At 34.8% G+C, this 57,671-nt stretch carries 62 protein-coding genes and 1 riboswitch; of the genes, 21 read left to right on the top strand and 41 right to left on the bottom strand.

Annotated elements, in window-relative coordinates:
- Positions 1-64: 64 nt before the first annotated feature.
- Together RTP99_RS08940 and RTP99_RS08945 are read right to left on the bottom strand one after the other, a co-directional pair.
- A complete protein-coding gene (locus RTP99_RS08940) occupies positions 65-193 on the bottom strand; it encodes a GapA-binding peptide SR1P (protein WP_000536778.1) in 129 nt (42 codons plus the stop codon).
- Positions 194-389: 196 nt separating this feature from the next.
- Positions 390-686 (bottom strand): DUF3055 domain-containing protein, encoded by a 297-nt coding sequence (locus RTP99_RS08945; RefSeq protein ID WP_011040622.1) that lies wholly within the window; start codon positions 684-686, stop codon positions 390-392.
- A 127-nt stretch (positions 687-813) separates the two neighbouring features.
- Between RTP99_RS08945 and RTP99_RS08950 the strand changes: the two genes are divergently transcribed.
- Positions 814-1,206, top strand: a complete 393-nt coding sequence (locus RTP99_RS08950) for a DUF1885 family protein (protein WP_001163310.1) — start codon at positions 814-816, stop codon at positions 1,204-1,206.
- Between the two features lies 1 nt (position 1,207).
- Here the strand turns inward: RTP99_RS08950 and RTP99_RS08955 are convergent, their stop codons facing one another.
- From RTP99_RS08955 to pdhA, 5 genes are all read right to left on the bottom strand, one after another.
- Complete coding sequence (locus RTP99_RS08955; protein ID WP_001221351.1) at positions 1,208-1,435, bottom strand: hypothetical protein; 228 nt, start codon at positions 1,433-1,435, stop codon at positions 1,208-1,210.
- Positions 1,436-1,674: 239 nt separating this feature from the next.
- A complete protein-coding gene (lpdA, locus tag RTP99_RS08960; RefSeq protein ID WP_000260111.1) occupies positions 1,675-3,087 on the bottom strand; it encodes a dihydrolipoyl dehydrogenase in 1,413 nt (470 codons plus the stop codon).
- Between the two features lie 5 nt (positions 3,088-3,092).
- Positions 3,093-4,382, bottom strand: coding sequence for a pyruvate dehydrogenase complex dihydrolipoyllysine-residue acetyltransferase (gene pdhC / locus RTP99_RS08965; RefSeq protein ID WP_000863427.1), 1,290 nt, complete (start codon positions 4,380-4,382; stop codon positions 3,093-3,095).
- A gap of 92 nt (positions 4,383-4,474) precedes the next feature.
- A complete protein-coding gene (gene pdhB, locus RTP99_RS08970; RefSeq protein WP_000068166.1) occupies positions 4,475-5,452 on the bottom strand; it encodes a pyruvate dehydrogenase complex E1 component subunit beta in 978 nt (325 codons plus the stop codon).
- 3 nt (positions 5,453-5,455) lie between these two features.
- A complete protein-coding gene (gene pdhA / locus RTP99_RS08975) occupies positions 5,456-6,571 on the bottom strand; it encodes a pyruvate dehydrogenase E1 component subunit alpha (protein ID WP_000536893.1) in 1,116 nt (371 codons plus the stop codon).
- A 513-nt stretch (positions 6,572-7,084) separates the two neighbouring features.
- Here pdhA and RTP99_RS08980 point away from each other — a divergent pair.
- Both RTP99_RS08980 and def read left to right on the top strand, forming a co-directional pair.
- Positions 7,085-7,231 (top strand): YjcZ family sporulation protein, encoded by a 147-nt coding sequence (locus RTP99_RS08980; RefSeq protein ID WP_000274562.1) that lies wholly within the window; start codon positions 7,085-7,087, stop codon positions 7,229-7,231.
- A gap of 146 nt (positions 7,232-7,377) precedes the next feature.
- Positions 7,378-7,932, top strand: coding sequence for a peptide deformylase (def, locus tag RTP99_RS08985; RefSeq protein ID WP_000957059.1), 555 nt, complete (start codon positions 7,378-7,380; stop codon positions 7,930-7,932).
- A gap of 60 nt (positions 7,933-7,992) precedes the next feature.
- Here def and RTP99_RS08990 read toward each other — a convergent pair whose 3' ends face one another.
- Positions 7,993-8,766 (bottom strand): Cof-type HAD-IIB family hydrolase, encoded by a 774-nt coding sequence (locus RTP99_RS08990; protein WP_000998288.1) that lies wholly within the window; start codon positions 8,764-8,766, stop codon positions 7,993-7,995.
- A 547-nt stretch (positions 8,767-9,313) separates the two neighbouring features.
- Between RTP99_RS08990 and RTP99_RS08995 the strand changes: the two genes are divergently transcribed.
- Positions 9,314-9,526 carry a DNA-dependent RNA polymerase subunit epsilon gene (locus RTP99_RS08995; RefSeq protein WP_000576444.1) on the top strand — a complete coding sequence of 71 codons (213 nt, stop codon included), beginning with the start codon at positions 9,314-9,316 and terminating at the stop codon, positions 9,524-9,526.
- A 4-nt stretch (positions 9,527-9,530) separates the two neighbouring features.
- Positions 9,531-11,198, top strand: coding sequence for a ribonuclease J1 (gene rnjA, locus RTP99_RS09000; RefSeq protein ID WP_000670369.1), 1,668 nt, complete (start codon positions 9,531-9,533; stop codon positions 11,196-11,198).
- 39 nt (positions 11,199-11,237) lie between these two features.
- Here rnjA and RTP99_RS09005 read toward each other — a convergent pair whose 3' ends face one another.
- From RTP99_RS09005 to RTP99_RS09050, 10 genes are all read right to left on the bottom strand, one after another.
- Entirely contained in the window at positions 11,238-11,903 is a 666-nt protein-coding gene (locus RTP99_RS09005; RefSeq protein ID WP_000504032.1) for a potassium channel family protein, read from the bottom strand.
- A gap of 84 nt (positions 11,904-11,987) precedes the next feature.
- Entirely contained in the window at positions 11,988-12,854 is an 867-nt protein-coding gene (locus RTP99_RS09010) for a hypothetical protein (protein WP_001167328.1), read from the bottom strand.
- Between the two features lie 241 nt (positions 12,855-13,095).
- Positions 13,096-14,226, bottom strand: a complete 1,131-nt coding sequence (locus tag RTP99_RS09015; RefSeq protein ID WP_000261645.1) for an N-acetyldiaminopimelate deacetylase — start codon at positions 14,224-14,226, stop codon at positions 13,096-13,098.
- Between the two features lie 61 nt (positions 14,227-14,287).
- On the bottom strand, positions 14,288-15,010 hold the full coding sequence (gene dapD, locus RTP99_RS09020) for a 2,3,4,5-tetrahydropyridine-2,6-dicarboxylate N-acetyltransferase (RefSeq protein WP_000783248.1): 723 nt from the start codon (positions 15,008-15,010) through the stop codon (positions 14,288-14,290).
- A gap of 71 nt (positions 15,011-15,081) precedes the next feature.
- Positions 15,082-15,966 carry a transcriptional regulator CcpC gene (locus RTP99_RS09025; RefSeq protein ID WP_001984809.1) on the bottom strand — a complete coding sequence of 295 codons (885 nt, stop codon included), beginning with the start codon at positions 15,964-15,966 and terminating at the stop codon, positions 15,082-15,084.
- 142 nt (positions 15,967-16,108) lie between these two features.
- Positions 16,109-16,552: a cyclic-di-AMP-binding protein CbpB gene (gene cbpB, locus RTP99_RS09030; protein WP_000623567.1), complete on the bottom strand. Its 444-nt coding sequence runs from the start codon at positions 16,550-16,552 to the stop codon at positions 16,109-16,111.
- 170 nt (positions 16,553-16,722) lie between these two features.
- Positions 16,723-16,914, bottom strand: a complete 192-nt coding sequence (gene abbA / locus RTP99_RS09035) for an antirepressor AbbA (protein WP_000817794.1) — start codon at positions 16,912-16,914, stop codon at positions 16,723-16,725.
- A 107-nt stretch (positions 16,915-17,021) separates the two neighbouring features.
- Positions 17,022-17,540 carry a ribonuclease H-like YkuK family protein gene (locus tag RTP99_RS09040; protein ID WP_000896650.1) on the bottom strand — a complete coding sequence of 173 codons (519 nt, stop codon included), beginning with the start codon at positions 17,538-17,540 and terminating at the stop codon, positions 17,022-17,024.
- A 74-nt stretch (positions 17,541-17,614) separates the two neighbouring features.
- Positions 17,615-17,764, bottom strand: coding sequence for a hypothetical protein (locus tag RTP99_RS09045; RefSeq protein ID WP_000440537.1), 150 nt, complete (start codon positions 17,762-17,764; stop codon positions 17,615-17,617).
- Positions 17,765-17,975: 211 nt separating this feature from the next.
- Positions 17,976-18,212: a YkuJ family protein gene (locus tag RTP99_RS09050; protein ID WP_000055151.1), complete on the bottom strand. Its 237-nt coding sequence runs from the start codon at positions 18,210-18,212 to the stop codon at positions 17,976-17,978.
- Between the two features lie 233 nt (positions 18,213-18,445).
- Here RTP99_RS09050 and RTP99_RS09055 point away from each other — a divergent pair, with 233 nt between their 5' ends.
- Complete coding sequence (locus RTP99_RS09055; RefSeq protein WP_000717880.1) at positions 18,446-18,682, top strand: glutaredoxin family protein; 237 nt, start codon at positions 18,446-18,448, stop codon at positions 18,680-18,682.
- Between the two features lie 108 nt (positions 18,683-18,790).
- Here the strand turns inward: RTP99_RS09055 and RTP99_RS09060 are convergent, their stop codons facing one another.
- The 3 genes from RTP99_RS09060 to fadH form a co-directional block, all read right to left on the bottom strand.
- A complete protein-coding gene (locus RTP99_RS09060; protein ID WP_001233820.1) occupies positions 18,791-19,279 on the bottom strand; it encodes a DUF3993 domain-containing protein in 489 nt (162 codons plus the stop codon).
- 182 nt (positions 19,280-19,461) lie between these two features.
- Positions 19,462-20,679: an EAL domain-containing protein gene (locus RTP99_RS09065; RefSeq protein WP_000564304.1), complete on the bottom strand. Its 1,218-nt coding sequence runs from the start codon at positions 20,677-20,679 to the stop codon at positions 19,462-19,464.
- Between the two features lie 225 nt (positions 20,680-20,904).
- Complete coding sequence (fadH, locus tag RTP99_RS09070; protein ID WP_000660918.1) at positions 20,905-21,669, bottom strand: 2,4-dienoyl-CoA reductase; 765 nt, start codon at positions 21,667-21,669, stop codon at positions 20,905-20,907.
- 242 nt (positions 21,670-21,911) lie between these two features.
- Here fadH and RTP99_RS09075 point away from each other — a divergent pair, with 242 nt between their 5' ends.
- Positions 21,912-22,769, top strand: coding sequence for a metallophosphoesterase (locus tag RTP99_RS09075; RefSeq protein ID WP_000724516.1), 858 nt, complete (start codon positions 21,912-21,914; stop codon positions 22,767-22,769).
- 97 nt (positions 22,770-22,866) lie between these two features.
- Complete coding sequence (locus RTP99_RS09080; protein ID WP_000283744.1) at positions 22,867-23,103, top strand: hypothetical protein; 237 nt, start codon at positions 22,867-22,869, stop codon at positions 23,101-23,103.
- 159 nt (positions 23,104-23,262) lie between these two features.
- Here the strand turns inward: RTP99_RS09080 and RTP99_RS09085 are convergent, their stop codons facing one another.
- Positions 23,263-25,371: a polyphosphate kinase gene (locus tag RTP99_RS09085; RefSeq protein WP_014893533.1), complete on the bottom strand. Its 2,109-nt coding sequence runs from the start codon at positions 25,369-25,371 to the stop codon at positions 23,263-23,265.
- Between the two features lie 107 nt (positions 25,372-25,478).
- Complete coding sequence (gene ppx, locus RTP99_RS09090; RefSeq protein ID WP_000658869.1) at positions 25,479-27,017, bottom strand: exopolyphosphatase; 1,539 nt, start codon at positions 27,015-27,017, stop codon at positions 25,479-25,481.
- Between the two features lie 177 nt (positions 27,018-27,194).
- Between ppx and RTP99_RS09095 the strand changes: the two genes are divergently transcribed.
- The gene (locus RTP99_RS09095) at positions 27,195-27,653 is read left to right on the top strand and encodes a YkyB family protein (RefSeq protein WP_000804868.1); all 459 of its coding nucleotides are present in this window, start codon (positions 27,195-27,197) and stop codon (positions 27,651-27,653) included.
- Positions 27,654-27,684: 31 nt separating this feature from the next.
- On the opposite strand, the gene RTP99_RS09100 is transcribed toward RTP99_RS09095, so the two are convergent.
- Together RTP99_RS09100 and RTP99_RS09105 are read right to left on the bottom strand one after the other, a co-directional pair.
- Positions 27,685-28,347, bottom strand: coding sequence for a YkyA family protein (locus tag RTP99_RS09100; protein ID WP_000922494.1), 663 nt, complete (start codon positions 28,345-28,347; stop codon positions 27,685-27,687).
- A 631-nt stretch (positions 28,348-28,978) separates the two neighbouring features.
- On the bottom strand, positions 28,979-29,620 hold the full coding sequence (locus RTP99_RS09105) for a diguanylate cyclase domain-containing protein (RefSeq protein WP_000680842.1): 642 nt from the start codon (positions 29,618-29,620) through the stop codon (positions 28,979-28,981).
- Between the two features lie 162 nt (positions 29,621-29,782).
- On the opposite strand from RTP99_RS09105, the gene RTP99_RS27840 reads away from it, so the two are divergent.
- Positions 29,783-30,016, top strand: a complete 234-nt coding sequence (locus RTP99_RS27840; RefSeq protein ID WP_041184695.1) for a hypothetical protein — start codon at positions 29,783-29,785, stop codon at positions 30,014-30,016.
- Here the strand turns inward: RTP99_RS27840 and RTP99_RS09110 are convergent.
- Positions 29,956-30,456, bottom strand: coding sequence for a hypothetical protein (locus tag RTP99_RS09110; RefSeq protein WP_000708167.1), 501 nt, complete (start codon positions 30,454-30,456; stop codon positions 29,956-29,958). The two genes, RTP99_RS27840 and RTP99_RS09110, sit on opposite strands and share 61 nt — an antisense overlap.
- A gap of 425 nt (positions 30,457-30,881) precedes the next feature.
- Between RTP99_RS09110 and RTP99_RS09115 the strand changes: the two genes are divergently transcribed.
- The 3 genes from RTP99_RS09115 to metE all read left to right on the top strand — a co-directional run bounded on the left by RTP99_RS09115 (position 30,882) and on the right by metE (position 36,018).
- A complete protein-coding gene (locus RTP99_RS09115; protein ID WP_000445752.1) occupies positions 30,882-32,423 on the top strand; it encodes an MDR family MFS transporter in 1,542 nt (513 codons plus the stop codon).
- Positions 32,424-32,504: 81 nt separating this feature from the next.
- The gene (locus RTP99_RS09120) at positions 32,505-33,062 is read left to right on the top strand and encodes a PadR family transcriptional regulator (protein ID WP_000062077.1); all 558 of its coding nucleotides are present in this window, start codon (positions 32,505-32,507) and stop codon (positions 33,060-33,062) included.
- A 351-nt stretch (positions 33,063-33,413) separates the two neighbouring features.
- A riboswitch (cobalamin riboswitch) is annotated at positions 33,414-33,601 on the top strand.
- Between the two features lie 128 nt (positions 33,602-33,729).
- The gene (gene metE, locus RTP99_RS09125; protein ID WP_001007594.1) at positions 33,730-36,018 is read left to right on the top strand and encodes a 5-methyltetrahydropteroyltriglutamate--homocysteine S-methyltransferase; all 2,289 of its coding nucleotides are present in this window, start codon (positions 33,730-33,732) and stop codon (positions 36,016-36,018) included.
- Between the two features lie 37 nt (positions 36,019-36,055).
- Here metE and comJ read toward each other — a convergent pair whose 3' ends face one another.
- Positions 36,056-36,445, bottom strand: a complete 390-nt coding sequence (gene comJ / locus RTP99_RS09130; protein ID WP_000424014.1) for a competence protein ComJ — start codon at positions 36,443-36,445, stop codon at positions 36,056-36,058.
- Between the two features lie 35 nt (positions 36,446-36,480).
- On the bottom strand, positions 36,481-36,915 hold the full coding sequence (gene nucA / locus RTP99_RS09135; protein WP_000811499.1) for a DNA-entry nuclease: 435 nt from the start codon (positions 36,913-36,915) through the stop codon (positions 36,481-36,483).
- 389 nt (positions 36,916-37,304) lie between these two features.
- Between nucA and RTP99_RS09140 the strand changes: the two genes are divergently transcribed.
- Entirely contained in the window at positions 37,305-38,054 is a 750-nt protein-coding gene (locus tag RTP99_RS09140) for a DUF3967 domain-containing protein (protein WP_000388461.1), read from the top strand.
- A 53-nt stretch (positions 38,055-38,107) separates the two neighbouring features.
- On the opposite strand, the gene kinB is transcribed toward RTP99_RS09140, so the two are convergent.
- A complete protein-coding gene (gene kinB, locus RTP99_RS09145; protein ID WP_000420388.1) occupies positions 38,108-39,382 on the bottom strand; it encodes a sporulation sensor histidine kinase KinB in 1,275 nt (424 codons plus the stop codon).
- A 309-nt stretch (positions 39,383-39,691) separates the two neighbouring features.
- Here kinB and RTP99_RS09150 point away from each other — a divergent pair, with 309 nt between their 5' ends.
- Together RTP99_RS09150 and RTP99_RS09155 are read left to right on the top strand one after the other, a co-directional pair.
- Positions 39,692-39,892 (top strand): hypothetical protein, encoded by a 201-nt coding sequence (locus RTP99_RS09150; protein ID WP_000929285.1) that lies wholly within the window; start codon positions 39,692-39,694, stop codon positions 39,890-39,892.
- A gap of 123 nt (positions 39,893-40,015) precedes the next feature.
- Positions 40,016-41,179, top strand: coding sequence for an aminotransferase A (locus RTP99_RS09155; protein WP_000434558.1), 1,164 nt, complete (start codon positions 40,016-40,018; stop codon positions 41,177-41,179).
- 4 nt (positions 41,180-41,183) lie between these two features.
- Here RTP99_RS09155 and malR read toward each other — a convergent pair whose 3' ends face one another.
- The 4 genes from malR to RTP99_RS09175 all read right to left on the bottom strand — a co-directional run bounded on the left by malR (position 41,184) and on the right by RTP99_RS09175 (position 45,965).
- Entirely contained in the window at positions 41,184-42,215 is a 1,032-nt protein-coding gene (gene malR / locus RTP99_RS09160) for a maltose operon transcriptional repressor MalR (RefSeq protein WP_000219039.1), read from the bottom strand.
- A 280-nt stretch (positions 42,216-42,495) separates the two neighbouring features.
- The gene (malD, locus tag RTP99_RS09165) at positions 42,496-43,338 is read right to left on the bottom strand and encodes a maltosaccharide ABC transporter permease MalD (RefSeq protein WP_312365342.1); all 843 of its coding nucleotides are present in this window, start codon (positions 43,336-43,338) and stop codon (positions 42,496-42,498) included.
- Complete coding sequence (malC, locus tag RTP99_RS09170) at positions 43,339-44,640, bottom strand: maltosaccharide ABC transporter permease MalC (protein ID WP_001194989.1); 1,302 nt, start codon at positions 44,638-44,640, stop codon at positions 43,339-43,341.
- Between the two features lie 65 nt (positions 44,641-44,705).
- Entirely contained in the window at positions 44,706-45,965 is a 1,260-nt protein-coding gene (locus RTP99_RS09175) for an extracellular solute-binding protein (RefSeq protein ID WP_312365346.1), read from the bottom strand.
- 323 nt (positions 45,966-46,288) lie between these two features.
- Between RTP99_RS09175 and RTP99_RS09180 the strand changes: the two genes are divergently transcribed.
- Positions 46,289-48,049, top strand: coding sequence for an alpha-glycosidase (locus tag RTP99_RS09180; RefSeq protein ID WP_000910093.1), 1,761 nt, complete (start codon positions 46,289-46,291; stop codon positions 48,047-48,049).
- A gap of 40 nt (positions 48,050-48,089) precedes the next feature.
- Here the strand turns inward: RTP99_RS09180 and malL are convergent, their stop codons facing one another.
- Complete coding sequence (gene malL, locus RTP99_RS09185; RefSeq protein ID WP_000415190.1) at positions 48,090-49,766, bottom strand: oligo-1,6-glucosidase; 1,677 nt, start codon at positions 49,764-49,766, stop codon at positions 48,090-48,092.
- A 261-nt stretch (positions 49,767-50,027) separates the two neighbouring features.
- Here malL and RTP99_RS09190 point away from each other — a divergent pair, with 261 nt between their 5' ends.
- The gene (locus tag RTP99_RS09190) at positions 50,028-51,128 is read left to right on the top strand and encodes an ABC transporter ATP-binding protein (RefSeq protein ID WP_000818924.1); all 1,101 of its coding nucleotides are present in this window, start codon (positions 50,028-50,030) and stop codon (positions 51,126-51,128) included.
- A gap of 55 nt (positions 51,129-51,183) precedes the next feature.
- On the opposite strand, the gene RTP99_RS09195 is transcribed toward RTP99_RS09190, so the two are convergent.
- The 3 genes from RTP99_RS09195 to RTP99_RS09205 all read right to left on the bottom strand — a co-directional run bounded on the left by RTP99_RS09195 (position 51,184) and on the right by RTP99_RS09205 (position 52,485).
- Positions 51,184-51,693, bottom strand: a complete 510-nt coding sequence (locus RTP99_RS09195; RefSeq protein ID WP_000218418.1) for an SDR family NAD(P)-dependent oxidoreductase — start codon at positions 51,691-51,693, stop codon at positions 51,184-51,186.
- 64 nt (positions 51,694-51,757) lie between these two features.
- Complete coding sequence (locus tag RTP99_RS09200) at positions 51,758-51,856, bottom strand: hypothetical protein (RefSeq protein ID WP_000145657.1); 99 nt, start codon at positions 51,854-51,856, stop codon at positions 51,758-51,760.
- A gap of 173 nt (positions 51,857-52,029) precedes the next feature.
- A complete protein-coding gene (locus RTP99_RS09205; protein ID WP_000769088.1) occupies positions 52,030-52,485 on the bottom strand; it encodes an RDD family protein in 456 nt (151 codons plus the stop codon).
- A 132-nt stretch (positions 52,486-52,617) separates the two neighbouring features.
- Here RTP99_RS09205 and RTP99_RS09210 point away from each other — a divergent pair, with 132 nt between their 5' ends.
- The gene (locus tag RTP99_RS09210; protein WP_000758784.1) at positions 52,618-53,049 is read left to right on the top strand and encodes a DUF3997 domain-containing protein; all 432 of its coding nucleotides are present in this window, start codon (positions 52,618-52,620) and stop codon (positions 53,047-53,049) included.
- Between the two features lie 46 nt (positions 53,050-53,095).
- Here the strand turns inward: RTP99_RS09210 and RTP99_RS09215 are convergent, their stop codons facing one another.
- Positions 53,096-53,860 (bottom strand): hypothetical protein, encoded by a 765-nt coding sequence (locus RTP99_RS09215; RefSeq protein WP_000973891.1) that lies wholly within the window; start codon positions 53,858-53,860, stop codon positions 53,096-53,098.
- 36 nt (positions 53,861-53,896) lie between these two features.
- The gene (locus RTP99_RS09220; RefSeq protein ID WP_001116845.1) at positions 53,897-54,625 is read right to left on the bottom strand and encodes a DUF4184 family protein; all 729 of its coding nucleotides are present in this window, start codon (positions 54,623-54,625) and stop codon (positions 53,897-53,899) included.
- A gap of 148 nt (positions 54,626-54,773) precedes the next feature.
- Here RTP99_RS09220 and RTP99_RS09225 point away from each other — a divergent pair, with 148 nt between their 5' ends.
- Positions 54,774-55,043, top strand: a complete 270-nt coding sequence (locus tag RTP99_RS09225; RefSeq protein WP_000059967.1) for a hypothetical protein — start codon at positions 54,774-54,776, stop codon at positions 55,041-55,043.
- A 10-nt stretch (positions 55,044-55,053) separates the two neighbouring features.
- Positions 55,054-55,779, top strand: a complete 726-nt coding sequence (locus RTP99_RS09230) for an AAA family ATPase (protein WP_000567988.1) — start codon at positions 55,054-55,056, stop codon at positions 55,777-55,779.
- Between the two features lie 29 nt (positions 55,780-55,808).
- Here the strand turns inward: RTP99_RS09230 and RTP99_RS09235 are convergent, their stop codons facing one another.
- Both RTP99_RS09235 and RTP99_RS09240 read right to left on the bottom strand, forming a co-directional pair.
- Complete coding sequence (locus RTP99_RS09235) at positions 55,809-56,984, bottom strand: acetyl-CoA C-acetyltransferase (protein ID WP_000552083.1); 1,176 nt, start codon at positions 56,982-56,984, stop codon at positions 55,809-55,811.
- Positions 56,985-57,123: 139 nt separating this feature from the next.
- A complete protein-coding gene (locus RTP99_RS09240; RefSeq protein WP_000540524.1) occupies positions 57,124-57,573 on the bottom strand; it encodes an NUDIX hydrolase in 450 nt (149 codons plus the stop codon).
- Between the last annotated feature and the right edge of the window lie 98 nt (positions 57,574-57,671).

The raw sequence follows: 57,671 nt of genomic DNA on the forward strand, positions 1-57,671 counted from the left end.
CCCATTTTTCATTTCCCCCTAAGTTTATGGTCCTAAAAACTTTCAGCTGTCCATTTCCTATCAATTATTGGGCTTTTGTATGCTCTGTGTGATCACATCCGCAAGATCCACATTTCCCGTAAAGTACCGTTACTTTCTCATCCTCGAAGTGTGCAATTGTACCTTCACAATCTTGACATACGATTGTTCCCATTTTTCATTTCCCCCTAAGTTTATAATCCCAAAAACTTTTTTGTAACCGCTTAACTTTCTGTCTTTATTTTAATATGTTATACTTTTTACGTCAATAGGTTTTTAGTATAACACATTAAATATTTTTATTTTAAATTAGTATGCGATATTCAAACAAAAAAACAGCCATATTTATACGTACGACTGTTTTACATTATTTATTCTTCGTATTCCGCATGCAAAGATGTAGATGGAACTAAAAATGAGAAAAACTGAGCTAACTCAGCTGCTTCCTCTTCTGAACCTAATTTGAACACTTCCTGCAAATGTTGAACATTCTCTACATCATCTCGTCCAAGTAAAGTAGACCTTCCTGTTTGCATGCAAACAATAAGTGGCTTTCCAAAAAACATATTTGTATAAATAACACCAAAATCATAACGAGTATCATGTGTCATAAACCCCAAAAATCGTACCTTCACACTTTCATGCTCATCATACAATTTTTCAAACATCGGTTTCCACCTTTCTACATCACCTTTCATTAGTATATTAAACAAAAAAAGGAATACTCCTTTTAATTGTCAAAAAATTCAGTAGGATGTAGAATGAGAGTATTCTACTAAGTTAGGGGGAACTTATATGCAACATGCCTTTATTACGCTTGTACCTAAATCCAATCAACAATCTGTTTCAATAGATGATATAAAACAACTTTTTCATTATTATAAAACAGTTACTTCCAAAACTGGTGTTCAAATTAATTACGCTTATACAAATACCGCTTTTCCGTATGAAATTTTAGATACATCAGCAACAACATTCAAACTACAATCTACGCACGATCGATATGACTCCATTTATGTTGGTGTCGGTATAGAAAAGGAACAAACTTATATTCAAGTTTCTTTACCACCTAATGCAACATTTGGTGATAAAGGAAAAGCAAATGAATTTTGCCGTTTTCTAGCGAAGAAATTAGAAGGAGAGTTACAATTATTTAATGGAAGAACAATGTATTTCTATAAACGTTAATTTAAAAAATAGAAAATATAATTAAGAACAGTATGCAATTTGAACACGTAAGGAATAATGCCTGCTTTCTAATTTGCAATACAAAATATGCGATCACATATGCTAAATAAAGAAATACAAAAAATAGAATGACTTTATAATGCAACTTATCACCATTTGACAATGATAATACAACAGAAAAACCACTCCATAATAAAAAATGATAAAATATAACATGTAATATTCTCATGGAACCTTCTCCTTTGACATGCTCTATTTTATTAATATATGGTATTAAGTTTGAATCAATTACATATTACACGAAAGCATATATATGGCTTTTGGATTTATATATGTTTTAACGATTCAATTAAATTATTATATATTCATTCGACAAGTACGTATAAAGACCTTGCAAGCCACTTTTATTATAAAATAAAAAATAGCCCATCTCTTTAAATAAGAGATGGGCTATTTTCATTGCTTAAATTATTTTACAATGTGAATTGGCATTCCAAGAGCAACTTCAGCTGCTTCCATTGTGATTTCACCTAATGTTGGGTGAGCGTGGATTGTTTGAGCGATATCTTCTGCTGTCATTCCAGCTTCGATAGCTAAACCAATCTCAGAAATAATATCAGAAGCGCCTGCACCTGCAACTTGAGCACCTACAAGAAGACCATCTTCTTTACGTGTTACAAGTTGTAAGAAACCGTCAGTGCTGTTTAATGATAATGCACGACCGTTAGCAGCGAATGGGAACTTAGATACAGTTACAGTCATTCCAGCTTCTTCAGCTTGTTTCTTAGTGTAACCAACAGATGCTAATTCTGGATCAGTGAAGCATACTGCAGGAATTCCGATGTAATCGATAGCTGACGCATGGCCACTAATTGCTTCTACAGCTACTTTACCTTCGTAAGAAGCTTTGTGAGCTAATGGTGGTCCAGGAACGATATCACCGATTGCATAGATGTTTGGTACATTTGTACGACATTGCTCATCGATTTCGATGATGCCGCGGTCAGTCATTTTAACTCCAACTTGCTCAAGACCGATTTCTTGAGTGTTTGGACGACGACCTACAGTTACTAATACGTAATCTGCTTCTACAGTTTGGATTTCACCTTTAACTTCGAAGCTAACTTTTACGCCAGTTTCTGTTTCTTCAACGCCTTTAGCCATAGCTTTTGTATGGATTGTTACGTTACCTTTTTTCTGTAGAGCACGTTTAACAACAGAGCTCATAGCTTTTTCGAAACCAGCTAAGATTTCGTCGCCCGCTTCTACTACAGTAACTTCTGTACCGAAGTTAGCATATGCAGTACCTAATTCCATACCGATGTAACCGCCGCCGATTACAACAAGTTTTTTAGGAATTTCAGGTAAGCTTAAAGCACCTGTAGAGTTGATAACACGTTTAGAGTATTTGAATCCTGGAATTTCGATTGGTGTAGAACCAGTTGCAAGAACAGCATTTTTAAACGTATAAGTTTGAGCTGCATCTTCAGTCATTACGCGTAATGTGTTAGCATCTACGAAGTAAGCTTCACCGCGAATGATTTCAACTTTGTTACCTTTAAGAAGGCCTTCAACACCGCCAGTTAATTTCTTAACTACGCCGTTTTTCCATTCTTGAACTTTTGTAAAGTCAACTTTTACGTTCTCTGCAGTGATACCCATGTCATCAGAATGCATTGCATTCTCATAACGATGACCTGCATTGATTAACGCTTTTGAAGGAATACATCCAACGTTTAAGCATACGCCACCAAGGTTAGCTTTTTCAATGATCGCTACCTTTTGACCTAATTGTGCTGCACGAATTGCCGCAACGTATCCACCAGGACCTGCACCAACAACGACTGTATCTAATTCAATTGGGAAATCTCCTACTACCATTGTTATTACGCCTCCATTACTAATAATTGTGGGTCATTCAATAGACGTTTAATTTGGTTTAATGCTTTTTGAGCAGTTGCGCCGTCAATTAAACGATGGTCAAAGCTTAGAGATAATGCTAATACTGGAGCTGCAACGATCTCACCGTTTTTCACAACTGGTTTCTCAGCGATACGGCCGATACCAAGGATTGCTACTTCTGGGTGGTTGATAACTGGAGTGAACCATTGTCCACCTGCAGAACCAATGTTTGTAATTGTGCAAGAAGCGCCTTTCATTTCAGCAGGAGCTAAACGACCTTCACGTGCTTTACCAGCAAGATCATTGATCTCGTTAGAAATTGTGAAGATAGACTTGCGATCTGTATCTTTAACAACTGGTACTAATAGACCTTTGTCTGTATCAGCTGCGATACCGATGTTGAAGTAATGTTTATGAACTACTTCTTGAGAAGCATCATCTAAAGAAGTGTTTAACATTGGATATTCACGTAATGCAGATGTTAAAGCTTTAACAACGTATGGAAGGTAAGTTAATTTAATACCTTTGTCAGCTGCAACAGCTTTGAACTTCTTACGGTGAGCAACAAGTTCAGTTACATCTACTTCATCCATTAATGTTACGTGAGGAGCTGTATGTTTAGAGTTAACCATTGCTTTCGCAATTGCTTTACGGATACCACTCATTTTCTCACGAGTTTCTGGATATTCACCAGCTGGGATTGGTTGTGCTTTTGGTGCTTCTTCTTTCGCTGCTGCTGGAGTAGCTTCTACTGCTGCTGGAGCCTCAGTTGCTGCTACCGCTTGTCCACCATTTGCAAATGCATCGATGTCAGCTTTTACGATACGACCGTTCTTACCAGAACCAGCTACTTTATGAATGTCTACGCCGTTTTCACGAGCATATTTACGAACAGATGGCATAGCGATTACGCGCTCATTTACTACTTCTGCAGTTGCTGCTGGAGTAGCTTCAGCTTTAGGAGCTTCTTCTTTTGCTTCTTCAGCTTTAGGAGCTTCGTCATGATCGTCGCCTTTAAATTTAAGGTTTTCGTATCCAGGAGCATCAAATTTAATTAATGTATCTCCAACTACTGCAACCGTACCTTCTTCTACAAGTACTTCAAGTACTTTACCTTTAACAGGAGAAGGAATTTCTACTACTGCTTTATCATTTTGTACTTCAAGAAGTACGTCGTCTTCGTTTACTTCGTCGCCTGGTTTAATAAACCATTTTACGATTTCACCTTCGTGGATACCTTCACCGATATCTGGTAGTTTAAATTCAAATGCCACGGAATTCAGCCCCCTGATTCATTTCTTTATTATGGAATATGGCAAAAGAAATCAGCATGTGCTGATTTCTTTTGCACATGAATAAGTAAAAATTAGAAGTTCATTACTTTGTTAACAGCTTCAACAATATCTTTGTGGTTTGGTAACCATACGCTCTCAGCTTGAGAGAATGGGAATACTGTATCAGCAGCTGCAACACGTACAACTGGAGCTTCTAAGTTTAAGATTGCACGGTCGTTAATTTCCGCTACAACGTTAGCTGCAATACCAGCTTGTTTTTGAGCTTCTTGAACTACAACTACGCGGCCTGTTTTTTCAACAGAAGCGATGATTGTTTCGATATCTAATGGTTGAACTGTACGTAAGTCAACAACTTCTAAAGAGATACCTTCTTTTTCAAGTTCTTCAGCAGCTTTTAATGCAGCGTGAACCATAGCACCGTAAGCGATAACAGATACATCTGTACCTTCACGTTTGATGTCAGCTTTGCCTAAATCAATTGTGTATTCGCCTTCTGGTACATCTTGACGGAATGAACGGTATAATTTCATATGCTCTAAGTAGATAACTGGATCGTTGTCACGAATCGCAGAGATTAAAAGACCTTTTGCATCGTATGGAGTAGATGGAATAACAACTTTTAGACCAGGTTGTTGAGCCACTAAACCTTCTAAGCTATCAGCATGTAGTTCAGGAGTATGAACACCACCACCGAATGGAGAACGAACTGTTACTGGAGCAGTCCAACGTCCACCAGAACGGTAACGCATACGAGCTAATTGACCAGAAATTGAATCCATTACTTCATAAACGAAACCGAAGAATTGGATTTCTGGAACTGGACGGAATCCTTCAAGTGCAAGTCCAACTGCAAGTCCACCAATACCAGACTCTGCAAGTGGAGTATCCATTACACGGTCTTCACCGAATTCAGCTTGTAAACCTTCAGTAGCACGGAATACACCGCCGTTTACACCAACGTCTTCACCAAACACAAGTACGTTAGGGTCATTTTTCATTTCAACGCGTAAAGCATCAGTGATTGCTTGAATCATTGTCATTTGAGCCATGGCTTACTTCGACTCCTTTTCTTTGTAAATTTCATATTGTTCAGCTAAGTTGTAAGGCATTTTTTCGTACATGATTTCCATTAAATCAGTAACTTTTTGTTTTGGAGCTTGGTCAGCCTTAGCAATTGCTTGTTTGATATCTTCTTTTGCTTCTTCGATTACTTTCTCTTCAACTTCTTGAGACCATAGGCCTTTGTTTTCTAAGAATGCACGGAAGCGTACGATTGGATCTTTTTGTTCCCATTCGTTCTCGATATCTTTTGTACGGTAACGAGTTGGGTCATCACCAGCCATTGTATGTGGACCGTAACGGAATGTTAAAGTCTCGATTAAAGTAGGACCTTCGCCATTTACTGCACGCTCACGAGCGAAAGCAGTTGCTGCGTATACAGCTAATGGATCCATACCGTCTACTTGAATTCCGTAAATACCTGCTGCTACTGCTTTTTGTGCTACAGTTTTAGCTGCAGATTGCTTTTCTACTGGAGTAGAGATTGCATAACGGTTGTTTTGTACAACGAAGATTGCTGGAGCTTTGAATGCGCCCGCAAAGTTCATACCTTCGTAGAAGTCACCTTGTGAAGCACCACCGTCACCAGTGTAAGTAATTGCAACAGATTTTTTACCACGTAATTTCATACCTAACGCAACACCAGCAGTTTGGATGATTTGCGCACCGATGATGATTTGTGGAGCAAGTGCATTTACGTTCTCAGGCATTTGGTTACCCATGAAATGCCCACGAGAGAATAAGAATGCTTGGTATAATGGTAAACCGTGCCATACTAATTGTGGCACATCACGATATCCTGGTAAGATGAAATCTTCTGCTTCAAGTGCGAAATGACTTGCTAATTGAGAAGCCTCTTGTCCAGCTGTTGGTGCGTAGAAACCTAAACGTCCTTGACGGTTTAAAGAAATAGAACGTTGATCTAGTACGCGAGTATACACCATACGGCGCATTAATTCTTTTAATTGATCATCAGATAATTCAGGCATAGCTGCTTCATTCACAACTTCGCCTTTTTCATTTAAAATTTGTAATGTTTCAAATTGAGCTGCGATAGCTTTCATTTGCTCATCAACATTAAATAGGGTCTTTTTTGTTTTAGTACCCATTCCGTTCACCTCTTCCTCTCTTGAACCATATTCTGAAACGCTTTCACTATCTATTAGCTAGATGGAAACCGCAACAATGTAAACCAACAAATTTATTTGTCGGTTGAGAATAATTTTGTGTACCTAACAATCTGTACTAATGTTTTTTCAGAAACATATTAATACAATCTTGATCACGTTTTTTAGTTTACAACTATTCTAATTACGATGTCAATTACTTTGAATACGTTTTTTTATAAATAATCTGCAGGTTTCTCCTACACAAACGTGTTTTTATTTTTCACATCTGTATTAGTAAGCATTAACCTACTGTTATATTATTCCCTTTTTAACTTGTTTTTTCTCTTAGAATAATATGTAAACGATTTAATTCCCTTTAGTTTTTCTCTCTTCTTAGCAAAAATATACAAACTCTTCTTCCTTTTATAGGTAATTACCCATACATTTCTACTCTTCCCTCCATACATTATAGTAACCGCAGTATTAGCGGGAAATGATAAAGGAGGTCATCTCATGTACGGATATTCATATTGCTATCCAACTTGTTCATATCCTTCCTACGGTTATGGCGGTTCTTGTGGTGGGTCTGGACGCGGCTTCGCCTTAATCGTTGTGTTGTTTATTCTTTTAATTATCGTTGGTGCTGCTTGCATTCGCTAATGTAAAATGAAACAACTATGGAAAGAAAGAGACGGCTCTGCCGTCTCTTTCTTTTTATTCCTACATAACCGATCTATCTTCCCCTTACTTGCCGATGACTTTTTCCATCTCCTTTGGTAGACTAAAAGGGAAAGGAGAGATTACATATGCTTACAATGAAAGATGTAATTCGCGAAGGAGATCCTATTTTGCGAAACGTTGCAGAAGAGGTAGTACTACCAGCGAGCGAAGAAGATACAAATACTCTTAAAGAAATGATTGAATTTGTAATAAATAGCCAAGATCCTGAAATGGCTGAAAAATATAGTTTACGCCCTGGAATCGGATTAGCGGCTCCGCAAATCGGTATTTCAAAAAGAATGATTGCGGTTCATGTAACAGATACGGACGGTACGTTATATAGTCATGCATTATTCAATCCAAAAATCATTAGCCATTCTGTTGAACGTACATATTTACAAAGTGGTGAAGGCTGTCTATCAGTAGACCGTGAAGTACCTGGTTATGTCCCTCGTTATACAAGAATTACAGTGAAAGCAACTTCTATTAACGGCGAAGAAGTAAAATTACGTTTAAAAGGGTTACCAGCAATTGTATTTCAACATGAAATTGACCATTTAAATGGTGTTATGTTCTATGACCACATTAATAAAGAAAATCCATTTGCCGCTCCTGACGATTCAAAACCTCTGGAGCGATAGTAAAAAAGGCGGAATACACTCTTCCGCCTTTTTACTATATGAAATAGATTCCATATTCACTTATAGCAATCCAGCCCATTTTAAACCGTGATATATACCGTCTTCACTAACATCCTTTGTCACATGATTCGCAAGTTTTTTCAAGTCTTCATGACCATTCCCCATCACAATACCTGTCCCAACTGCTTCAATCATTTCTAAATCATTTAAGCCATCCCCAAATGCATACACTTGTTCACGGTTAAATCCTAATTTTTCAATAAATTTCTCAATCCCTTTTGCCTTAGAACCACCATTTGGAATAATATCCATTGAATACGCATGCCAGCGAATAAAATGAAAGTCTGGGTATTGATTTATAAACTTTTCTTCTTCATTTACTTCACAGAAAAGAAGTGTTTGATAAATATTACGCTTCTCATAAAAATCAGGTTCATATGCCGGATGCTCAAAATGTAAACTGCCAAACCCTTCTTTCACATAATCATGATATTCCACTGATGCTCTCATTTCTTGATGATCAAGATATACAAGCGGATATCCTTCTTGTTTTGCAAACTGAGTAAACTTATGTAGAGCAGCTGGATGTAATGGGTTATTAAATACTACCTCATCTTCAAATACAACGTACTGTCCATTAAAGCTAACATAATTGTGGATATTCAGTTCCTTACGAATATCTTCAAACATAAATGGTGCACGTCCTGTCGCAATTGCTACATGCACGCCTTTTTCTTGTAACTGTCTTACTGCATCTCGTGTAGATTGCGGAATCTTCTTATCATGATCTAATAATGTTCCATCAATATCAAAAAAGACAATTTTATCATTCATTTGTCAAAATCCTTTCTGTTACTCTATATTCCTATTTTGATTATCGCTTTTCAAATGCTAAAAAAAAGTATAACATATTAAACATCTGTGAAGAAAGCGTTCACTTTCTGACCTTATTTATGAAACCTGCATATATATATTAGTAAAAAATGTGGATACTTGTTCGTATGAATTTTCTTTTCTATTCTTTCTCATACTATATCTATAACTAACGGCTACTAATCGTTACTATAGAATAACTTTCTCTGTATGAGAAAAGACAAGATTCAACATTCACTTTTGTCCTCTTTCTTATATCAGAGACGGCATTTTCACTAGTAATATGCATGTTTAAAATAAGGAAAGGAAGGAGTAATCATGCTGAAGAAGCTGAAGAAAAAGCTGAAGCGTTATTTAAAAGATCTAGTCCGTAAAAAGACGATCGCTTAAATTGTGCCCATTTCGGGCTTTTTCTTCATTCTCATTCGAAAAAACATGAAAATCGTGACTGTTTGCTTTATAATAAGTAACAGATAATGCAAAACATAGACAAGGAGAGGTTTTCCAAATGATTTTTAAAGTATTTTATCAAGAAAAAATGACTGAGGTTCCAGTACGTGAAAATACAAAAGTTTTATATTTAGAGGCTACGTCTGAAAAGGATGTTCGTACAAAATTAAATAAGTTCGCATATAATATCGAATTCGTTCAGTCTGTGACTGGCAATCATCTTGAATATGAAAAAGAAAACGCTGATTTAACATTAGCGGAAATCGTATAGTCATATGAAATTTCTAAAGAATGATCAAGCAGCCGTTTTTGCTTTAGGTGGTCTTGGTGAAATCGGTAAAAATACATATGCTGTTCAATTTCAAGATGAAATTATTATAATTGACGCTGGAATTAAGTTTCCAGAAGACGAACTCCTCGGAATCGATTATGTAATACCAGATTACACTTATTTTGTGCGAAACGAAGATAAAATTAAAGGGTTATTCATTACACATGGTCACGAAGATCATATCGGTGGAATTCCTTACTTATTACGTCAAGTGAACATTCCGATTTATGGCGGAAAATTAGCAATTGCACTAATCAAAAACAAATTAGAAGAGCACGGATTACTTCGTAAAGCAAAGCTTTATGAAATTCAAGAAGATGATGTTATTAAATTTAAAAAGACATCTGTTTCCTTCTTCCGTACAACTCACAGTATCCCAGATTCATACGGAGTTGTTGTGAAAACACCTCAAGGACAAGTGGTTCATACTGGAGATTTCAAATTTGACTTCACACCGGTTGGTGAACCAGCGGACTTAACAAAAATGGCTGAAATCGGAAAAGACGGTGTACTTTGTCTCTTATCTGACAGTACAAACAGTGAAGTTCCAAACTTTACAATGTCTGAGCGCCGTGTTGGTGATAGTATTCAAGATATTTTCCGCAAAGTAGAAGGTCGTATTATCTTCGCAACCTTTGCATCAAATATCCATCGCTTGCAACAAGTCGTTGAAGCGGCTGTTGAAAACAATCGTAAAGTGGCTGTATTTGGCCGAAGTATGGAGGCAGCGATTGAAATCGGACAAAACCTCGGTTATATTCGCTGTCCGAAAGATACATTTATAGATGCATCTCAATTAAATCGTCTACCGGCTAATAAAGTTGTTATTTTATGTACAGGTAGTCAAGGAGAGCCAATGGCAGCACTTTCACGTATTGCTAATGGTACCCATCGTCAAATTCAAATTATTCCTGGCGACACAGTTGTGTTCTCTTCTTCACCAATCCCTGGTAATACAGTTAGTGTAAGCCGTACAATTAATATGTTGTACCGTGCTGGTGCTGATGTAATCCACGGAAAACTGTCAAACATTCATACGAGTGGACACGGTGGACAAGAAGAACAAAAACTAATGCTTCGTCTAATTAAACCGAAGTATTTCATGCCAATTCATGGTGAATATCGTATGCAACGTATGCATATGAAATTAGCAAATGATTGTGGTATTCCAGAAGAAAACTGTTTCATTATGGATAATGGTGATGTTCTTGCCTTACGTTCAGATGAAGCAAGTGTAGCTGGTAAAATACCATCTGGATCTGTTTATATTGACGGAAATGGTATTGGAGATATCGGTAATATCGTATTACGCGATCGTCGTATCCTTTCTGAAGAAGGACTTGTTATTGTCGTCGTAAGCATTGATATGAAAGAATTTAAAGTTGCAGCAGGGCCTGATATTATCTCACGTGGTTTCGTTTATATGCGCGAAAGTAGTGATTTAATTAATGATGCTCAAACATTAATTACAACTCATTTAGAAAAAGTAATGGAACGTAAAACAACGCAATGGTCTGAAATTAAAAATGAAATTACAGATACATTAGCACCATTCCTATATGAGAAAACGAAACGTCGCCCAATGATTTTACCAATCATTATGGAGATATAAGAAAAAAGGACAATACCTTTATGGTATTGTCCTTTTCTCTTATCTTAAAAAGTGCTTGAAACGATCTACTTCATCGTCATGACCAATTACAATTAATATATCTCCCGCTTGAATATTTTCCGTAGCTCGAGGGGATACAATAACTTCTTTACCACGTTTAATCGCTACAATATTCAATCCAAACTTCGCACGAATATCTAATTCGATTAAAGAATGACCATCAATTTTTTTATTTGCAATAATCTCTACAATGCTATGCTCATCTGAAAGCTCAAGATAGTCTAGCACATTACTTGATGCAATATTATTAGCAATCCTTTTTCCCATATCACGCTCTGGGTGCACAATGTGATCTGCTCCTATTTTACTTAATACTTTTTCATGGTAATCATTTTGAGCTTTTACAGTAATATTTTTTACACCTAACTCTTTCAGAATTAATGTTGTTAAAATACTTGAATTTAAATTGTCTCCAATCGCAACGACTACATGATCAAAATTACGAATACCAAGACTTTTTAATACCATCTCATCTGTTGAATCTGCAATTACAGCATGTGAAGCTATATTTGCAAACTCATTAATTTTATCCTCATCTGAGTCAATTGCCATTACTTCCATACCTAATTGAGCAAGTTCCCGACAAATACTTCCACCAAAACGCCCAAGCCCAATGACAGCAAATTCTTTCTCTTTTTCACCCACAGAAATTCCTCCAATAACATCGAATACTATGTATTTTTATTGTAACATACTTTAGATTTGCTACAAAAACCTGTATATCATTCTTTATTTTTGTTTTTGCATATAAAAATACTGTTGTAAATAAAATGCGATACTGAAAATTAACATACCAAATACAAATATGTTTCCAAATGAACTAAACGTTTCAAAAACGAATAATAACGTTTCTTGTCCGAAGAAAGCAAATAATAGTTGTGTGAATGCGAATAGCAATGCCAATATGTAATGGTGTTGATGGAATAAATAATGCGTTGCACCTAAAAAAGCGATAAACGAAAGAATGAAAATCCACCAATTTTCTAAAAACAGTTGCCAATTCGTAAATTGATACCCATTTACTAATATCGCAATAATTGCTATAACCGCCATCGTTGGCACACTCCATAACAATGCACGCCCTCTAAAGAAATGCGTACCTTTTACATCTCCCTTTTCATTTGCAATGTATGTTAGCACGACAGTACTTATATACAACACAGAGAGAATTGTTAAAACAATTATGAGCCAAAAATGCAACTGATAATATTCATGTTCTATATTCGTCACGATAGCAGCTAGCATACACGGTATTAGCATTCCCGTCCAACCATCTACTTTTCTCTCATTCCAAAATACCGTATTACCAATACGAATTCCTAATAGCATAAAAATAATGATACCTAGTACAAATAATGTAGTCTTATTTCCTACTAAGCTCGTTGAAAAAGCAATTAATCCAATAAATAAAAAAAGAACAAACCCATTCATAATTTCTAGTACAGGTGATAAATACCTTTTCACCCAGTTGTATGTCTCTTCATATTCATGATTATTCGCTAAACGGTAGGCATAAAAACTTATCCCAAAATAAACCGCCGCAATAATAACATATGTATATAAAACAAAACATAAAATCGCACTGCTAATCTGCACGTAATTCCCCACCCTTTTTTCTACGTTTCACCTTGATTTTACACACTCTCCACACGAATTGTAAACATATATAAGCTAGTTAACTAATCATCTTCTCAATAAGTGATAATGAATAATGAGCAGCGGCTCAAAACCACTGCTCATTATTTTATCCATTTGTATGCCGATGTGTATCCAAAACAGATATAAAAGATGTTTTCACCTTGGAACTAACGAATACCCACCAAGTTGGCGAGCAAATTTACTTTCTAGTTCCCTTCCACTTTACATATTGATCTAAAAATACAATAGCTTTCTCAATAGCCTCTTCATCTGGCTTTAATTTTGCATGATGTAAACCATATTCTGAATTTACTCCAAGCCAAAACATAAATCCAGGAATCTCTTGAAGCATATAACCAAAATCTTCACCTGTCATTGCCTCAGTACATGTAATTACTTTCATATCAGTTTGTTCACTTACAAATTGCATAAACTCTCTCGTTAATGCTTCATGGTTATATACTTGGTGATACATCGCTCCGTAGTCAATAACCGCTTCACATTGGAAGGAAGCTTCTATACCTGCAACAATTGCCTCAATCCTACTTTTAACACGACTCATTGATTCCACTGATAACGTTCGAATCGTTCCTTCTAACCGAGACTTTTCTGCTATGATATTTTGAACTGTACCGCCTGTTATTTTTCCGATTGTAATTACTGCACTATCAAGTGGGTTTACATTACGACTAATAACAGACTGAAGCTGTGTAACAAGGTGACTAGCTGCGACAATCATATCATTTGCAGTATGAGGATAAGCTGCATGTCCACCTTTCCCCTTTAAATCAACATATAACTCTGATGTATTTGCAAATAATAGCCCCTCTTTTGTAGCAATTGTTCCTACAGGGTATTCAGGTGCAATATGAAGGCCGAGAATAATATTCGGCTTCCATTCTTTTAACTCTTCACTCTCTAACATAGGAAGAGCCCCTCCAGGCCCTTCTTCAGCTGGTTGGAATAGAAATACAAGGTCATCATCTATTCTTTCTGTTACAGCTGCTGTTAGGAGGCCTAAACCGATTGTCGTATGTAAGTCATGTCCACATGCATGCATCATTCCTTCATGAACAGAAGCGAACTCATATCCAGTTTCCTCTGTAATTGGTAAACCGTCTATATCTGCGCGATAACCTATAACTTTTTCTGGATTTCTTCCCTTTACTTTAACAATGACACCTGTTCTCCATACTTTCACTTCCACATGTTCATTCGAAAGCGTTCCTATGTAATCTAAAATATACTGTTGTGTTTTCCACTCTTTAAATCCAATTTCCGGTATTTTGTGTAAGTCTCTACGAATTTGAACGAATTTGCTTACTACCATTTTTGCACCTCTATCTATAAAAAGCGTAAGAGCCTGTTTATGCTCTTACGCTTTTTTGTTTTTATTTCTCTGGGTTTAATTGACGAAGCTCTTGTTTAATTTCAGTTTTTGCTTTTGTCTTCTCATCAATCTCTTTAATTACACGTGCTGGAGTACCTGCTACAACTGTATATGGAGGTACATCTTCTGTTACAACAGCTCCTGCTGCTACAACTGCACCTTTACCTACTGTAACTCCCTCTAACACAACTACGTTAGCACCAATAACAACATCGTCTTCAACGATAACTGGTTTTGCTGAAGGTGGCTCAATAACACCTGCAAGTACTGCGCCTGCACCTACGTGACAGTTCTTACCAACAGTTGCACGTCCACCAAGTACCGCGTTCATGTCGATCATAGACCCTTCACCAATTACAGCACCGATATTAATTGTTGCATTCATCATAATAACAGCGTTGTCGCCGATTTCAACGTGGTCACGAATAATCGCACCTGGCTCAATACGAGCTTTAATACCTTTTAAATCAAGCATTGGAATTGCAGAATTACGACGGTCATTTTCAACAACGTAATCAACAATGTACTTACTATTTTCATCTAGAATTGTCTTAATTTCAGACCATTCTCCAAATAATACACCAGACTTTTTATTTACAAATGCTTGTACCGTTTCAGGGAATGTTACTTCTTTTAAATCCCCTTTTATGTATACCTTTACAGGAGTTTTCTTTTCACTTTTTTGAATAAACGAAATAATTTCGTTAGCGTCCATCATTTTCATTCTTGTTGCCTCCTAAATCCATTTATAATGTTACTCTACCAAACGATAGGGCGAGTAGCAAGATAATAATCCTATTTTTCCATTTGAATTTCTTCTATAATTTCTAAAAATGCTTGTACTTGCTTCAATTGTCTAGCTGATTCACTCGTCAATAACCATGTTTCTCTCGTTAATTGGACAGGTGTTTTATACATATTTTCCTGTACTTCTTTTAAAACAGTAGAAGGTAAAAGAGCATAACCTATACCATTTAAAACGAGTTGTTTGCAAGTCTCAATTTGATCAACGACAATTGTTCTCTTAGGTGGATTAGAAAATAAACCATACCACCAATTTTGTATTTGTCCATAATAAGTCGAATCACTTTTAAATTGAATAAATGGTCTATTTGTTTCTTTTAACATCGAAATATCTTTTATTTCTTTATCCACTAAATAAAGTTCATCTTCAAATAATTGTTGCTTCTGGCCTTTATATTCTTGTGTTCCTCTCAATATAGCAACATGAACGTCTCCTTCATAAAATTGCTTTTGCACTTCACTACTCCAGCCAGTAAACAGCGATATTTTCACAGAAGGATATTTATGTACAAACTTCTTCAAAACAGGAGGAAGCCAATATTGACCAATAACTGATGCGACAGCTATTTTTAACGTCCCATGAGTTTCTGTTCTAAAAACAGCTAGCTCACTTTTAATATCCTCTTCCCTTTGTAGCATTTCTTTTGCGTAATTTGCGACTTTTTCCCCTTCAGGTGTAATTGTCAATCCTTTTTGCGAGCGAATAAAAAACTTCATTCCCCATTGTTTCTCCATAGATTGTAATCGTTGACTAAGCGCAGGTTGTGAAACAAATAAACGTTCCGCCGCTTTTCTCATATTTGATTCCTGTGCTAACACAACCATCATTTGAAAATCATCAATTTGCAACTTTCTCCCTCTTTCCTTAGCTTCCATACACCTTATCTCAATAAGCTTTTCATCCTTAATTTAACTACATACGCTTATATTTTTTATCTTTTTAAATATAATACATACACAACTGATATGCACGAAAAAAAAGTGACTTCTTCGGTTCTATGAAGTCACTTTTCTCACATTATCGATTATGTTGCCTTACTTTTTTATTCAACAATTTTAAAATCGCTCGACGTGTTAAAATCCCCTCAAAATACCCATCTTCATTGACAGCGCAAATAAATGGATGATTAATAGTCATTTCTAATGCTTTTGCAAATGAATCTTCTAACTTAAGAACCGGAATATCTTTCTTCATTACTTGCTCTACTTTCATTTCGTCAAGTCTTTCAAACTCAATGCGTTCTAGCCCTAACATACCGTCTAAAATCATAGCAGTACTAATTAACCCATGCAATTTGTACATCGGGTCCAAAACAGGTATCGCCGAATATCCAGATTTCACAAGTACGAGTAAAGCATGCTCTAAACCATTCCCTATTTGGACGTGTGCTACTTTTTCTGATGAAATCATTAAATCTTTTACAAAAATTTGTTGAAACTCGTCTTTTGGAATACTAATCATATTACATCCCCCATTTTCCCTTTTTCCTGCTTATAATTACCGGCTCTATTCACATTTTATGACAGCGTTTTCACATTATTATTTTGTCCTTACATTCTTTCAGTAAAAAACAAAATTACACAGCTATTTTAGCATATAACACAAAAAAAAGACTACCATTCCGGTAGCGCTTAATACCCTTTATTTTTTAATCTGTAAAATAACCTTGTGATTTTTTTATATTGCATCACGTCTGTCTTTTTTAAACCATTCTCGATATCTGTAAGTTCCACAGCTAAAATTTCACTCGCATAATTTTGCTGAAATAAAATATCTAGTAACAAACTTTCCTCTTCTTCCGTTAAAACAAATTCCCTTTTCATATACCCCTCTCCTTATACTCGCATCGTTACCATTATTATATAAAATTTTCAGCCTATTTAATAGATGTAATATTCAGTTTTTAGTGAAAGAAATATATAAATTGTTTTTATTTCGTATATCGATTTGCATAACTAAACGCCGCATAAGCATCTGGCTTAATTTTTGCAGTTAATCCCATCGCTTGAATTTTCGCTGTCATATCTAGAATAAATTCTTTTGTTAAACCATCATTTCCGATATCTAAGTGAATCTCCATTATAAAACCAGCACCATCTTGAGCATATGGATGCAATAAATCCCATATTGTTTGTATATGATTTGGAGTAAATAGGCATGCAATTTCTTGACTAAACTGCGTCTCTAAATATATTTTCTCACGTAAAGTTGCTGGCTTATCTTTTACTGATTGATGGTGTAAACACCCCCAGGCTCCTTTTCCAACGCGATGAATATGAATTGCCGTAATAAACCTCGTATCCTTTTGATGTGCTTGTGAGTCTGTCCCAATGGATAAACGATATAAATTTCGCGGATCCTTTTCAATGAAATTACAAATACGGGTAAAGACCATATCAAAATTTAAATGTCTCTCTGAAACATTATAAAATTTATGTTCACCGGCCACATAGTCACGTCCTTTCAATTAGACAGACTTTTCGTATTCTCATTGTATGGGACAAAAACAAAAATTATAACTCCCTACCCTTTATTCGTTTCAATATTCCGAATTACATAATGGCAAACTTGGCACGTATAAATTACGTTTTGATTCGATTGAGCCGTTAGTACATGAATAATCTCAGCAGAATTGTGACAATTAGGACAAATCACAACTGGTAAACGTTCCATATAACACACCTCCTCACTATTTTCATCCCGCTATTTACTATCCGTCCTCAATTGGTGATGGATAATAAGCTGTATAGGACGAAGAAACCCTACTAATTACACTTTCACTTTATTACCATTGTAGGAAAAATGAAAAATCCTTATACATATATACTAAAAGTAATAGAACTAAAAAAGGTGTTGCCCTATGGCAACACCTTTTTTATATGTATCAAGAAATGATATCGTAAATCTCAATTGCAACCATGTCGATATTATCGAATTGATACACTTGAGGTTTTTCACCTTGTTGATACACTTCTAACTCATACATTTCACTTTTATCGAAAAATTTCACGCTACATTTGCGCTCACCGTTCACTTCAAAATAGCGTTGTGCTACTTCACCGCTTTCAGCTTGTTCTTGTAGACTAACAAGTCGAGTTAAAATTCCTTGGAGTAGAGACATGAAATCTCTCCTTTCTCTGATCTTCCTACCAATAGGTTTTACAGCTATACTCATTCTATCCGTCATAACAGAAAAAATGTTCCACACTCTAGGATAAAGGTTATTGGCCAGAAACTCAACTAAAAATTTGTCGAAATACGAAGGAAAAAACAGAAAGAACATCTTTTCCCTTCTTTATTGCGATTTTTATACTGGAAGAATATAATAAAAAACAGTAAAAAGGAGGAATTGCAATGAAAAAAATTGAGGTTTACACACAACCTGATTGTCCGCCATGTGTTATTGTGAAAGAATTTTTAAAGCATAATAACGTTGTATACGAAGAATTTGACGTAAAAAAAGACGCCGCTGCTCGCAATCGTCTTTTATATGACTATGATTCTTATTCAACTCCGACGGTTGTAATTGATGGAGAAGTTGTTGCTGGTTTTCAAATTGAAAAATTACAACAACTTCTTAATATAGAATAGGAATAGGTAAAGACCTATTCCTATTTTTATCCCGCTATATTTTGGAAGTATGCATCTGATTGTGGCAAGTTCATATTAAACAGGATATGCCCTGATTAAAGTTTCACTTTATAATTGTTGTAACCTTTTTATTTCAGTTAAAAGTTCTTGGCTTTCATGATATCCGGCCAATTTCCATTTCCCTTGATCTCTTTGCAATGTTACAATTTGATATTGTCCACTTTTCGCCCGCTCATAAACATATAAAATTTTATGCTCTTCATCATATGACATTTTCGTTTCTGAATTAAAAGAAAATGGCGCTTCTTTTGCTGGAAGTAAATATTCACCACTTTGTTTATCACTTCTACTATTTTCATCTGTAAATACTTGAAGGAAATTCTCTGTAAAATATGGTGATAACGTTTCTATCATCTTATTCATCGGCAAACGCTTCCCACGAATTGAAAATTGGCTTTCATAGCCTTTTTGTATCGTTACAAACACTTCTTTCCGATCGACTTTCACTTCCTCTTTTCCTAAAACAGTTGTAACACTATAACCAACTAGAAAGGCAACACATACAAATAGAACTAACCATATTCCATATTTCCTCATTTTTTCACCTTCCTTTTTAGAAAACTTGTCTTTGTAGTATTCATTGTAACAATGATTATGCAAAGAAAGGGCTGGTTTCGTTCGTAAAATCTTTACAACGATAGACAGCATTTTCGGCACCATTTTCACTATTACCAATTTATGATAAAAACAAACAAAAAATGCACGAATCTCTTCGTGCATTAAAATAAAACATCTTCTTCATATAAATATTCATACGATAAATCTATAAATAAAAAGTTTTCATCATCAATCGGGAAAGAAAATGTTCGTACCATCTCACCGGTTTCAATATCAGCATATAAATCTGAAAGTCTTGCCTTATTCTCAAAACGCATTTTCATAATATTCTCTAGAAAATACGGGCGCCAACTCCAGTTCTTCATGTAATACTCAGGCATCACAATCCATTCCCCATCTTTTTTCATAACGTTTCCTGATTGTTGGAAACCATCTTCGTTACAAATAAATATACGAAAACTACATTGTGATACACTTTGGCTAAATTGTAATAACCAATCATTTATATCTTCATTCTTTTTCTGTTTGGCTAAAACATCGCCAATTCGATCACGTAACATTTCTGTTAAATTATAAATCTTTTGTAGTTTTTTCTTCTCATGTTGAATAAATTGATGACACTCATTACCAAGTCGTTCTTTCAAAACGTTCGTTTCAATAAAATCAGGTAAGCATTCTTTCAAATAATTCCCTTGATAGTACCTACCACCGTTTTTCCATGCATATTGTAATTGATAAAAAGCATCTATTTCTTCATATAACAATGTCGCACCAATTCTTCTAGCAAGTAATGATAAAGAATATAAAATATCTTGATAAGATTGTAAAAGTGCAGTTTGCCTTAAATTTGTTAAATCTACTTTTAAAATATCAGGTGCTAACACGCTAATACGTTCTAAATTACTTGTACCTGTTCCGACTTTATTAATCGAAATTTGAATACCATATGTACGATAATACATAAGCAAATGATTAAATTGCTCTATATCTTCTTTACATTCATGTTCTGTAATTTCTAAAACAATGTTTTTCAAATTTAAACCTTGTTTTTCATACATCAATAAAAGTTGAAGCAAACTTTCATCATCATCGTTCATCAATACGTTAGCATTCCGATGTATAAATAATAATAGTTTTTGATCACTTTCTAAATAACGATTTAAAGCTTTTTCTACTATAATGTTATCCGCTTCTAGTTGAAACTCACTTGGAATAGAGTCATCATGAAAGAAAGAAGCTAAACTTTGTATGCCCTCTTCTGTTTGAATACGCCCTACTACTTCATATCCAATTACAGTATGTTCATCAGCACTAAAAATTGCTTGATAATAAGGAAGGACTTTATCCAAGTTACTCATTACATCTAATGCATCTATCAACGTGCTTCCCTCCCTTTACTTTTCAAAAATTATAACATGATATTTACGGAAAAATAATAAAAAATCCCTTCAGTTTTCCTGAAGGGATTAGAGGGGTAAAATGCTAAGGGGAATTAGCAATTCTACTATGAAGAAAAAAGAGGTCTTAAATATAACGTATATATGACCTCTTGTAAACACTTTTCTTTCATATGTCACAATTCCGTCACATTTTCCTTATCCCTTTTAAAATGGATATTGATGTAAATGTTGTCCTCCATCCATTGTCATACAAGTTCCATTTATGTACGCAGCTTCATCTGAACATAAATAATAAGCTAGACCTGCAATTTCTTCTGGCGTACCCAGTCTTCCAAGCGGAACACTTTGTATCGTACGCTTAGCCATTTCTTCTGAAATCCATAATTTATCAGCACCGCCCGTACGTTCAATTGGTCCTGGCGCAATAGCGTTAACTCGGATTCCATATTTACGTCCCCACTCAACAGCGAGTGTCTTCGTCATTGCTAATACTCCAGCCTTCGCTGCAGCCGAATGAATAACTCCCGGACCTGCATCCCACGCATATGTTGCTACCATGTTAATGATATTTCCTTTTATACCTTTTTCAATCCAATATTTTCCGACAGCCTGGCTACAGTAAAATGTACCGTTTAACACAATATTAATAACCGAATTCCAGCCGTTCACAGATAAATCTTCTGCTGGACAAATAAAGTTTCCAGCTGCATTATTGATTAAAATATCAATTCGTCCAAACTTCTCATCAATCTGTTCAATCATTTTCTGAATATCATCCGTATTTCTTACATCCATTTGTACCGGTAATATTTGTCCTGGAAATTGTTCAATTTCCAATTTTGTTTCCTCTAGTTTTTCCTTTGTACGTCCTGTAATAACAACTCGTGCCCCTTCTTTTGCAAAGCGAGTCGCCATTCCTTTTCCCATTCCGCTCGATCCACCTGTTACAATAACTACTTTTTCTTTCATATATATCCCCCTCCAAAAAATGAATACACATTCATTTTATCATTTTATTTAATAGAAATCTTTATATTTTTAAACTTTTCTGATATTTTAACGTAAAGAGATTTCTTTTTATTCACTTTTTCGGTATCTATACTACTTTTACATGATTTAAAATATATTAAAAAAAACGAAAGGAGATTTGAGTAACCTGTAAATGTAACGAACACATGTAATATAAGACAAATAGGTATACTCATATTTTTATGAAGAAAATTACGAGAAGAGATTTTTTAAAAACTGGAATGCGTACTTGCCTATATTCATTTATAACGACTAGTATCGGATACTATTACGCTAAATATATTGAGCCTCATCTGCTCTCTTTTACAGAACATACATTGAAATCACAACTCATACCAAAAAGCTTTCACGGTATGAAGATTCTTCAATTTAGTGATTTACATCTCGGATACTATTTCTCTCTCCAACATTTATCTCAAATCGTTTCTAAAATTAATGCTGTAAAACCCGACATTGTTCTCTTTACTGGTGATCTCATTGATAATTATCAAACATATACTGACACTCCTTTCGTTGCATCTATTTTAAAAAATATACAAGCACCCTTCGGTAAATTTTCTATTTATGGTAACCATGATCACGGCGGATATGGAACGGAATACTACGAACACATCATGCGTGAATCTGGATTTGAACTGTTACTAAACAGTGAAAAGAGAATCCGTCTACTGGATAATAGTGAAATTTCAATTTTCGGTCTTGATGATATACTATTAGGCAAACCAAAAATAAAGGAGACGCTACAGCGCGCTCGGAAAAACATTTATAACATTGTTCTTGTTCACGAACCAGATATTGCACCGCAAATTGCTACATATCCGGTTAACTTACAACTTTCTGGTCATAGCCATGGCGGACAAGTACAAATCCCTTTTTTAGGCGCTATTATTACCCCAGCACTTGCTAAAAATTATGTAGAAGGTTTCTATACGATCCAAGATTTAGCTCTCTATGTCAATCGCGGCCTTGGCAGAACACGTGTCCCATTCCGATTTATGGCAAAACCTGAGATAACAATTTTTACACTCCAACATTCGTAATCATTCGCCTATTTTCTTACATATCCTTTCTTGTACGCGCTCATCCATGTTTCATTTACCATATGATAACAGTGAGTCCAATAAAGGAGGTTTGTTCATGTATCCATATTATCAACCAATCCCAGTCCGTTCAGCACCTATTGGTCCAGTAGGCGACTCACGCTTCTTTCCGTTTTTTGGCGTCCCATTTCTAGCTGGTATTGCTGGTGGACTGCTTGGCGGAGCATTAGCTTTCGGTCCTAGACCGTATTACCCACCATATCCACCACCTTTCCCACCGCCGACACCTTATCCTTGTTATGGCGGACCTTGTCAACAACCATTCTATTATTAATGTACCGCAACAATTCTACTAATGTTATTTCCTTTCTTAACCAATTCATAATCCATTAACATGCTTATAATAAAAAGTATTCTCTCTACGCATCCTTTATAATAAGTAGAGAACAAAGTAAAAAACCTCTTAAAAAAGAGGTTTTTTACTTTGTTCTCATTATTCAGCATCTGTGTTTTGATACGCCATCTTAAATAACTTCACTTGGCTATCAATCTCTTCTGCCCCATTATTAATAACATAATAATATTCACCGTCTTTATTTTGTTCACGTGTTTTCACATTATCAGCTAAAGTAAGCTGTAAAATCGCCTTAATTCGTGCCTTCATTTCAATATCTAATATCGGGAAAGATATTTCTACACGTTTCTCCATATTTCTTGTCATCCAGTCAGCTGAAGATAAATATATTTTCTCTTCTCCATTATGATGGAAATAATAAATACGGCTATGTTCTAAATATCTCCCGACAACACTAACTACCCGAATATTTTCACTTACATTTGGAATACCAGGTCGTAGGCAGCATGTTCCTCGAACGATGAGCTCTACCTTTACTCCAGCTTGTGATGCTTCATACATTTTTTTAATAAGTGGTTTATCAGTTAATGAATTCATTTTAGCAATGATATATCCATTTCCATATTGCCTATGATAACGAATTTCTTCATCTATTAAATCGATAAATTGCTCTCTTATATCAAATGGTGCAACCGATAAATGATGAAAATGCGGCTTTGTTGTATAACCACTCAAATAATTAAAGAAATTTGTTGCATCGACCCCAAAGTCTTTTCGTGATGTAATATAGCCAAAATCAGTATATAGCTTTGCGGTTGCATCATTGTAATTTCCGGTTCCAAGATGTACGAACCTTTCAATTTTTCCGTTTTTTCTTCTTACAACTAGCGTAATTTTACTATGTGTTTTCAAATGACTTACACCGTAAATCACATGACAACCCGCCTGTTCTAATTCTTTAGCCCAATGCACATTATTTTCTTCATCAAACCTTGCCTTTAACTCAACTAATACCGTCACTTGTTTCCCTTTTTCAGCCGCTACCTTTAGCGCCTGAATAATTGGAGAATCACCACTTACTCGATATAATGTTTGTTTGATCGCAAGTACATTCGGGTCGTCTGCTGCATCACGAACAAAATCAACTACTGGCTGAAACGATTCAAACGGATGATGTAATAAAATATCATGCTCAATTGCTTTTTCAAATACATCTTCCGCATCCCCTAAATCTTGAGGTCGTTGCGGAATAAGAGCCGGATATACTAAATGTTCATATAAAGGCGCTAGTTTTTTATATAAAGAAAATAGACATGTTAAATCTAACGGTCCATCCATTATATACACATCTTCATCTTTTACTTCCAACACTTCATATAATAACGCTAATACTCTTTCATCAATGTGTTCTTTGCCAACTTCTAAACGTACAGCAGCTCCCCACTTACGCTTTTTTAATTCTTTTTCAATTACTTTTAATAAATCTCTCGCACCTTCTTCATGAATCGTTAAATCCGCATTGCGTGTAATACGGAAACGAGTAACAGATGATACTTTATATCCAGTGAATAATTTATGAGTAAAACCACTAATTACATCTTCTAATAAAATAAATTTATGCTTTTGCCCTTCACTCGGTAAAAATATGAAACGTTCAAGTAATGAAGGAACTTGTACAATTCCTAACTTCGTGCGGTTTTCTTCCTCCACTTGTTTCTCATCATATAAAAGAGTAGCTAAATTCAAACTTTTATTTAATAACATAGGAAATGGACGATACGCATCGATAGCTACAGGTGTTAAGACTGGGAAAATTTGCTCATCAAAATACTCTTCTATAAATTCTCTTTGTTCTTTCGTCAAATCATGGAATGTTAAACGCTCAATCCCCTCTAACTCCAACGCTGGCAACACATAATTTTTAAACGTATCATATTGTACAGTCATTAATTCATGGGCCTTTATCGCAATTTTATTTAATTGCTTTTTTGGTGTTAAGCCAGCCTTATTTTCTGGTTGGTTAAACCCAGCGCTCACTTGATCCTTCAATCCTGCTACACGTACCATAAAGAATTCATCTAAATTGGAGCTAAAAATGCTAATAAACTTTAATCTTTCTAAAAGCGGATTCATCTCATCCTGTGCTTCTTGTAGTACACGTTCATTAAATGCTAACCAACTTAGTTCTCTATTGTTGTAATAAGCTGTATCATTTAAATTGACTATATTCCCCTTCAACATTTCCATCCTCTTCACACTTCCCTTGAAACTTTTTTACTATAATTTAGTTACTTTCATTTTAACAAATTACAATATTCCAAAGTGTTAATTTTTTGTAAAGACATCCGTACAACTTAGTGTTTTGATTCGAAGAATAAGTTAATATTCGTTTTCAATACTCTTTCCAGCTGCTTTTTTTGCTTTTCAGCTTGCACTTTTTCCGCTAATGCCGATTGCTCACATACAATTTTAAATGTTAATCCTTCTTTACTTTCTGTTATAGATATCGATTCAACAAGCGATCTTTGTCTTATATTTAGAGCTGCTGAAAATTGTAAAACAGCCCCTAATAGGCGGATTTTTTTTTGTTCGTTTTTATCAAACCATCCTTCAAACGGAGACAGATGTTGTTTGAATAACATTTTTGATTTATAAGACGCAATCAGCGCTAATCTAACTCGCTCTTTATGCATCATACCATCAATTGTTTTATTTGCTAATAAATAAAACGTATGTAAGCGGCTCGCTTCTTCGTCTATATATTTGCCTATATTAAATACTTTCGCTGCTTGATGGAACACTTCCCAGTCCTTTACTGACATAGAAATCAGCCCTGTTTCTTCAAGCTGTTGACAAATTAATCTTCCATGTTTAATAAGCTGCATTACAAATTCCATGTCCATTTCATATTCATGTGATAATAAATACAAACTTTCTTCGACTACGTTCGGATAATATGAAATCCCCAAATCTTTTGTCAACTCTTCATAGAAAACACCTTCTCTTAATCCTTTTCTACTTAATACAAATGCTGGCGCCTCTATAACATTAACAAGCGTATGAAATACTTCGACTGCGGGAACAATTGTATCCGCTCGATCTTTTGCCAATCCTTCCAATTTTTGAAGTTCTATGAACGACAAGCCTTCCAATTCTTCTTTCACATTTTTAATATCTTCTTCTTTCATCTTGTATAAATGTACTCCTGCTATAGGATAACAAATTAAATTTTGATGAATTTTCACTAAGTTCCTCGCACTACCACCAATTGCAATAAGGGGTAATTTCTTATCAATTAACCATGGTAATGTTCGAAATTGATATTCTAGGTACGTTTGAAGCTTGTCCAACTCTTCTTCAGTAGGTATATCCTCTTTAATAAATTGTTGCTTTAAAGAAAGTGCCCCAAAAGGAAAGCTATGATACTCTAAAATCTCTCTATTTCGAAAGTATGTAACTTCCGTACTTCCTCCACCAATATCTACTGTAATCCCTTCCGAGAACGAAGTTGAATTCATAACCGCTAAATAGCCGTAACGTGCTTCTTCATATTCTGATAATACTCTAAGAGTAAAGTCTGTTTGTCCTTCAACAAGTTTTTTAATTTCCTCTTGATTCTCAGCCTGCCTAATTGTTGCTGTTGCAACACAAAGTACATGGCGCAACTGATGGAATCGTGTACTTTCTTGAAATTGAAATAATGTTTGTAACAATACCTCTATTCCTTCTTCAATCAACACACCATCGACTAAGTAATTCCTTAACCTTGCAACCACTTTCGTATTTTCAATCTCTTTATAAAAACCTCCGTTTTGCTTTTCATAAATAACTAAACGCATTGTATTAGATCCAATATCTATAATGGCATATTGCTGTTTTAATATTTCTTTCAAACTTCTCACTCTTTCATTATCAAATTTCTAAAACACATTCTATTACTATTATACAAAATAGTTGTTTTTTGTAACAATATTGCTTTAATATTGAAAATATATACAATCACTTTTTGCATATAATAAAAATCACTTTTACTTATGGTATAATAATGAAAAATTGAAAGGAGATTTAATATGAAACCTTCACAACCACAATCTCAATTACAAAACCAACATTCTATTAATCGACTAGCTCAATCTATTTTCGTTGTGAATCGTCATGCTAAAGCTGCAACTAATCCGAAGTATTTATACTGGTTAAAAAAGACAGCTTTAGAACGCTTAATTACTGAAAAAAAAGCTATTAAAGAAGGATTACATTTCTCTAGAAATCCACGTTTTAGCCAACAACAATCTGATGTTCTTATACGTTTAGGTGATTACTTTTTCCATATTCCTCCTACAAAAGAAGATTTTCGAATCCTACCACATCTCGGTCATCTTGAATCCTCCTATCGAAATCCGAAAACAACCTTATCTTTAACAGTAGCAAAAAAAACACTTCAAGATTATATTGGTCCTGAAGCGCTAAAACAAGAAAAAAAATTAAGTGAACCTGTCCCATGGTATAGTCGTACCTATACAAAAAAATAAAACAGTTTGGCCAATTGTAGGCCAAACTGTTTTATTTTTTCTCTTCTTTAATTTTAATATTTGCTTGTTTATAAAAAGCTATTTTTTCTGTATTATAAGATTTCGTAAATTCATTAAACTTGTCTTTTTCTGATTCAATATCTTTATAAGACTGATTTACTACTTTTACTTTTTCACTAATATCTTTTAATTTTGTACCTTTATCTTGTAGCATTGTATATAATTCTTTTTCTTGTTTTAACGATTTATTATAGCTGTCATACATTTTGTTAAATGAATCATGTCGTTTCTCATATGTGCTTTTCACTTTATCTGCTTGATCTTTCAATTTCTTATCTTCAATTTTCTTCACATATTTATCTACCGATTTCACTTCTTCTTGTGCCTTATTTAAAGATTCTTTTTCTTTTTTAAGCACTTTTTCTCGTTCATCTGTATTTTTCACTGCTTGGTTTAGTTTTTCCTTAACAGTTTGATTATTATCTTTTCCTTCTTGAACAATCTGGTTATATAATTCTTGTCCCTCTTTCTCTAAAGTTTCAAGTTTTTTTGCATCTTCAAACATTGTTTTTTCTTGCTTTGCAGCATTTTCAAATGCAACATATAATTCCTCTTCTGGTTTCGGCCCGAAACACCCCGCTAGTAAAGTCATTGATAATGCAGTTACAATTGCTAATTTACTATATTTCAACATCTTTTTCCTCCTACTTATATACGATCATCGTGTAAAAAACTATGAAATTATATAACCTTCTATAAACTCCACACTCGCACCTTTTTCACGAAAATCATTCATATTGTTTATAATGCTTGTACAAATTGTATTACTTGAAATTACATTTTCCATTTTTGAACTAAATAGCAGTTTCATATCCATCTTTTACTTGGCACTTTTTAAAACCTATTCATACTATGTATTACATAAAAGTACAACGGAATTCATCACAACCATACTAATTTGAAGAACAACAGTAATCATTCACCTGATAAAAGATGTTCGTTGTTCTCTCACGTCTATCATTCTATCATTCCCTTTCCCGCTTTCTATCAAATAATCTCTTTGTTCATTTTACACAGTATAAATGCTATCTTGCAACTATTCCCTAAAAAGGAAAAGTGTAGAGTATGCTTTCCTCTACACTTTTTAAAGTGAAACACATTGTGCAAAATGCATTGACACATCCATCATAATTATATGCCTATTTCATATATTTTTAAAGACTTTTATTACAAAAAAAGTCCTTTTTGTAATAAAAGTCAAAAAAATGTTACATTCAAAACTTCTTCATATCATATTTCTTTACATCAAAGTTTTACTTATTTTTTTACGAATTTCTATGCTGGTACAATTGATTTTGTGCCTTTCTTAACAATTCTTCAAACGTTTTTCCTTCTATTGGATAACTAGCAGCCCCAAATAATAGAGTCATACTTAACAAGCCATTTTCTATTTCACTTTCAATATTTTTCATTAATCGGTTTGTTATTGTCGATTTTTCATGTCCGTTATCGATCGCCACAATAACATACTTATTTTCATCCCACTTCGTAACGACATCGCCTTTACGAATTGTCTTTACAATCGTACTCTCCAACTTTTGTACTAACACCTCCAATTTTTTTTCTTGCACTGTTTCTTTTAGTCCTTTCCATTCTTTCACAGAAAGAATGTACACTGTAATATTATGAGAATCTCGTTCTGATAAAGCAGCTACTTTCTCAAAAAAATCAACTACAAAATCATTACTTGCCATTCCTCCTACTTCCGTATCCATACGCCCACTCGCTCTTTTATCATACCAATGTCCAAAATAATAGCTGAGTATCATTTGCAATATATAAATAATAAAGACGGTATAAAATGATCGCGAATCCAGTTTTGTAATTACATCCTGAAGCGCAATCCATTCTGTAACTGCCACTGTATTCCCAAGTAATAATCCACTAATTTTCCCTTTATGTTTCATACTTCGCCTCCCTTCTATACCAATATATGTTTCTATAACAATTATGTTTTTCTACAAAATAAAAAATGTACATATTGAGTGTACATTTCCGCTTAAGCTTGTCTACCATTTCTATTCTATTTCATATATACCATACATCATTTTAGAAATATGGTGACCTACATGCTACAAAAGAAAAATCTATCAGATATTATACGTTTACTATCGGGGTTTCTGTTGTCGCTAAAATTACTATTTAATTCTTTCGGAGTAAACTTCATTACATATAATCAAATTGACGCTATTGTAAATATGGATCGAACAAAAAAGGAACCTTTCATACAGGTTCCTTTTTATCATTGCCGTACAACAACTTCATTTGTTTGCAGCGGACCATATGATACTCCGTTATATTGAAATGTATATGTAGCCTGAAATAGTGTGTTTTTGAGTTCTTTATCTTTATTTGCTTTTATTTTACAAATTAATTCTACCTTCTCATTTGGTAATAAATTATCGATTCTCCACCTTACAAGCTGGAACAGAAACTCGCTCATTCCCTTATCAGCCTTTAATGAATTTGGAATATATGCAAAATAATCTCGAATCATATGACTTACTACAACTCGTGAAATCATTTTCATTCCTTTATTTTCAACTTCAATTCGAATAATAAGTATGTCGTTTACATCACAGGTCAGTTCATATGAAAATTTTTCTTTATACATACTACGGATTTGTAATGTAACTGCTACGTTAGGACATTCGTTTTCCTTTTTTGAGCCATCAATCCATAATACCGGTTGTAGCGGTATTGAACGCCTTCCTTGATCCGGAATTCGTTTCCATATTTTCATAATAATATTCACCCCATTTCAGATGCATCATATCCATACGACCTTATTCTGCCTCTCTACACAATATTAATAAAGCTCGTTACAAACGATATATAGTTATTACTCTTCCTTTTATCCTATTCGACAAAGTAAAGAAAAAACCATTTTTCATCTGTTAACAGCAGGTATTCTTACTGAAATATTTTTTTACAATTTCCTTCATTGACTTTTTACCAATACTAAGTATTACTCACTCTTTCGCTGTCCATACAACAGAATATTTTGACGGAAGAAAAAGTTTGCCTTTTAGTCAAATTTGACTATAATATTCTTTATGGCTTTGTCAGTGCACTTGTGTAAATTGATTTTAAAAAATATATTTATAATTTTTATGCGCTGCACTCAAAACTTAATATAGTTTACTTATTATTAAAGGAGGGTTATCTTTGGAATCTCAATTATCAAAAAAAGACTCCAGCAAGACAAAATTTGTTGTTGCGGGTTTACTACTTGGTATTTTAATGGCTGCAATGGATAATACAATCGTTGCAACAGCAATGGCAACAATCGTTGGAGACCTAGGAGGATTTGACAAGTTCGTTTGGGTCACGTCTGCATATATGGTAGCAACAATGGCAGGGATGCCTATCTTCGGAAAACTTTCTGATATGTATGGACGGAAACGCTTTTATATTGGTGGCCTTATTCTTTTCTTGTTCGGTTCTGCACTTTGTGGAACAGCATCTAGTATTGAGCAATTAAGTATTTATAGAGCAATTCAAGGAATTGGTGGCGGCGCTCTTATGCCTATCGCCTTCACTATTATGTACGACATATTCCCACCAGAAAAGCGCGGAAAAATGACAGGGCTATTCGGTGCTGTTTTCGGAACATCTAGTGTATTCGGCCCTTTATTAGGTGCTTATATTACAGACTATATAAGTTGGCACTGGGTCTTCTATATTAATATTCCATTAGGACTTATTTCCTTCTTCTTCATTACGAAATATTATAGTGAATCTCTAGAATTTAGAAAACAAAAAATTGATTGGGCTGGCGCTATTACACTTGTTATTAGTATCGTTTGCTTAATGTTCGCCTTAGAACTTGGTGGTAAAGAATACGCATGGAATTCCACTGTGATTATCGGCTTATTTACAACAGTTGTTATTATGCTTATTATTTTCTTCTTCGTAGAACGAAAAGCAACCGAGCCTATCATTTCTTTCCATCTATTTAAAAAACCTTTATTCGCAGCTAGCCAAGGTGTTGCCTTTTTCTATGGTGCCGCTTTTATCATCTGTACAGTTTATATCCCAATCTTCGTTCAAGGTGTTCTCGGTGGTTCAGCCTCAAATGCTGGGTTAATTTTAACACCTATGATGATTGGCTCTGTAATTGGAAGTCAAACGGGTGGACAGTTAGCTTCTCGAACAAGTTATCGTAACATTATGATGGCATCTGGAGTTTTCTTCGTTCTTGGCATTTATTTACTAAGCACTTTAACAATGGATACACCTCGCCTACTCGTAACACTATTTATGGTTCTCGCTGGACTTGGTGTTGGTTTCTCATTCTCAGTTTTAAGTATGTCTTCGATTCACAAATTAGAAATGAGAGACCGTGGTTCTGCTACATCAACAAACTCATTTTTCCGTTCACTCGGTATGACTCTTGGTGTAACAATTTTCGGTACAATTCAAAATCATATTTTTACAGATAAACTAAACACTCTCTTCCCACCTGAACTAGCAAAATTAGCTCCAAAGGGTGGAGACACAAGTTTCTTATTATCACCAGGTGCTACCGATAAAATACCAGCTGAAATATTAACTGGTATTAAAGAAGCTCTAGCTACATCTATTGCCAGTACATTCTTCTGGGCACTGATCCCGGCTGTACTAAGTATTATTTGCATTTTACTTATGGGAAATGAGCGTCTTTTTACAGGACCAAAAACGAAACAAAAACAAAAGCAAGTAAGCTAATATAACGGCATATCCCTTTATGAAAACGGATATGCCGTTTATAATATGTATAAAGTTTATATATATAGGGGTTGAGACAGCATGAGCATGAAATTAGTCATTCTCGGCTTGCTACTCGAAGGGGATAAACATCCATATGAAGTGCAGCACATAATGAAAGAACGACAAATGGACTGTTATATTAAATATGCAAAAGGATCACTTTACTATGCCTTTGAGCAATTAGAAAAACAAGGGGCAATTCGTGTTACAACTATTGTTCGAGATACAAATAGACCAGATAAAACAATTTTTCATATAACAAACGAAGGTAAACGTTTATTTCACACATTACTATTAAAACAATTCGAGGCAAAAAATCAAATATATAAACCAATTTATTCGGCACTCTCTTTCGCTCATTTTGGTGATGATCAAGAGTTAATTCCTATTTTAGAAAAAAAGAAAAATGATACCGTTCAATATTTACATAACATGCAAACTATTTATGACTGTAGCAAAGGAAAAATCCCACGCGCACAACTATATATTTTGCAAAGCGTTATTGAACATATTACAGTTGAATTGCAATGGTTAAACACCCTTCTTGCAGATGCTGTTGCCGGGCGACTTTCAGAAATTGATATAGATGCGGATTAAACTTTCAAAATAGAAACTGTAAAATGACAATATAGTTATTTTATTTCAAATTCTAAAACAAATATAACTCCATTCTAATTTAGGATGGGGTTATGCTTGTTTAATTTTCTATATAAGATAAACCAATTATTTAATAACATAACTGGCATCTTATGTATGTATAGGTACCCATTTCTTTATAAATTTAATCGCACTTTATTTCAATTCTCCTCATGTTTCTCCACTCTAAAAAATCAGAAAAATACAAATAATTAAAATACAAAACTTTAGAATTTTCTTATTTCAAAACAGTAGACAAAATTCCAAAAATTGTGTTAGAATTTGTTTCAATATCATATCGCTTGTTAAATTCCTTTCAAAAGGAAAATGGGTACACGAACAGTTTGTTTCGTGTTTAAAAGGGAAGCTTGGTGAAACTCCAACACGGTCCCGCCACTGTAAATGCTGAGATTTCTTTTTAATGCCACTGTGAAAACGGGAAGGCGAAAGAAATCATATGAAGCATAAGTCAGGAGACCTGCCTGTTTTAACAACACTGATAGATTCACGGATGATGATGAGGTGTTAAAACAAAAAGGAAGGCTTATTTTCTATGCCTTTATGCTTTTTGTTATAGGTATTTCCTAGTAAACGGAAATGCTTACTTTCAATTGGGGAGGAATTTGAAATGGCAATTCAAACAAGTAACTTAGGTTATCCACGTATCGGACTACAACGAGAGTGGAAAAAAACATTGGAAGCTTTTTGGTCTAATAAAATTGATGAAGAACAATTTTTAACAACAATGAAAGAAATTCGTCTTCAACACGTTAAAGCACAGCAAGAAAAAGGGATTGAACTTATTCCAATTGGCGACTTTACATATTACGATCACGTTTTGGATACTGCTTATATGCTAGGATTTATCCCATCACGTTTTTCTGAGTTTACATCTTACCTTGATGTATATTTCGCAATGGCGCGTGGCTCTAAAGATCACGTAGCTTCCGAAATGACAAAATGGTTTAACACAAACTATCATTATATCGTTCCAGAATATGAAGAGGGATTACAAATCTCTTTAAAAGATAATCGTCCACTTCGCTTATACGAAGAGGCAAAACAAGAATTAGGAATAGATGGAAAACCTGTTATTTTAGGACCATATACTTTCTTGAAATTAGCTAAAGGCTATACACAAGAACAATTTGCTACTATTTTAAAACAGTTAGTTGCACCCTACGTACAACTGCTTTCAGAACTACATGCAGCTGGTGCACAAATCATTCAAGTTGATGAACCGATTTTCGCTTCTTTAACGAAAGAAGAAGTTCAACAAGCAAAAGAAATTTATGAAGCTATTCGTAAAGAAGTTCCAAATGCGAATCTTCTTTTACAAACATATTTTGATAGTGTAGAAGAAAACTATGAAGAAATTATTACATTCCCAGTATCAAGTATTGGATTAGATTTCGTTCATGGTAAAGAAGGTAATCTACATGCTATTTCAAAATATGGATTCCCAGCTGATAAAACTTTAGCTGTTGGTTGTATAGATGGCCGTAACATTTGGAGAGCCGATCTTGATGAAGTTCTTACGTTATTTACAACGTTACAAAAACAAGTCCAAACGAAAGATTTCATCGTTCAGCCTTCTTGTAGCTTATTGCATACGCCAATCGATAAAACAGAAGAAACTCACTTATCGACTGAGCTATTTGATGCGTTGGCATTTGCAAATCAAAAATTAGAAGAGTTAGTTCTTATTCATTCCGCTCTAACTCAAGGTACAGAAAGCATTCATAATGAGCTGGAAACATATCGAAATGTACATCATACAATTCGTTCATCTGCTGCACGTAACCGAGAAGATGTCAAAGCAGCACGAACAGCATTAAAAGAAGAAGATTTTTCACGTCCTCTTCCATTTGAAAAACGATATGAATTACAACAAGTTGCCCTGAAGTTACCGTTGTTACCAACAACAACTATCGGTAGCTTCCCACAAACAACTGAAGTTCGCCAAACGCGAAAAGAATGGCGTAACGGTGTTATTTCAAATGAACAATATGAACAATTTATTGAAAAAGAGACAGAAAAATGGATTCGTTACCAAGAAGAAATTGGTCTTGATGTTCTTGTACATGGTGAATTTGAAAGAACTGACATGGTCGAATATTTTGGTGAACGCCTTGCTGGTTTCTCATTCACTAAAAACGGTTGGGTGCAATCATACGGTTCCCGCTGCGTAAAACCACCTGTTATTTATGGTGATGTAGCCTTTATTAACGGAATGACTATTAAGGAAACTGTGTATGCACAAAGCTTAACAGAAAAAGTTGTAAAAGGAATGTTAACTGGACCTGTTACGATTTTAAATTGGTCCTTCGTTCGAAATGACATTCCAAGAAAAGAAGTTTCATATCAAATTGCATTAGCTCTTCGTCATGAAATTGAACTACTTGAATCTTCCGGAATTCGAGTAATTCAAGTCGATGAGCCAGCACTTCGTGAAGGAATGCCACTAAAAGAAAAAGATTGGGACGCTTATATTACATGGGCAGTACAATCCTTCCTTTTAGCAACTTCTTCTGTAGCAAATGAAACACAAATTCATACTCATATGTGTTACAGTAACTTCGAAGATATCGTTGATGCGATTCGCGCATTAGATGCAGATGTGATTTCTATCGAAACATCAAGAAGTCACGGTGAATTTATTGATACATTAAAACATACAACATATGAAAAAGGTATCGGTCTAGGTGTATATGATATTCATAGCCCACGTGTACCAAGTAAAGATGAAATGTATAAAATCGTAGAACAATCTTTAAAAGTATGCGATCCTAAATATTTCTGGATTAATCCTGATTGTGGTTTAAAAACGAGAAGAACAGAAGAAGTTATTCCAGCTTTAGAGCACATGGTGCAAGCGGCAAAAGACGCTCGTTCCTTGTTAAAAACAAACGCATAATAAAAATGGGGTATCCTTTTTGAGGATACCCCATTTTTTATTCTTTACTTTCAAAAAAGAATTCATATTGTATTTTATATAATTCATCATCCGTTGGTTCTTCAAGAGGTGTTGCTTGTAATACAACCGTATACTCACCATTTGGAATAGGAATTTGAAATTTATTTGAAAGAATACTTGCTACAACGATACATTCATTTTCAACTGTAAAAGGAACTGTAACCGTTCTAATCACTTCTTCTTTCTCAATATGTTTCCCTAGGGTCACTTTTACTTCACAAGTATAATCAGAAAGTGCTTCAAAAATAACAGTTCCATCTGCCTTCGCATAACCTCTTTCAAAATCTTCATCCGTCCAGTCAACGTAAGGCTGATCACCGTCATAGTTCATCAACATTAATTGCGAATACGAAATTGTTAACTCCATCGTTCCCTTCTCCTTCATTATGAAATATGCAACTACTACTTTACGTCAAATTTCACACGCGTACCATCTGGGTATTTATCTAACTTATTTCCTACCCAAGAGCCTGCTCCGCGGTTATCGGCTGGACTTATATATTCAATATGCGCTCCTTTTCCGCCTTCTTTACACATCGCCATTGGCCATTCATCACGATCATACCCTTTTTTTGATGGGTATGGAGCTAACGATAATTTTCTTCTATCCGCAGCACCACCACGGTCGATTGTACAAACTTCTGAATGTCCTTCTTTTATAGCATCCGTAATATGTTTCCCTGTCTCTGGATATCGATCTTTCGGAAATTCTAGAACTTGATCATACGCATTTGTTTTTTTAATACTTGTTTCCTCTGGAACAAGCACTTCATACACCGCTACTACAATAGAAAGAATTGCAATAATTGAAATGATAATACCTTTTAATTGTTTCATGTATACCTCCGTGATTCTACCTGTTTCTTTTCCTCAGTTATCACGCATTAACGAGCAGTAAGACCCCCACCTCAAAATTCAGCGAAAGCAAAGAAGTTAGGTGGGGGATTAACTGTCCGTAAAAGCCCGATTGGTGAGGGCTGATAATCAGTGGTGGATGAACAAAACCCCCACTGATTAAAGTTTCACTTTATTATAACAAACTTATCCTGTATATGTTTTCAGACATTATTTTAGCTCTTCTTCGCCATTCCGCCAAAAACTCTCATTTTTCTTCATCTTTTCACTAATGCTGTAGAAAACTAATAGCCTTCCGACATTCTTTTTCAAAGGAAGTCCTCATAAAAGATTGAAATGATATATACGATACTTTTTGGGGAGGAAATATCATGGAAGCTACCTATAAAACGAAAGATGTGACGAATAAAACAGGCATCCCAAAACATATAGTCCGCAAATATAGTCAACTGTTAGAGGAACATGGTTATATAATTTCTAAAACAGCTGATGCTCGTATTTATAAACTTGATGATTTAAAACTATTGAAATCTATACATGAAAGAGCTGCTACATTGCAGGAAGATATTTCAGAAACGATACCAATTATTTTAAAAGAAAAAGAGGCCCCACCTGTACCAGTTATACAAGATACGCAAGAAATACAACCGAAAGAAAAAGAAGATGGGCGTAACTTCGAGGAGTTCATGTTAAAACTTGAAATGCTCGCTCAACTAAATGAAGCCATTATTCATCAAAATTCTACCCTTATTACCCAAAATCGTTTAAAAGATGAAAAGCTAGATGAGTTGATGCAACAAGTTTATGTAAAAGAAGGATCTCAAGAAAAAATGCTACAAGAGTTAGTGGATCATGCCGCTCAAACAGATGCTCTGCAAAAAGAAAAGATGGACTTATTAATGAATCATATGTATAAACGAGAATCTAAACAAGAAGAAAAAATGAATAAACTCGTAAATCAAATTTATAATAAAGATAGCAACCGTGATGCACAACTTATGCAAGTAATTCGCGAAATTCAAGAAACAAAAAGATTAGTCGCCGCCTCAAAAGAACAAAGCTTTTTCCAATCATTTAGAAGTTTATTTAGCCGAACAAAACAAGAAAAAACAACTGAATAGCATAATATATTTTTTCTAATATAAAATAAAAAGTTACCTTCTATCGGTAACTTTTATTCCTTATTTCTTACAGCTGGCAATATAATAATTGCTTCAGTCCCTTTCCCACTTTCGCTTTTATATTCCAGCGTACCATTATGCGCTTGTAAAATACTAAATGTTACCATTAGTCCTAATCCTGTCCCTTTTTCTTTTAAAGAATAATACGGTTGTCCGAGCCTTGCTAATTGTTCTTTCGTCATCCCAACACCACTGTCTTTAACTCTTATTACAATCGTTTCATCTTTTTGCATAGCCGTTACTTTTAAATATCCTTTATTTCCTTGAATTGCTTCAATACCATTTTTAACAACATTCATAATAGCTTGCTTCAATTTCGTTTTATCACCGATCGTATAAAGACTTTCAGAAATCTCAACTTGCAAATATACACCTTGCATCGCTGCAAATGATGACATAAGAGTTGTCATTTCTATTAATTGAGCGGATAAGCAAATATGTTCTTTTTTCTCAATTTGTGGTCTTGCTAAATTTAAATAATCTGAAATAATTTGTTCTGCCCGGTCCAATTCAGCTAATACGAGACGCATATAATCCTTATTCTTCACATCTTCCGTACTTTCTAGCAATTGAATAAAACCACGAACAACAGTGAGTGGATTTCGAACCTCATGTGCAACACTTGCTGCTAACTCACTTACAATATTAAGTTTCTCTGACTTTTGCATCTCTGTACGTAGTATTGCATTTTCATTTAAATATTCTGTTAAGTACACCTGAAATACCATTGTCATAACCATAATAAGCGAAGCAAATATATATCCGCTATATAAGTGCGAAACATATGGTGTAAATCCCGTTTCTAACAGAACGTTAATCATACCAATCACTAAAGAAACAAGTACGTACAATGATGAAATCATAAATGCTAAAATTAGCTTCTTATCCCTTGAAAATAGAGACCATTTCTTTGATAAAAATAATGGAACTATCAATAGAAATATTACTTCTATGACTGGAAGAAGGTTTATGCCCTTTAGCACCCATTCATAGACAACAAAAATAACGGCCGGGATTAAACCAACAATCCCACCATATAAAAAACCACTAACAATTGGGATTGGGTGAAAGTTATACCCGCAAACGTCCCCAAAACAAATAGAGTATGTCATAGAGAGAACGAGTGTAATGCTAGATAAAAACATAATAAAGTAGCGGTTCGGCTTCGGAGGCATTTCTTGATAACGATTTAAACGAATCGCTTCGTATAAAAATAGTGGCAAAATAATGATGGCAATTTGGATCATTAAATCACGGATAAGCTCCATAGCCTCTCATCCCCTATATGTATTTTGATATGATTATATCATTTTACAGGTTTGTTTGTTTTAAAATTTTGATTTTTCTTAACGTATTTGTTAATTCTTTGTTAACAACACATAATAATTGTTACAGATTTTCGAAATGAATGTAAACCCTGTACCAAATTTCTGCCCGGCAGTATACAATGAATACGGATTACAAAGAAAATAAAAAATACTTCATAAGACGGACAACTATAGCAAAATACAGCATATAATCCATACTATCTATGTTTACAAATAAGTGATCATTATTTTAGTAGGAGGAAGATAAATATGGCGGGTACTACGCTTGTTTTAAAAGAAGAAAATTTGGTCGTTCTAGAAAACGTTGAAAAATCAGTGTATGAAGAGTTACAGCATAAAACAGGAGAAGAAAATTGCACATGCGCTGTGAATGAATCAGTTGTTCACCTTGGCAAAGTATCCTCTGTACTTTGGAATGAAGATGAAATAGATTGGGAATACGGATATTAAAAAGTCGCTTACAGCGGCTTTTTTTCTATTATCCCTCTCTTTCTACATACCATATACGCAAGCGAAATGATAGAAAATATGTTAAAATGAACTTAATTTTCAAACGGAAGAAAGGGAGATACAATGGAACAATTCATTAACCCTAGAGTAAAGGACATCCAAATTTCTGGAATCCGTCAATTCTCTAACATGATTCAAAACTATGATAATCTTATCTCTTTAACAATTGGACAACCTGATTTTCCTACACCTTCTCTCGTAAAAGAAGCGGCAAAACGGGCTATTACAGAAAATTATACAAGCTATACACATAACGCTGGTTTACTAGAATTACGCAAGGCAGCTTGTAACTTTGTAAAAGATAACTACGATTTACATTATTTACCTGAAAACGAAACCATCGTTACAATCGGTGCTAGTGAAGCAATTGATGTTGCATTTCGAACGATTTTAGAGCCAGGAACAGAAGTCATCTTACCTGCCCCTATTTATCCAGGGTACGAGCCGATTATTCGATTATGCGGTGCAACCCCTGTATTTATAGATGTTCGTGAAACTGGCTTCCGTTTAACAGCCGATGCACTAAAAAATGCCATTACAGAAAAAACAAGATGCGTCGTACTGCCGTATCCTTCTAATCCAACTGGTGTAACTTTATCAAAAGAAGAACTACAGGATATTGTAAATGTTTTAAAAGATAAAAATATTTTCGTCCTTTCTGATGAAATTTATAGCGAACTTGTATATGAACAAACACATACATCGATCGCTCATTTCCCAGAAATGCGCGAAAAGACTATCGTCATTAACGGTTTATCAAAATCACATTCTATGACTGGCTGGCGTATCGGTCTATTATTCGCACCAAACTATTTAGCTGGGCATATATTAAAAGTTCATCAATACAACGTAACGTGCTCTACTTCAATCGCTCAATATGCTGCAATTGAAGCATTAACAGCTGCTAAAGATGCACCAAAAATGATGCGTCATCAATACAAAAAACGCCGTGATTACGTATATAATAGACTCACTCAAATGGGCTTAACAGTTGAAAAACCAACAGGTGCATTTTACTTATTCCCATATGTTGGTCATTTAACATCTTCATCATTTGATTTTGCACTTGATCTTGTGAAAGAAGCTGGACTTGCCGTCGTTCCCGGAACAGCATTCTCTGAATATGGGGAAGGCTACCTTCGCTTGTCCTATGCGTATAGTATTGAAACTTTAAAAGAAGGCTGTGACCGTTTAGAAGCCTTTCTACAAAAAAAAGCTAAGAGTTAAACTCTTAGCTTTTTTTTGCATAATGATCGCAAGTTTGACGCTTCAATAATTTATGCGGAATAATGATACACTTTGCAGTAGACTCCGCATTCTCAACTTTATCAACTAAAGCTTTTGCTGCCTCATATCCTAGCTGGTATATATTCACATCAACTGTCGAAAGTGGCGGACTCGCAATTTCTGATAATAAAGCATTATTAAAGCTTACAATTGAAACATCCTTCGGTACAACGAATCCTTTTTTAGAAAGTGCACTTAGCACACCAAGTCCAATCAAGTCATCCGTTGCCATAATTGCTGTCGGTGGTTGCTTTAGCGCCATTAATTCCTCCACAGCTTGTTGACCACTCTCTCTTGAGAAATCAAAATGTAAAATATACTCTTTTGGTAATACAATATCTGCTAATTTTAAAGCATCACTCATACCAGCCAAACGATCTCTCGTTACAAGTAAATCTGATCCACCGCCGATGAACGCGATTTGTTTATGACCTAATGAAATCAAATATTCTGCTACTTCTCTTGCAGCTGTATAATTGTCATTATCTACATATGTAATTTCTTCTTTACGATCATATGGTTTCCCGATTAATACGAACGGGAAATTTTGTTTATGTAAATATTGAATAATCCGATCATTCTCTCTTGAATATAAAAGAATAATACCACCAATTTGGCGCCCCTGCACCATCTTTACAACACCATTAAAAATTTCATCTTCCGTTTCACCTGTCGACATATAAAGTGCATACCCTTCCACATGTGCAAACGAACTAATCCCTCTTATAACTTCTGGGAAAAACGGATTTTGAAAAGCTTTACTTGCAGAACTTGGCATAACAAGGCCAAGTGTTTTTGTTGTTTGGTTAGCTAGGTTTCTTGCGTTTAAATTAGGATGATACCCTAGTTCACTCATTACTTTCCGAACACGACGCTTTGTTTTTTCACTTATACTTGGATTATCAGCAATTACACGAGAAACGGTAGATGGTGCTACATTCGCTTTCTTCGCCACATCTTTAATTGTAACTGTCATAAAAATCCCCCTCCTTTCACTTCTCTGCCATTTTATATATTTTCATCTTGCACCCGTTGCAAGTAATAGGGGAAGTCATAAACTTTCATTGATTCTATCTTGTAAAACCTATCATATTCTCCCTCTTCATGTATTGTAAGGGATAGAGCTCTTTTTTCCTATACTATAATATACTATTTATTTCACTTCTTTTCATATGGGATGTCAAATCTCTTTTCATCTCCCTATAAAATGTTTTATAGGAAGATGAAAAGAAAAATGGGACATAATGTCCCATTTTTCATCCTTTCGTACCTCCAGCAGTTAAACCAGAGATAAAGTATTTTTGTAGTGATAGGAATAAAATTGAAATTGGGATTGCAATCAATACGGAACCCGCTGCGAACGTTGTAAATTCATTCCCAAATTTCTTCGCCACCATTTCATATAATCCAACTGCTAACGTATAATTTTCTGGTGTGCGCAAAATAATACTCGCTAAAATAAAATCTGTAAATGGGCCGATGAAAGTAAATAACGCTACAACCGCTACGATTGGCTTTGCAAGTGGCATAATGATTTGCCAAAAAATACGGAAATGTCCTGCTCCATCCATACGAGCTGACTCATCCAATTCTTTCGGGATCGTATCAAAATACCCTTTCATAAGCCATGTATTCATTGGAATTGCCCCGCCTACATAAATTAAAATTAACGCAAGGTGCGTATCAATTAATCTTGTTAACTGTGCTAATACGTATAAAGCGATTAACGCTGCAAAGTTTGGAATCATTTGCAAAATTAAAAATGTTAACAAACCATTTTTTCTTCCAACAAAACGGTATCTCGAAAATGCATAAGCAGTAAAACTAATTGCTAACACTGAAAAAATCATCGTTAAAACACTTACTTTTAATGTGTTTTTATACCATAGTAAATAATTACTATTCTCTAAATCTAATAACTTACGATAATGATCTAGCGTTGCATTTTGCGGAATAATACTTGATCCAGATAAACTATCACCCGGATTAAACGATGAGCCAATAATCCATAATAATGGATAGAAAATGATGGCACACATTACGAAAATAACGAGATAACTTAATGAGAGACGTAACATCTTTTGTCTTTTAATATTCATTTACATCATATCCTCTTCTTGGAATGATTTTGTTCTCTTAAATTGCCATAACGCAACTGTAATAACGATTAACGATAAGATCATTGTAAGAGCTGCTGCTTTTCCGTACTGCGCGGAAGTCATCGTTAACTTATAAATCCATGAAATTAAAATATCTGTTCCACCTGCGTCTTGTCCAGCTACAGCAGGACCTCCGCCGTTAAATAGATAGATGATACTAAAGTTATTAAAGTTAAACGTATATTGCGTAATTAATATTGGTGCTGTTGCATATAGAACAAGTGGCAATGTAATTTTACGAAACTGTTGCCAAGCTGTAGCTCCATCTACTGTAGCCGCTTCGTATAATTCTCCTGGAATCGATTGCAGTATACCTGTTGTCATTGCAAAGACGAACGGGAATCCAAGCCACGTTTGAATCATAATTAAAGCAATCTTCGCCCAAAATGGATCTGTCATCCAAGCAATCTTTTCAATTCCGAATAAAGCTAATACTTGATTGTTAATTGCTCCAAATGTTTCATTAAACATACCAGAGAAAACAAGAATAGATACGAATGCTGGGACCGCCCACGGTAAAATGAAGATTGTTCGAATAATCGCCTTCCCTTTAATACCAGGCTGATTTACGATAATCGCTAAGAAAATACCAAGCGCAACTTGTAATGTCGTTGCAACGAATGTCCAAATGACAGTCCAAGAAAATACACTTAAAAAAGTTTCTCTCCACATCGGTAATGTAAAGATATCAATAAAGTTTTTAAACCCTACCCAATCTACTAATTTAGCTGGAGGAGAATGATATAAATCATAGTTCGTAAATCCAATTAAAATTACGAAAATGATTGGAAATACAACGACAAAGATAAGTAATAAAAACCCTGGTGAAACCATTAAATACGGAAAACCTTGGTCTAGTAAATTACGGTATTGCTCTTTTACAGAGTTTAACGGTGTTCCTATATCCCGTTTCTTTCCATTTTGGTATGCATCATATAAATTAAATGCATATATTCCGAGTCCAAACACGATGACAATGAGTGCCAAGATTCCTTCTACTAATAGAAAAACAGAATGGTCACGTGGAACTTCTGTACCAAGCGTTACAATTCCCCATAATCCCATATTTAATAAATCAGCAAAGGCTACAATAAATGAACCTGTTAATACTAGAAAAATAAGACCTTTTACAAATTGTTTATTATACATTTGGCCCACGCCTGGAATGATTGATAACATGGTTGCCATTTTCCTATGTTTTGAACCGTTTAAGCCGTTTGCTGGTTCCATAGATGTTTGCATGTTCCTTCCCCCTTTTTTCTTGGGAGAGAATTCGTGCCCCTCATATTAGAGGCACGAATTTCACCTTATTTTTTCTTACTATGATTTGCCTCAATATTACCTTTAATTTGCTTCACTGCATTATCAAGTGCTGCTTTTGGTGCCTCTTTATCCGTAACAACTAATTGAAGCGCATCTCCAGCTGGTTTCCATACTTCTTGCATTTCTGGAATGTTTGGCATTGGAATTCCATTTTCAGATTGTGTTGCAACTGCTTTTGCAGCTTCGTTATCTTTAATAATTGGATCTTCCATTACTGCTTTTACTGGAGGAATTTCTTTCGTCTTCTCAAATCGAATTTTTGCGTTTTCTTCATTCGTTACCCATTCAGTGAACTTTGTAGCTAAATCATTTTGTTTAGAGAAACTTGTTACATGCCATCCTTTAACCCCAACAAACGTTTTCATTGGTTGACCATTTGGTAATTTCGGCATTGGAGCAACGCCATAATCAATTCCGTTCTTTTCCATTGCTTGGAACGCCCAAGGTCCGTTCATGATAGATGCTGCTTTTCCTTCATTAAATAGCCCATCAGCAGCAGGTCCACCAGATTCACCGATAATACCTTTCGGGAATAACTTTTCTTTGTAACATTTTTGAAGATACTCAGCACCTTGTACTGCTCCGCTATTATTTAATCCAACATCACTTGCATTTGGCTTTCCATCTTTTTCACCAAACACATAACCACCCATACCTGCCATGAATGCATTAGCAAAGTAGAAGTTATCTCCTAATGCTAAAAATCCGTACTTGCCATCTTTCGTAAATTCTTTTGAGAAGTTAAACAGCTCGTCCATCGTTTCTGGTGCTTTTGGCATTAGTTTTTTATTGTAAATAAAGACTGGTGTCTCAATTGCTTTTGGTAAACCATATAATTTTCCGTTATATGTCTGTGCTTCTATTGATGAATCAGTAAATTTACTCTTTATAGAATCATCAGCTTTCACTTCAGAAAGTAAACCTTCTGTTACTGCATTTCCGATTTGATCATGTGGCAATGTTACAACATCTGGTCCCGTCCCCGCTGGTCCATCAAGGCGTAACTTCTTCACTTGATCTGTCATTTGCATTTCAACAACTTTTACTTTTACTTTATATTTTTCCTCAAAGCTTTTCACTGCTGGTTCTAAACCAACACCTTTTTTATCATCTTCCCAAACGAGTAGATCGTAATCTTTTTTTGCTTTACTTTCTTCTTTTTTTCCTGAATCTTTCGGTCCACATGCAGATAACATACCAATTGATAATGCTGAAACCGTTAATAATGATAATGCTTTCTTCATCCCAAAAACCTCCCTGAATTGTATATGTACCTTACTGATTGAAAACGTTTGCATTTAATATTTTAATAGAAGCGCAAACAATATCTCAATCTATGAAAACGTTTGCGCTATTTGTCTATCATTATACATTCTTTTATTCATTTTGCAAATATTAATTTTAAAATATTATTACTACACTCTTTATACATTGACTTTATACGAAATGAATACTACTCTTATAAGCAATATTAAAGCTATGCAAAAAGCAATCGTTTGCAACATATGCTTTATTATTATACTTAAGGGAACAATATGCATAGAGATAGTAAAGGGGGATTTTTTATATGCTTAAAGACGCCATCTATCATAGGCCAAAAGATAATTACGCATACGCTTACGATGAAAAAACGATTCACATCCGAATACGTACGAAAAGAGACGATGTTCAAAGTACCACTCTTATTTATGGTGATCCTTATGAATGGACAGACGGGAAGTGGATTTCTTCAAGTGCACCGATGAAAAAAACCGGTTCTACTGCATTATTTGATTATTGGTCCATTTCCATCGAGCCAAAATTTAAGCGCTTACGTTACGGATTTGAATTAAAAGCGGAGACAGAAACGCTTATTTATGCAGAACGTGGATTTTTTTCCAGCATTCCAAATGATGACGTTGGTAACTTTTTCTGTTTTCCATTTATTCATGCAAATGATGTATTCAAAGCACCTTCCTGGATTAAAGATACTGTTTGGTATCAAATTTTCCCAGAACGGTTCGCTAATGGCGATCGTACGCTGAATCCAGAAAACACCCTTCCTTGGGGCAGCGCTGAACCAACTCCAACTAATTTTTTCGGCGGAGATTTTGCTGGTATTATTCAAAACCTCGATTACCTTGTTAAGCTTGGAATTTCGGGAATATATTTCACACCTATTTTCAAAGCACATTCAAATCATAAATATGACACAATTGACTACATGGAAATCGATCCACAATTTGGCACAAAAGAAACATTCAAAGAACTCGTTCAAGCATGTCATACACATGGTATAAAAGTAATGCTCGATGCCGTATTCAATCACAGTGGATACTTTTTCGATAAATTTCAAGATGTACTAGAAAATGGTGAACAGTCAGCATATAAAGAATGGTTTCATATTCATGAGTTCCCAATTAAAACTGAGCCACTTCCGAACTATGATACTTTTGCGTTTACACCGTATATGCCGAAATTAAACACTGCACACCCGGATGTAAAAGAATACTTACTTGAAGTAGGGCGTTATTGGGTAAAAGAATTCAATATAGACGGGTGGCGCCTTGATGTAGCAAATGAAGTCGACCATAACTTTTGGAGAGAATTCCGAAGGGAGATAAAAGCATTAAATTCTGAAGTATATATTTTAGGAGAAATTTGGCACGATGCACTTCCTTGGCTACAAGGAGATCAATTTGATGCTGTAATGAGCTATCCGGTTACAAACGCTCTACTGTCTTACTTTGCTAACGATTCCATTAAGGCAAATGAATTCATGAAACAAATTATAGAATCTCTACATTCCTACTCTATGAATGTAAATGAAGCAGCATTTCATTTATTAGACAGCCATGATACACCAAGAATATTGACAACATGTAACGGAGATAAAAATAAGTTAAAGTTACTTTATGTATTCCACCTTTCTTTCATCGGCTCTCCTTGTATTTATTATGGAGACGAAGTTGGTATGGACGGCGGTATGGACCCAGATTGCCGCAAATGTATGGTTTGGGATACGAAAGAACAAGATCATCTATTATTTACACATGTACAAACATTAATTTCGTTACGAAAGCAATATAAAGCATTTGGAGGACATGGTACTTTCCAATTCATCGAAGCAAATGATAAACATAATTATATTTCTTATACAAAAACATATAAAGATGAAACTATCTTTTTCGTTTTAAATCCGACTAATAGTGATATTACAGCTTCACTGCCTCTCCATGTTACTGGAAAGAAAATCATTAATATTTATACAAACGAAGAATTTTCAGCGGAAGCAAGTGTATTACAAGTTACACTTCCTCCATATGGATTCTCCATATTAAAATGGTAATCAAAAAAATCCTTATACCAAAGTGGTATAAGGATTTTTCTTATTTCAATTTGAACACCATTGCTTCATACGGACGTAATGGTATGTTTTCTATCGGTCCATTCTCTACGTCGTAATTGTGTATAAATAACTCTGCTTCACTATAAGTAATGTCCTCAGGCAATTCAAATACACATTCTTCTGCAGTAAAGTTTGCAATAACAAGAAGTTTTTCTTCCCCATACGTTCTTACATATGCAAAAATAGATGGATTATTCTCCAATATTAAATCATATGATCCATACACAACTATTTCATTATTTTTACGTAACTCAATTAATTTTTTATAATAATAAAAAATTGAATCTTTATTTTGGATCGCTTGTTTCACATTAATTTCTTTGTAGTTAGGGTTTACTGTAATCCAAGGTTCACCTGTTGTAAATCCAGCGTGATCTTTGTCATCCCACTGCATCGGAGTTCTAGCATTATCACGACCCTTTATATAAATAGATTCCATTATTTTTTCTATATCTTCACCACGGTCTATCACTTTTTCTTTATACATATTTAACGTTTCAATATCTCGATATTCATCAATCGACTCAAATCGGACGTTTGTCATTCCAATTTCTTCTCCTTGATAAATATACGGTGTTCCTTTCATCATATGAAGCACCGTCGCTAACATTTTCGCAGATTCAATGCGATACATTCCATCATTACCAAAACGAGATACAACGCGAGGCTGATCATGGTTATTCCAATACAGGCTATTCCAGCCTGTATGTTCTAATGCTTTTTGCCACTTCGTTAAATTCTCTTTTAAAGTAAGGAGTGAACATGGTTTTACATCCCATTTTCCGCCTTCTCCTGAGTCTAAATCCATATGTTCAAATTGGAATACCATCTGCAGTTCTTTTCGTTCTTCCCCGGTATACAATTTCGCTTCTTCTGTCGTTACACCAGGCATTTCACCAACCGTCATAATATCATAATGAGACAATACTTCTTCATTCATTTCATGTAAATATTTATGAATGTTTGGACCGTTCATAAAATGCTTATGACCTGAAACATACCCCTCTTCTTCTGTTTCAACAGCTGGTAATCCCTCTTCTTTAGAAATAAAATTAATAACATCCATACGGAAGCCATCAATTCCTTTTTCTAACCAAAACTTCATCATTTCATAAACATCTTGCCTTACCTTTTCATTATCCCAATTTAAATCTGGCTGTTTTTTAGAAAACAGATGTAAATAATATTCATCTGTCATTTCATCATACTGCCATGCTGATCCACTAAACGCTGCTCCCCAGTTATTCGGCTCTTTTCCTTCTTTTCCAGGGCGCCATATATAGTAATCTCTATATTTATTATCTTTTGATTTACGTGATTCAATAAACCAATTATGTTCATCAGAAGTATGATTCACAACTAAGTCCATCATAAGTTTCATATTACGTTCATGCATTTCATGTAATAGCTCATCCCAATCTTCCATTGTTCCGAACTCATTCATAATTTTACAATAATCACTTATATCATAACCATTATCATCATTTGGAGATTCATAGACTGGTGATAACCAAATTACATCAATCCCTAATTCTTTTAAGTAATCTAACTTTGAAATAATACCGCGAAGATCCCCGATACCATCACCGTTGCTATCCATAAAGCTACGAGGATAAATTTGATATACTACACTTTCTTTCCACCACTGTTTTTCCATTATGCTACCCCATTTCATTCATAATTCAATTTTCTCTTTTTAAGGCGCAAACGTTTTCATTAATGAATGATAACAGATTCTATCTTAATTTAAAATAGCGCTTACAACTTTTATTCTTATTTTTCTAAGAAAACATACGAAATTTACTAATATTCTTCCAATTTATGAAAACGTTTTATTTTTTTGTTTATTTTTTGAATCTATTCGTTTATAATGAACTCAAAGAAAACGTTTGCATAATTATTTCTAGGGGGAAATACCATGGCAGAACTGAAATTAGAAAACATTTATAAAATATATGATAATAACGTAACAGCTGTAACAGACTTCAATTTACACATTCAAGATAAAGAATTTATCGTATTTGTCGGTCCTTCTGGATGCGGAAAATCTACAACATTGCGAATGGTGGCTGGACTTGAAGACATTTCAAAAGGAGAGTTTTCAATTGATGGTAAGCTAATGAATGATGTCCCTCCAAAAGATCGCGATATCGCAATGGTCTTCCAAAACTATGCTCTATATCCACATATGAGTGTATATGATAATATGGCATTTGGATTAAAACTTAGAAAAATACCAAAAGATGAAATTGATCGTCGTGTGAAAGATGCAGCAAAAATTTTAGGACTGGAACAATATTTAGATAGAAAACCGAAAGCATTATCTGGTGGACAACGTCAACGTGTTGCGTTAGGGAGAGCAATCGTTCGAGACGCGAAAGTGTTCTTAATGGATGAGCCATTATCTAACTTAGACGCTAAATTACGTGTTGCAATGCGCTCAGAAATTTCTAAGTTACACCACCGCCTTGGAACAACAACAATTTATGTAACGCATGATCAAACTGAAGCGATGACAATGGCTTCTCGTCTTGTTGTTATGAAAGACGGAAAAATTCAACAAATCGGTACTCCAAAAGAAGTATATGAAACACCTGAAAACATTTTTGTTGGTGGATTTATCGGCTCTCCAGCGATGAATTTCTTCCGTGGTAAATTAACTGAAACCGATTTCGTTATAGACAATGCTGCAAAAATTAAAGTAACTGAAGGAAAAATGAAGATATTACGTGAACAAGGCTATGTAAATAAAGACATTGTTTTAGGTATTCGTCCTGAGGACATTCATGATGAACTATTATTTTTAGAAGCTTCACAATCTACTGCCTTCACAACAAAAATTGAAGTTGCTGAGTTATTAGGTGCTGAATCTATTTTATATATGAAACTTGGAAATCAAGATTTTGCAGCACGTGTTGATGCAAGACATACATTTTCACCTGGTGACCAAATTAAACTAGCATTTGATATGAATAAAGCGCATTTCTTTGATAGTCAAACCGAACAACGCATTCGTTAAAAAATAATTTTCATACAAAAAAACCGTCCACATATATTGAGGGCGGTTTTTACTATTATACGAGGGCTTCTACTGTATGAAATGATTGTCCTTTCGTGCTAATAATACCGAAAATCGGTAAGTCACTTAGCACCACTTCTTCTTGCTGTTTCATAAAAGATGACGTTAATTGTTTTATCTCTATCCATACGTCATTAATACAAAGTACATTGGAATCGTTCTCTTGTTGGCGTGAAAATATAGAATCTATTTTATATAAACCAGCATTTTGAAAAAGCATATCAATGCGACTGAATGCATTCAAAGTAATGCTGATTACGCGTTGCCAATCTCCTTGTTTTTCCATATCATAGGATACAAAAAGTGCTTCTCCGCCTAGATTCGTAATTTCCTCCACTGTTGCTTGTCCACTTTCTTGATCGATGTCCGTCACAATTACTTTTGCGCCTTGTTTAGCCAACAAAAGAGCTGTATTACGTCCAATACCGATGCCACCGCCAGTTACGATAGCAACTTTTCCTGCAAGCTTCATTTTCATTACCCCTTCTATAAGTCTTACCGTCATTCAGTATACTCCTTTATGAGATTAGTCTGCAAGCAAGAAAAGTTGCTTATTCGTTTGTAAGCGGTTACTTTTTTACTCCTTCTTTTTTCTTACTATTACGCTGATCGAAAACTAAACCGATGAAAATTAAAATCCCCCAAAAGATTACGCTACCTCCAGTCATTTCAATTTCCCCCTTATTATATAAACATATTATTTTAATCATTATAACATTTTCTTAATTTTCAATCTATTAAATTCGAAAATGATATAGATTAACTTTTCCCTATTATATATCCATTAAAATATATTTGTATAACAAAAAGAGACCTTTTTATATAAAAAGGTCTCTTTTTGTTATACAAGACTTATCACTTTCGTTTTTGTAATTAAATCCTGAAAACCACAATTATCTTTGCGGAATAACATCATATATACGTTACATAATATCGGAATTCCAAGTAGTAATATGTTCGGTAATAACAATACAAAAAATCGAATCGTTAATGTTTGTAATGTTAACTTTTCACTCTTCAATGAAATTAATTTTATTCTCGTTACCTTTTTACCAAGTGTTACACCGTTCCAAATAAAGGGTAGCAAAATAAAATATATCGCCATTAATATAAAAACTACTGCAAGATCATATCTATAATCGCCAAAACTAATATTAAAGCGATTAAAAATAGCACTATAATTTCCAGTCATAACAGCTACTACTGCACCATACATAACCGAGATTAAAAACATGTCAATTAGGGAAGCACCTATGCGATTCATTACAAGCGCTGGACGATGCATCTTTAACTTCATTTTTATGTCGACTCCTTCATATCCTTCTTTACCCGTCTCATCGTACCACTTCTAAAAAACATTGTAAACTAGCGTTTCTCCTACTTTTCTTGTACAATGTGTTACAACAGCATTGTAAAGGAGGTTCCCATATTGAAAAAATGGATAATCCTATTCGTCGCATTCCTATTAGCCGGTTGTGCTGGAAATACAAATCATATAACATATACGATTAACGATGAATACGAACTCATACGTACTTCTGGAAATGCATTTGAACTTTTCCCCACGCAAGATGCTGTATACGCCACACAATACATTCCTGCAAAAATTACAGACATAGCCTGGGATGATAAATACATTATTGCAAAACAAACTGAGGAAAAGTCAGATCCGAATAATCCTGACGCAGCAATTGCAAATAAAAAAAGCGAGCATTATTGGATTATTGACGTAAAGCATAATAAACGTTTTGGCCCCTATAATGAAAAGCAATTTAATGAGCAAAAAGATGCGTTTAAAATTAAGGTGCCTTTTCAAAGTGTAGATTCATACATAAAAGAACAGAAAAAACAGTCAGCATAATAGTTTGAGCGCTGACTGTTTTTTCTTGCATATATTTAAAAACAACTTACTCAGAAAGTGAGATGTTAAAAGTTTGTGGCTCTTTTACAACATCTTGCGTTTCTGTATCTGCTGCAATTACATTATCTGTTGTAAATTTAATATCCTTTACCTTTTCTTTTCCATCATCAAGTATTAGGCCGATAATACCATCTCTTGTTTCACCAGGCTTATAGTCTTCCCTTGATACATTTTTTGTACCAACGAGCGTATCTTCATCATATAAAAAGTTTTGCGTTGCTACTTTAAAATGTTGTTTATCATTAATCGCAACATCATTCATAGAGAAAAATTGTATATTTTTATTCCCGCTATTTTCCACCTTATATGTAATTTCAACGTAACGAATCGTATCACTAATCTCTGTACCACTTAGCGATGCATATAACTCCGCATCTTCTTGACTGACTTTATCTCCTAATCTACGCTTTACTTCTTCAGGAGTTAATGCCGTATATACTTTTAATGTATTTTTTGCATCTTTACTCATCTGCGATAAAGAGATTACTTTCACATCTTGTACGTGAATTTTCATTGGTGCTACTTCAAATGTTTGATTCACAGAATGAATTTGTTCTAATTTAAAAGTACCCCATCCTGTTTCTTTCACTTTTTGTCCTACTTTTTTCAGCTCACGCCCACCATATTCTTTTGTTTCAGGAATAGATTCTTTCTTCTTCGGTTCAGCTTTCTTTTCTTCTTGATGGAAGCAACCACTTAACATAAGAAGAAAACTACATAAAACAAAAATACTTTTCCATGCTTTCATCATATAATTTCTCCTAACACTATCATTCATTAATATTAATTAGTCCTTTGCTTTGTAAACTATAGAAACAATGAGAAGTCCACAAAACGAACTTGTCAGTCCAGATACTATTATACCCCCTATTTGGAAAATATGAAAATAGGGATCTACGAAAGCGTGAACGACAAATATAAGAACTGCCACAATGATTGCCGAAATCCAATACTTTCTTTTTTCTGAAGCTATCATCATATCTTTTCCTGTTTCATCTTTATACTTCCATAGTACGTACAATAGCAATAATAAAACGACACATGTACTCCCGTGTTGCATATATTTATACACTGGAATACCATGTAATTCTCTTTGTAAAAATGGTATTTTCATAACGAAGTAGCCTGTATGATGAGTAAACGCATCCCAAACGACATGCGTGAGCATACCAAATAAAGCGGAATAGCAAAATACAAAGAAATCTTTCCATGTATGAAGCCCCCACCTCTCCTCTACTACATAAATATAGTAGCCAGCAAATGGCTTAGGTAAATGCGTTATAAACGGCTTTTTTAAAATGTAATGATACATATATGCGAGCAGAAATACAAGTGGTAAATTTAAATATAAGAACCCAAGCCATGTATGGCCAATAATACCATACGGTCTAAAGTGTAAAAAATATTCAAAATCAGGCGCCATACTCCCTAATATAAGAGCCGTTACTGAAATATGTTTAGAATGCTTTTTCGCAAAAGGAAGAACTGCTGCTGGATGTGCAAATGTAAACGGCATTTTTTAGCTCCTTTTCAGAATTACAATAGATTACATACTATCATAACGACATGAATAATCTCCATGCAATATTTATTTTCACATTGGAATATGATAGTTTAAATGATATAATCCACATGAAATATTCAGAAAATAAGGAGGGGTTCATGTGTCATTAACACTTGTCTTTTTTCTTGTTCTCTTTACCTTGTTTTTAAGTACATACATTGGATTTTTTCTATGGAATCATTTAAAAATTATAAAATACACACCCGCTTTCGTTGACTTTATGAGCGTTCTTTTCATTTTTATATGGAAGAGGATGACTTTCGGTTGGGAAGGTCTCGGTTTTGGCGCACTTCAGTATACAATTTTCACCACAAGCTGTCTTACACTTGTATTGGCTTCCTTTTTAGAATCAAAATCTGTTATGAATTGAGGTTTATATATTGATTGACGTACCCTTTTTAAAAAATGTCACATTAAAAAAAGAAAATATCCCTAGTTTTTCCGTATATCCTTACTGTCTACCCGCTATCCGGACATTACAATCACTAGCTTTCCATCCAAATGTAACATTCATTATTGGAGAAAACGGAACGGGTAAGTCAACATTACTCGAAGCGATTGCAATTGCTTTAGGATTTAATGCCGAAGGTGGAACGAAAAACTTCCGATTTAGTACAAACGATTCACATTCGTCTTTACATGAATACCTTCGAATTTCCAAAAGTTTCAATACACCAAACGACGGTTTCTTTCTTCGTGCTGAATCATTTTATAACGTTGCTTCTTATATTGATGAAATAGATGCTATAAAATCTTATGGCGGTGTTTCACTTCATGAACAATCCCATGGTGAATCATTCTTCTCCTTATTTATGAATCGTTTTTCAGGACAAGGTTTATACATTTTAGATGAGCCCGAGGCCGCCCTATCACCAATGAGACAACTTTCTATGCTCATTCGAATGCACGAACTAGCGGAACAAGGTTCACAATTTGTTATTGCGACGCATTCTCCTATTTTAATGGCTTATCCTGAATCCACTATATACTCTTTAACACAAGAAGGAATTCACGAATCCGCCTTAGAAGACACCGAGCATTACCAAACGACGAAACTTTTCTTTGAAAATCGCGATCGATTATTCCATCATCTATTTGAGTCGTAAAAAAAGAAGCAGCAATAGCTGCTTCTTTTTTATAGTGCTTCTATAAATAATGCTACTCCAATACCGCCGCCGACGCATAGAGAGGCAATTCCTTTTTCTAATCCGCGTCTCTTTAATTCATGAATTAAGCTTACAGTAATACGAGCTCCTGTACAACCGATTGGATGTCCAAGTCCTACACCACTACCGTTTACATTCACTTTTTCACGATCTAAACCTAATTCTTTCTCTACAGCTAAGTATTGCGCAGCGAAAGCTTCATTAATTTCCAGTAAATCTGCATCTTCTAATGACCAATCTACTTTTTCTAATCCTTTACGAATTGCTGGTGCTGGTCCAATACCCATAATTTTCGGATCTACTCCAGCTACTGAATACCCAACAATTCTAGCTAACGGTTGTAAGCCTTTTTCTTTCGCTTTTTCTTCGCTCATTAATACTAAAACCGCGCTTCCGTCATTCAGGCCAGATGCATTCCCTGCAGTTACTGAACCGTCTTTACGGAAAGCTGGTTTTAATCCAGCTAATTTTTCTGCTGTAATATCAGCACGTGGATGTTCATCTTTTGAAAATACTACTTCTTTTCTACGTTCTTTTATCGTAATAGGAACAATTTGATCGTCAAAGTATCCAGACTCAATTGCCTTTAGCGCCAATGTATGACTGCGAAGCGCAACTTCATCTTGTTCCTCTCTTGTAATTTCATATTGTTCAACTAAATTTTCCGCTGTTTCCCCCATCATAATATGATGAATCGGATCTTCTAACACTTCCCACACCGTATCACGAATTTCTCCGTGTTGTAGACGTTGTCCCCAGCGGTGTTGTTTCAATGCATAAGGGCTTGAACTCATTGCTTCTACTCCACCTGCAACGACAACTTCACTTACACCTAATTGAATTTGCATTGCAGCCGACATAATTGCTTGCATACCTGAAGAACATTGGCGTTGGATTGTATAGCCCGTAACTGTGTCAGGAAATCCTGCCGCTAATGCAGCCGTTCTCGCCGTATTTGCTTCATCAGTTCTTTGAATACAATGACCTAAAATCACTTCATCAACTTCGTGTGGTTCTACCCCGCCTCGTTTTACAGCTTCCTGAAGTACAGGAACAGCTAATTCTACTGGCGTTACATTTTTTAGCGCTCCCCCAAAAGTTCCAATTGGCGAACGAACTGCAGCTGTAATAACAACATTATGCATTTTGCACTTGCCCCTCTCTTATGTACCCTAGTCAGTTTTTAGGTGAAATTCCATAAGATGTATGTCTACACCTATCATACTATAAACATACTAAAAAATCAAAATATTTAATATAATAAAAATAGAAGGAATTAACCTTCTATTCTGTTAATGCATATAGAAATTTTTGTAAAATCTTCTCTGTTGTTTTATTCAAATTCGGTAACTTATCTACCGGAAAATATTGAAGCTGTAACCCTTCATGGTCAAGCCTTAATTCTCCACTCACATGATGCCCCTGATACAGATGTATGACATTAAAAATTTCATCTCCATTTGGATATTGGAAGTACACTTCTTTTCCCGAAAGAACCCCGATAAATTGCATAATTTTCGCATTTAGTCCCGTCTCTTCAAACAGTTCTCTGCGAGCAGTTTCTTCTGTCGTTTCTCCTAGCTCCATCGCCCCGCCAGGTACACCCCAATCATATGTATCTGAACGATATTGAAGCAATACTTCTTGATTATCATTTAAGATAATAATTGCTGACCCTACTAGAATAAGCGGCCTTGTACCAACGACTTTACGTAACTCTTCAATATACCCCAATATGTAAACTCTCCTTTCCTCACCCTTCCTTATCATAACAAAATTTTTCTCCTTTTGTTGATGTAATTTTAAAGAAAAAAAAGGAAGCTTTCGCCTCC

Origin of the sequence: Bacillus sp. (in: firmicutes) (assembly GCF_031983925.1) — a bacterium.
Classification (GTDB): domain Bacteria; phylum Bacillota; class Bacilli; order Bacillales; family Bacillaceae_G; genus Bacillus_A; species Bacillus_A pacificus.

Bases quoted from the DNA above. Each gene is read 5' to 3' on its own strand.
- malL (WP_000415190.1), bottom strand. From the start codon at position 49,766: ATGGAAAAACAGTGGTGGAAAGAAAGTGTAGTATATCAAATTTATCCT.
- RTP99_RS09080 (WP_000283744.1), top strand. From the start codon at position 22,867: ATGTATCCATATTATCAACCAATCCCAGTCCGTTCAGCACCTATTGGT.
- RTP99_RS09060 (WP_001233820.1), bottom strand. From the start codon at position 19,279: ATGAGGAAATATGGAATATGGTTAGTTCTATTTGTATGTGTTGCCTTT.
- RTP99_RS08995 (WP_000576444.1), top strand. From the start codon at position 9,314: ATGATTTTTAAAGTATTTTATCAAGAAAAAATGACTGAGGTTCCAGTA.
- pdhA (WP_000536893.1), bottom strand. From the start codon at position 6,571: ATGGGTACTAAAACAAAAAAGACCCTATTTAATGTTGATGAGCAAATG.
- pdhB (WP_000068166.1), bottom strand. From the start codon at position 5,452: ATGGCTCAAATGACAATGATTCAAGCAATCACTGATGCTTTACGCGTT.
- RTP99_RS09015 (WP_000261645.1), bottom strand. From the start codon at position 14,226: ATGGTAGTAAGCAAATTCGTTCAAATTCGTAGAGACTTACACAAAATA.
- RTP99_RS09220 (WP_001116845.1), bottom strand. From the start codon at position 54,625: ATGCCGTTTACATTTGCACATCCAGCAGCAGTTCTTCCTTTTGCGAAA.
- RTP99_RS08980 (WP_000274562.1), top strand. From the start codon at position 7,085: ATGTACGGATATTCATATTGCTATCCAACTTGTTCATATCCTTCCTAC.
- kinB (WP_000420388.1), bottom strand. From the start codon at position 39,382: ATGGAGCTTATCCGTGATTTAATGATCCAAATTGCCATCATTATTTTG.
- RTP99_RS09050 (WP_000055151.1), bottom strand. From the start codon at position 18,212: ATGTCTCTACTCCAAGGAATTTTAACTCGACTTGTTAGTCTACAAGAA.
- RTP99_RS09195 (WP_000218418.1), bottom strand. From the start codon at position 51,693: ATGACGGTAAGACTTATAGAAGGGGTAATGAAAATGAAGCTTGCAGGA.
- comJ (WP_000424014.1), bottom strand. From the start codon at position 36,445: ATGGAGTTAACAATTTCGTATTCGCAATTAATGTTGATGAACTATGAC.
- RTP99_RS09150 (WP_000929285.1), top strand. From the start codon at position 39,692: ATGGCGGGTACTACGCTTGTTTTAAAAGAAGAAAATTTGGTCGTTCTA.
- RTP99_RS09105 (WP_000680842.1), bottom strand. From the start codon at position 29,620: ATGAAACATAAAGGGAAAATTAGTGGATTATTACTTGGGAATACAGTG.
- RTP99_RS09155 (WP_000434558.1), top strand. From the start codon at position 40,016: ATGGAACAATTCATTAACCCTAGAGTAAAGGACATCCAAATTTCTGGA.
- RTP99_RS27840 (WP_041184695.1), top strand. From the start codon at position 29,783: ATGCTACAAAAGAAAAATCTATCAGATATTATACGTTTACTATCGGGG.
- RTP99_RS09200 (WP_000145657.1), bottom strand. From the start codon at position 51,856: ATGACTGGAGGTAGCGTAATCTTTTGGGGGATTTTAATTTTCATCGGT.
- malD (WP_312365342.1), bottom strand. From the start codon at position 43,338: ATGAATATTAAAAGACAAAAGATGTTACGTCTCTCATTAAGTTATCTC.
- RTP99_RS09190 (WP_000818924.1), top strand. From the start codon at position 50,028: ATGGCAGAACTGAAATTAGAAAACATTTATAAAATATATGATAATAAC.
- cbpB (WP_000623567.1), bottom strand. From the start codon at position 16,552: ATGATTAGTATTCCAAAAGACGAGTTTCAACAAATTTTTGTAAAAGAT.
- RTP99_RS09205 (WP_000769088.1), bottom strand. From the start codon at position 52,485: ATGAAGTTAAAGATGCATCGTCCAGCGCTTGTAATGAATCGCATAGGT.
- RTP99_RS09095 (WP_000804868.1), top strand. From the start codon at position 27,195: ATGAAACCTTCACAACCACAATCTCAATTACAAAACCAACATTCTATT.
- RTP99_RS08955 (WP_001221351.1), bottom strand. From the start codon at position 1,435: ATGAGAATATTACATGTTATATTTTATCATTTTTTATTATGGAGTGGT.
- rnjA (WP_000670369.1), top strand. From the start codon at position 9,531: ATGAAATTTCTAAAGAATGATCAAGCAGCCGTTTTTGCTTTAGGTGGT.
- abbA (WP_000817794.1), bottom strand. From the start codon at position 16,914: ATGAAAAGGGAATTTGTTTTAACGGAAGAAGAGGAAAGTTTGTTACTA.
- dapD (WP_000783248.1), bottom strand. From the start codon at position 15,010: ATGAAAATGATGGACGCTAACGAAATTATTTCGTTTATTCAAAAAAGT.
- RTP99_RS09180 (WP_000910093.1), top strand. From the start codon at position 46,289: ATGCTTAAAGACGCCATCTATCATAGGCCAAAAGATAATTACGCATAC.
- def (WP_000957059.1), top strand. From the start codon at position 7,378: ATGCTTACAATGAAAGATGTAATTCGCGAAGGAGATCCTATTTTGCGA.
- RTP99_RS08940 (WP_000536778.1), bottom strand. From the start codon at position 193: ATGGGAACAATCGTATGTCAAGATTGTGAAGGTACAATTGCACACTTC.
- RTP99_RS09120 (WP_000062077.1), top strand. From the start codon at position 32,505: ATGAGCATGAAATTAGTCATTCTCGGCTTGCTACTCGAAGGGGATAAA.
- RTP99_RS09075 (WP_000724516.1), top strand. From the start codon at position 21,912: ATGAAGAAAATTACGAGAAGAGATTTTTTAAAAACTGGAATGCGTACT.
- RTP99_RS08945 (WP_011040622.1), bottom strand. From the start codon at position 686: ATGTTTGAAAAATTGTATGATGAGCATGAAAGTGTGAAGGTACGATTT.
- RTP99_RS09140 (WP_000388461.1), top strand. From the start codon at position 37,305: ATGGAAGCTACCTATAAAACGAAAGATGTGACGAATAAAACAGGCATC.
- RTP99_RS09215 (WP_000973891.1), bottom strand. From the start codon at position 53,860: ATGATGAAAGCATGGAAAAGTATTTTTGTTTTATGTAGTTTTCTTCTT.
- malR (WP_000219039.1), bottom strand. From the start codon at position 42,215: ATGACAGTTACAATTAAAGATGTGGCGAAGAAAGCGAATGTAGCACCA.
- RTP99_RS09085 (WP_014893533.1), bottom strand. From the start codon at position 25,371: ATGGAAATGTTGAAGGGGAATATAGTCAATTTAAATGATACAGCTTAT.
- RTP99_RS09055 (WP_000717880.1), top strand. From the start codon at position 18,446: ATGAAAAAAATTGAGGTTTACACACAACCTGATTGTCCGCCATGTGTT.
- RTP99_RS09175 (WP_312365346.1), bottom strand. From the start codon at position 45,965: ATGAAGAAAGCATTATCATTATTAACGGTTTCAGCATTATCAATTGGT.
- RTP99_RS09110 (WP_000708167.1), bottom strand. From the start codon at position 30,456: ATGAAAATATGGAAACGAATTCCGGATCAAGGAAGGCGTTCAATACCG.
- nucA (WP_000811499.1), bottom strand. From the start codon at position 36,915: ATGAAACAATTAAAAGGTATTATCATTTCAATTATTGCAATTCTTTCT.
- RTP99_RS09025 (WP_001984809.1), bottom strand. From the start codon at position 15,966: ATGGAAGCTAAGGAAAGAGGGAGAAAGTTGCAAATTGATGATTTTCAA.
- fadH (WP_000660918.1), bottom strand. From the start codon at position 21,669: ATGAAAGAAAAAGTAGTTATTGTAACAGGTGGATCGAGCGGAATGGGA.
- RTP99_RS09100 (WP_000922494.1), bottom strand. From the start codon at position 28,347: ATGTTGAAATATAGTAAATTAGCAATTGTAACTGCATTATCAATGACT.
- RTP99_RS09235 (WP_000552083.1), bottom strand. From the start codon at position 56,984: ATGCATAATGTTGTTATTACAGCTGCAGTTCGTTCGCCAATTGGAACT.
- metE (WP_001007594.1), top strand. From the start codon at position 33,730: ATGGCAATTCAAACAAGTAACTTAGGTTATCCACGTATCGGACTACAA.
- malC (WP_001194989.1), bottom strand. From the start codon at position 44,640: ATGCAAACATCTATGGAACCAGCAAACGGCTTAAACGGTTCAAAACAT.
- RTP99_RS08990 (WP_000998288.1), bottom strand. From the start codon at position 8,766: ATGAATGATAAAATTGTCTTTTTTGATATTGATGGAACATTATTAGAT.
- lpdA (WP_000260111.1), bottom strand. From the start codon at position 3,087: ATGGTAGTAGGAGATTTCCCAATTGAATTAGATACAGTCGTTGTTGGT.
- RTP99_RS08950 (WP_001163310.1), top strand. From the start codon at position 814: ATGCAACATGCCTTTATTACGCTTGTACCTAAATCCAATCAACAATCT.
- RTP99_RS09045 (WP_000440537.1), bottom strand. From the start codon at position 17,764: ATGGAACGTTTACCAGTTGTGATTTGTCCTAATTGTCACAATTCTGCT.